Annotated in this window: 53 protein-coding genes and 1 tRNA gene (1 of these 54 running past the window's edge); 15 read left to right on the plus strand and 39 right to left on the minus strand. The window is 54.7% G+C overall.

The window, feature by feature from the left end:
* The 7 genes from ACW9IR_RS05185 to gspG form a co-directional block, all read right to left on the minus strand.
* A partial coding sequence (locus tag ACW9IR_RS05185) for a type II secretion system F family protein (RefSeq protein WP_457462019.1) occupies nt 1–547 on the minus strand: 547 nt, incomplete at its 3' end.
* Entirely contained in the window at nt 547–1,953 is a 1,407-nt protein-coding gene (gene gspE / locus ACW9IR_RS05190; RefSeq protein WP_457462021.1) for a type II secretion system ATPase GspE, read from the minus strand. The genes gspE and ACW9IR_RS05185, both read right to left, overlap by 1 nt.
* Nucleotides 1,950–4,316: a type II secretion system secretin GspD gene (gene gspD / locus ACW9IR_RS05195; protein ID WP_457462023.1), complete on the minus strand. Its 2,367-nt coding sequence runs from the start codon at nt 4,314–4,316 to the stop codon at nt 1,950–1,952. Before gspD ends, gspE begins: the two co-directional genes overlap by 4 nt.
* Nucleotides 4,313–4,855: a type II secretion system protein GspM gene (gspM, locus tag ACW9IR_RS05200; protein WP_102901203.1), complete on the minus strand. Its 543-nt coding sequence runs from the start codon at nt 4,853–4,855 to the stop codon at nt 4,313–4,315. The genes gspD and gspM overlap by 4 nt, the downstream gene beginning before the upstream one ends.
* Nucleotides 4,848–6,026, minus strand: a complete 1,179-nt coding sequence (gspL, locus tag ACW9IR_RS05205) for a type II secretion system protein GspL (RefSeq protein WP_102901204.1) — start codon at nt 6,024–6,026, stop codon at nt 4,848–4,850. The genes gspM and gspL overlap by 8 nt, the downstream gene beginning before the upstream one ends.
* A complete protein-coding gene (gene gspK, locus ACW9IR_RS05210; protein ID WP_102901205.1) occupies nt 6,023–7,009 on the minus strand; it encodes a type II secretion system minor pseudopilin GspK in 987 nt (328 codons plus the stop codon). The genes gspL and gspK overlap by 4 nt, the downstream gene beginning before the upstream one ends.
* 8 nt (nt 7,010–7,017) lie before the next feature.
* Complete coding sequence (gspG, locus tag ACW9IR_RS05215) at nt 7,018–7,467, minus strand: type II secretion system major pseudopilin GspG (protein WP_016984958.1); 450 nt, start codon at nt 7,465–7,467, stop codon at nt 7,018–7,020.
* 146 nt (nt 7,468–7,613) lie between these two features.
* Here gspG and gspI point away from each other — a divergent pair, with 146 nt between their 5' ends.
* A complete protein-coding gene (gene gspI, locus ACW9IR_RS05220) occupies nt 7,614–8,000 on the plus strand; it encodes a type II secretion system minor pseudopilin GspI (RefSeq protein WP_102901206.1) in 387 nt (128 codons plus the stop codon).
* Between the two features lie 6 nt (nt 8,001–8,006).
* On the opposite strand, the gene ACW9IR_RS05225 is transcribed toward gspI, so the two are convergent.
* Complete coding sequence (locus ACW9IR_RS05225) at nt 8,007–8,438, minus strand: type II secretion system protein N (protein WP_102901207.1); 432 nt, start codon at nt 8,436–8,438, stop codon at nt 8,007–8,009.
* A 114-nt stretch (nt 8,439–8,552) separates the two neighbouring features.
* On the opposite strand from ACW9IR_RS05225, the gene ACW9IR_RS05230 reads away from it, so the two are divergent.
* The 3 genes from ACW9IR_RS05230 (at nt 8,553) to ACW9IR_RS05240 (ending at nt 10,257) form a co-directional block, all read left to right on the plus strand.
* On the plus strand, nt 8,553–9,014 hold the full coding sequence (locus ACW9IR_RS05230) for a GspH/FimT family pseudopilin (protein WP_102901208.1): 462 nt from the start codon (nt 8,553–8,555) through the stop codon (nt 9,012–9,014).
* Nucleotides 9,011–9,622 (plus strand): PulJ/GspJ family protein, encoded by a 612-nt coding sequence (locus tag ACW9IR_RS05235; protein ID WP_102901209.1) that lies wholly within the window; start codon nt 9,011–9,013, stop codon nt 9,620–9,622. The genes ACW9IR_RS05230 and ACW9IR_RS05235 overlap by 4 nt, the downstream gene beginning before the upstream one ends.
* A 77-nt stretch (nt 9,623–9,699) precedes the next feature.
* Nucleotides 9,700–10,257, plus strand: a complete 558-nt coding sequence (locus tag ACW9IR_RS05240; RefSeq protein WP_457462027.1) for an NADAR family protein — start codon at nt 9,700–9,702, stop codon at nt 10,255–10,257.
* Nucleotides 10,258–10,324: 67 nt separating this feature from the next.
* On the opposite strand, the gene ACW9IR_RS05245 is transcribed toward ACW9IR_RS05240, so the two are convergent.
* The 3 genes from ACW9IR_RS05245 to ACW9IR_RS05255 form a co-directional block, all read right to left on the minus strand.
* Nucleotides 10,325–10,471 (minus strand): YceK/YidQ family lipoprotein, encoded by a 147-nt coding sequence (locus ACW9IR_RS05245; RefSeq protein ID WP_457462029.1) that lies wholly within the window; start codon nt 10,469–10,471, stop codon nt 10,325–10,327.
* Nucleotides 10,472–10,745: 274 nt separating this feature from the next.
* Nucleotides 10,746–11,120 (minus strand): hypothetical protein, encoded by a 375-nt coding sequence (locus tag ACW9IR_RS05250; protein ID WP_457462031.1) that lies wholly within the window; start codon nt 11,118–11,120, stop codon nt 10,746–10,748.
* Between the two features lie 1,819 nt (nt 11,121–12,939).
* A complete protein-coding gene (locus ACW9IR_RS05255; RefSeq protein WP_457462099.1) occupies nt 12,940–13,467 on the minus strand; it encodes a lysis protein in 528 nt (175 codons plus the stop codon).
* Between the two features lie 164 nt (nt 13,468–13,631).
* On the opposite strand from ACW9IR_RS05255, the gene ACW9IR_RS05260 reads away from it, so the two are divergent.
* A complete protein-coding gene (locus ACW9IR_RS05260; protein WP_152980978.1) occupies nt 13,632–14,390 on the plus strand; it encodes a hypothetical protein in 759 nt (252 codons plus the stop codon).
* Between the two features lie 706 nt (nt 14,391–15,096).
* Here the strand turns inward: ACW9IR_RS05260 and queD are convergent.
* From queD to dbpB (ACW9IR_RS05275), 3 genes are read right to left on the minus strand one after another with little or no spacing between them, the layout of a single operon-like run.
* Nucleotides 15,097–15,459: a 6-carboxytetrahydropterin synthase QueD gene (queD, locus tag ACW9IR_RS05265; RefSeq protein ID WP_240889938.1), complete on the minus strand. Its 363-nt coding sequence runs from the start codon at nt 15,457–15,459 to the stop codon at nt 15,097–15,099.
* 44 nt (nt 15,460–15,503) lie between these two features.
* A complete protein-coding gene (locus tag ACW9IR_RS05270; RefSeq protein WP_457462034.1) occupies nt 15,504–15,941 on the minus strand; it encodes a hypothetical protein in 438 nt (145 codons plus the stop codon).
* Between the two features lie 31 nt (nt 15,942–15,972).
* A complete protein-coding gene (dbpB, locus tag ACW9IR_RS05275) occupies nt 15,973–17,028 on the minus strand; it encodes a DGQHR domain-containing protein DpdB (protein ID WP_095974524.1) in 1,056 nt (351 codons plus the stop codon).
* A 181-nt stretch (nt 17,029–17,209) separates the two neighbouring features.
* Here dbpB (ACW9IR_RS05275) and ACW9IR_RS05280 point away from each other — a divergent pair, with 181 nt between their 5' ends.
* From ACW9IR_RS05280 to queE, 6 genes are all read left to right on the plus strand, one after another.
* Nucleotides 17,210–18,145 carry a hypothetical protein gene (locus tag ACW9IR_RS05280; RefSeq protein WP_131815873.1) on the plus strand — a complete coding sequence of 312 codons (936 nt, stop codon included), beginning with the start codon at nt 17,210–17,212 and terminating at the stop codon, nt 18,143–18,145.
* On the plus strand, nt 18,142–19,263 hold the full coding sequence (dbpB, locus tag ACW9IR_RS05285) for a DGQHR domain-containing protein DpdB (protein ID WP_457462036.1): 1,122 nt from the start codon (nt 18,142–18,144) through the stop codon (nt 19,261–19,263). Before ACW9IR_RS05280 ends, dbpB (ACW9IR_RS05285) begins: the two co-directional genes overlap by 4 nt.
* Nucleotides 19,260–20,558, plus strand: a complete 1,299-nt coding sequence (gene dpdA / locus ACW9IR_RS05290; RefSeq protein ID WP_102623977.1) for a tRNA-guanine transglycosylase DpdA — start codon at nt 19,260–19,262, stop codon at nt 20,556–20,558. Before dbpB (ACW9IR_RS05285) ends, dpdA begins: the two co-directional genes overlap by 4 nt.
* A complete protein-coding gene (dbpB, locus tag ACW9IR_RS05295) occupies nt 20,555–21,610 on the plus strand; it encodes a DGQHR domain-containing protein DpdB (protein WP_111756471.1) in 1,056 nt (351 codons plus the stop codon). The genes dpdA and dbpB (ACW9IR_RS05295) overlap by 4 nt, the downstream gene beginning before the upstream one ends.
* Nucleotides 21,611–21,637: 27 nt before the next feature.
* A complete protein-coding gene (gene queC / locus ACW9IR_RS05300) occupies nt 21,638–22,339 on the plus strand; it encodes a 7-cyano-7-deazaguanine synthase QueC (protein ID WP_457462039.1) in 702 nt (233 codons plus the stop codon).
* A gap of 63 nt (nt 22,340–22,402) precedes the next feature.
* Complete coding sequence (gene queE / locus ACW9IR_RS05305) at nt 22,403–23,038, plus strand: 7-carboxy-7-deazaguanine synthase (protein ID WP_457462041.1); 636 nt, start codon at nt 22,403–22,405, stop codon at nt 23,036–23,038.
* 286 nt (nt 23,039–23,324) lie between these two features.
* On the opposite strand, the gene dpdD is transcribed toward queE, so the two are convergent.
* From dpdD to thrS, 17 genes are all read right to left on the minus strand, one after another.
* Nucleotides 23,325–25,586, minus strand: coding sequence for a protein DpdD (gene dpdD / locus ACW9IR_RS05310; protein ID WP_457462043.1), 2,262 nt, complete (start codon nt 25,584–25,586; stop codon nt 23,325–23,327).
* Nucleotides 25,576–26,097, minus strand: a complete 522-nt coding sequence (gene dpdK / locus ACW9IR_RS05315) for a phospholipase D-like domain-containing protein DpdK (protein WP_457462045.1) — start codon at nt 26,095–26,097, stop codon at nt 25,576–25,578. The genes dpdD and dpdK overlap by 11 nt, the downstream gene beginning before the upstream one ends.
* On the minus strand, nt 26,097–30,890 hold the full coding sequence (gene dpdJ, locus ACW9IR_RS05320; protein ID WP_457462047.1) for a protein DpdJ: 4,794 nt from the start codon (nt 30,888–30,890) through the stop codon (nt 26,097–26,099). Before dpdJ ends, dpdK begins: the two co-directional genes overlap by 1 nt.
* Entirely contained in the window at nt 30,890–31,612 is a 723-nt protein-coding gene (locus tag ACW9IR_RS05325) for a hypothetical protein (RefSeq protein WP_457462049.1), read from the minus strand. The genes dpdJ and ACW9IR_RS05325 overlap by 1 nt, the downstream gene beginning before the upstream one ends.
* Nucleotides 31,609–34,677 carry a protein DpdH gene (gene dpdH / locus ACW9IR_RS05330; RefSeq protein ID WP_457462051.1) on the minus strand — a complete coding sequence of 1,023 codons (3,069 nt, stop codon included), beginning with the start codon at nt 34,675–34,677 and terminating at the stop codon, nt 31,609–31,611. Before dpdH ends, ACW9IR_RS05325 begins: the two co-directional genes overlap by 4 nt.
* A 2-nt stretch (nt 34,678–34,679) precedes the next feature.
* On the minus strand, nt 34,680–35,570 hold the full coding sequence (dpdG, locus tag ACW9IR_RS05335; protein WP_122583444.1) for a protein DpdG: 891 nt from the start codon (nt 35,568–35,570) through the stop codon (nt 34,680–34,682).
* Nucleotides 35,567–38,140, minus strand: a complete 2,574-nt coding sequence (dpdF, locus tag ACW9IR_RS05340; protein ID WP_457462053.1) for a protein DpdF — start codon at nt 38,138–38,140, stop codon at nt 35,567–35,569. Before dpdF ends, dpdG begins: the two co-directional genes overlap by 4 nt.
* Entirely contained in the window at nt 38,134–41,406 is a 3,273-nt protein-coding gene (dpdE, locus tag ACW9IR_RS05345) for a protein DpdE (protein ID WP_457462101.1), read from the minus strand. Before dpdE ends, dpdF begins: the two co-directional genes overlap by 7 nt.
* 541 nt (nt 41,407–41,947) lie before the next feature.
* A tRNA-Pro gene (locus tag ACW9IR_RS05350) sits at nt 41,948–42,024 on the minus strand.
* A gap of 88 nt (nt 42,025–42,112) precedes the next feature.
* Nucleotides 42,113–42,469 (minus strand): MerR family transcriptional regulator, encoded by a 357-nt coding sequence (locus tag ACW9IR_RS05355; RefSeq protein ID WP_003179985.1) that lies wholly within the window; start codon nt 42,467–42,469, stop codon nt 42,113–42,115.
* The gene (gene ihfA / locus ACW9IR_RS05360) at nt 42,450–42,752 is read right to left on the minus strand and encodes an integration host factor subunit alpha (protein ID WP_002553164.1); all 303 of its coding nucleotides are present in this window, start codon (nt 42,750–42,752) and stop codon (nt 42,450–42,452) included. Before ihfA ends, ACW9IR_RS05355 begins: the two co-directional genes overlap by 20 nt.
* Before the next feature lie 3 nt (nt 42,753–42,755).
* Complete coding sequence (gene pheT, locus ACW9IR_RS05365) at nt 42,756–45,134, minus strand: phenylalanine--tRNA ligase subunit beta (protein WP_273916384.1); 2,379 nt, start codon at nt 45,132–45,134, stop codon at nt 42,756–42,758.
* A gap of 26 nt (nt 45,135–45,160) precedes the next feature.
* Nucleotides 45,161–46,177, minus strand: coding sequence for a phenylalanine--tRNA ligase subunit alpha (gene pheS / locus ACW9IR_RS05370; protein ID WP_003226365.1), 1,017 nt, complete (start codon nt 46,175–46,177; stop codon nt 45,161–45,163).
* 109 nt (nt 46,178–46,286) lie between these two features.
* Complete coding sequence (gene rplT / locus ACW9IR_RS05375) at nt 46,287–46,643, minus strand: 50S ribosomal protein L20 (protein WP_007913489.1); 357 nt, start codon at nt 46,641–46,643, stop codon at nt 46,287–46,289.
* A gap of 28 nt (nt 46,644–46,671) precedes the next feature.
* Nucleotides 46,672–46,866 carry a 50S ribosomal protein L35 gene (rpmI, locus tag ACW9IR_RS05380; protein ID WP_002553160.1) on the minus strand — a complete coding sequence of 65 codons (195 nt, stop codon included), beginning with the start codon at nt 46,864–46,866 and terminating at the stop codon, nt 46,672–46,674.
* Between the two features lie 60 nt (nt 46,867–46,926).
* A complete protein-coding gene (gene infC, locus ACW9IR_RS05385) occupies nt 46,927–47,478 on the minus strand; it encodes a translation initiation factor IF-3 (RefSeq protein WP_171057393.1) in 552 nt (183 codons plus the stop codon).
* Nucleotides 47,478–49,400, minus strand: coding sequence for a threonine--tRNA ligase (thrS, locus tag ACW9IR_RS05390; protein ID WP_007913488.1), 1,923 nt, complete (start codon nt 49,398–49,400; stop codon nt 47,478–47,480). The genes infC and thrS overlap by 1 nt, the downstream gene beginning before the upstream one ends.
* A 371-nt stretch (nt 49,401–49,771) precedes the next feature.
* Here thrS and ACW9IR_RS05395 point away from each other — a divergent pair, with 371 nt between their 5' ends.
* From ACW9IR_RS05395 to ACW9IR_RS05405, 3 genes are read left to right on the plus strand one after another with little or no spacing between them, the layout of a single operon-like run.
* Nucleotides 49,772–50,074, plus strand: a complete 303-nt coding sequence (locus ACW9IR_RS05395) for a hypothetical protein (RefSeq protein ID WP_457462056.1) — start codon at nt 49,772–49,774, stop codon at nt 50,072–50,074.
* Nucleotides 50,044–50,370: a hypothetical protein gene (locus ACW9IR_RS05400; protein ID WP_457462058.1), complete on the plus strand. Its 327-nt coding sequence runs from the start codon at nt 50,044–50,046 to the stop codon at nt 50,368–50,370. Before ACW9IR_RS05395 ends, ACW9IR_RS05400 begins: the two co-directional genes overlap by 31 nt.
* On the plus strand, nt 50,363–50,575 hold the full coding sequence (locus ACW9IR_RS05405) for a cold-shock protein (RefSeq protein WP_003179963.1): 213 nt from the start codon (nt 50,363–50,365) through the stop codon (nt 50,573–50,575). The genes ACW9IR_RS05400 and ACW9IR_RS05405 overlap by 8 nt, the downstream gene beginning before the upstream one ends.
* Before the next feature lie 72 nt (nt 50,576–50,647).
* On the opposite strand, the gene ACW9IR_RS05410 is transcribed toward ACW9IR_RS05405, so the two are convergent.
* Nucleotides 50,648–50,962, minus strand: a complete 315-nt coding sequence (locus ACW9IR_RS05410) for an I78 family peptidase inhibitor (protein WP_016984945.1) — start codon at nt 50,960–50,962, stop codon at nt 50,648–50,650.
* A gap of 169 nt (nt 50,963–51,131) precedes the next feature.
* On the minus strand, nt 51,132–51,437 hold the full coding sequence (locus ACW9IR_RS05415; protein ID WP_007913485.1) for a hypothetical protein: 306 nt from the start codon (nt 51,435–51,437) through the stop codon (nt 51,132–51,134).
* Nucleotides 51,438–51,567: 130 nt separating this feature from the next.
* On the opposite strand from ACW9IR_RS05415, the gene ACW9IR_RS05420 reads away from it, so the two are divergent.
* Nucleotides 51,568–51,774: a hypothetical protein gene (locus tag ACW9IR_RS05420; protein ID WP_102901219.1), complete on the plus strand. Its 207-nt coding sequence runs from the start codon at nt 51,568–51,570 to the stop codon at nt 51,772–51,774.
* 33 nt (nt 51,775–51,807) lie between these two features.
* Here ACW9IR_RS05420 and ACW9IR_RS05425 read toward each other — a convergent pair whose 3' ends face one another.
* The 6 genes in view from ACW9IR_RS05425 to ACW9IR_RS05450 are tightly spaced (at most 30 nt apart) and all read right to left on the minus strand, a layout consistent with a single transcriptional unit that may run on beyond the window.
* Complete coding sequence (locus ACW9IR_RS05425; RefSeq protein WP_457462061.1) at nt 51,808–52,836, minus strand: nucleoside hydrolase; 1,029 nt, start codon at nt 52,834–52,836, stop codon at nt 51,808–51,810.
* 30 nt (nt 52,837–52,866) lie between these two features.
* Complete coding sequence (rbsD, locus tag ACW9IR_RS05430; protein ID WP_457462063.1) at nt 52,867–53,271, minus strand: D-ribose pyranase; 405 nt, start codon at nt 53,269–53,271, stop codon at nt 52,867–52,869.
* A complete protein-coding gene (rbsK, locus tag ACW9IR_RS05435) occupies nt 53,268–54,185 on the minus strand; it encodes a ribokinase (protein WP_150794270.1) in 918 nt (305 codons plus the stop codon). The genes rbsD and rbsK overlap by 4 nt, the downstream gene beginning before the upstream one ends.
* A gap of 24 nt (nt 54,186–54,209) precedes the next feature.
* A complete protein-coding gene (locus ACW9IR_RS05440) occupies nt 54,210–55,229 on the minus strand; it encodes a LacI family DNA-binding transcriptional regulator (protein ID WP_095123151.1) in 1,020 nt (339 codons plus the stop codon).
* 3 nt (nt 55,230–55,232) lie between these two features.
* Complete coding sequence (locus ACW9IR_RS05445; RefSeq protein ID WP_077571945.1) at nt 55,233–56,210, minus strand: ABC transporter permease; 978 nt, start codon at nt 56,208–56,210, stop codon at nt 55,233–55,235.
* Nucleotides 56,207–57,671, minus strand: the 3' portion of a protein-coding gene (locus ACW9IR_RS05450; RefSeq protein WP_102901222.1) for a sugar ABC transporter ATP-binding protein. 89 nt of this gene lie beyond the right edge of the window; the window shows 1,465 of its 1,554 coding nt (coding positions 90–1,554); the start codon falls outside the window, past its right edge; the stop codon is at nt 56,207–56,209. Before ACW9IR_RS05450 ends, ACW9IR_RS05445 begins: the two co-directional genes overlap by 4 nt.

A 57,671-nucleotide genomic window follows, 5' to 3' on the forward strand; every position in this document is an offset into this window, starting at 1 on the left:
CGATGCCGATCGACACCAGCCCAACCACGCCCGGATAGATAAACGCGGTGAGAATTTTGCCGCGCAGGTTGTTGCGTTCCTCGATGTAATCGGCGAGCCGTTCCATCACTTGCGCCAGATCGCCAGATTCTTCACCCGCCGCAATCAATGCCCGGTAAATCTCCGGAAAGTCTCGCGGCCGTGCGGCCAAGGACTCCGCCAGACGCATGCCGCTGCGCACATCCGCACGTACGGCGCTGAGCGTGTGGGCGATGTGCTTTTTCTCGGCCTGCTCTACCGTGGCACTCAGCGCCGCTTCCAGCGGCAGACTCGCGCCGAGCAGACTCGCCAGTTGCCGCGTGGCCCAGGCCAGGTCGTTGTCCGAGAGTTTGGCGCTGAACAATCCACCGCCGCCGTGCTGGGCGACGTTGCTTTCCTTGTGCACCGACAACGCGGTCAACCCGCGCCCGCGTAATGTTGTGAACGCGGCGCTCTGGCTGTCCGCTTCCAGATGTCCGGATTCGATCTTGCCGGTCGCGTCGGCGGCTTCAAAACGATAGCGATTCATCAGGCGTCCCGTGTCACACGCAAGATTTCTTCGGGCGCGGTGGCGCCGCTGCGGATCCAGCGTTCACCGTCCTCACGCAGGCTGAACATCCCGGCCTTGGCGGCTGATGCGCGCAGAGCCTGCTCCCCTGCCCCTTGGTGGATCAGTGTGCGGATATCGTCGTCGATGCAGAACAATTCATGGATGCCGGTGCGGCCGCTGTAGCCGGTTTGATTGCACGCCGGGCAACCGACCGGGCGCCAGGTGCCGGGCGCGGTGGGGTCTTCTTCCTTGCATTGATTGCACAGGCGCCGCACCAAGCGTTGCGCCAGCACCCCGAGCATCGACGAGGCCAGCAGAAACGGCTCGACGCCCATGTCGATCAAACGGTTGACCGCCGACACCGCGTCGTTGGTGTGTAGCGTCGCCAGCACCAAGTGACCGGTCAGCGATGCTTGCACGGCAATTTGCGCAGTTTCGAGATCGCGGATTTCACCGATCATGATGATGTCCGGGTCTTGGCGCAGAATTGCCCGCAGTGCGAGGGCGAAGGTCATGTCGATCTTGGCGTTAACCTGAATCTGACTGATGCCCGGCAAGTCGTATTCCACCGGGTCTTCGACGGTGAGGATGTTGCTGGTACTCGCATCCAGCCGCGCCAGTGCCGCGTAGAGGCTGGTAGTTTTACCGCTGCCGGTCGGCCCGGTGACCAAAACGATGCCGTGGGGCTGGCGGATCAGGTGGTCGAGTTTGGCCAATACCTGCGCGTCCATGCCCAGCGTTTCCAGATGCAGACGCCCAGCCTGTTTGTCGAGCAAGCGCATCACCACGCGCTCGCCATGCCCCGTCGGCACGGTTGAAACACGAATATCGATCGGCCGCCCGGCCACGCGCAAGGCGATGCGACCGTCCTGCGGCAGGCGTTTTTCGGCAATGTCGAGTTGCGCCATGATCTTGATCCGCGACACCAGCGCACCGTGTAACGCTTTGCGCGGCGAGACCACGTCACGCAGGGTGCCGTCGACGCGGTAGCGCACCACGGAATGGGTTTCGAACGGTTCGATGTGAATGTCGCTGGCCTCATCGCGCGCCGCTTGGGTGAGCAAGGCGTTGATCATGCGGATCACCGGCGCGCCGTCCTGGGTGTCGAGCAGGTCGGTGATTTCCGGTATGTCCTGCATCAGACGATCAAGGTCGACTTCGTTTTCCGCAGCCCCAACCACCGCCGCTGCACTACCGGTGTCGGCGTAGGCAGCGGCGAGCAAGCCATCGAGTTCGTCATCGCGCACCCGCTGAATCGTGGTCGCGCCAAACTGCCGCCGCGCCTCGCTGATCGACCAGCCCGGCGTTGACGGGCACACCGTCAGCACGCCATCGCACAACAGAATCCGCTGCGCCTTGGCCCAGGCGTAGGGCAGCGAACTCATTGGATGGGCACCGCTTTGATCGTCGCGCGTGGCCCTGAGGCAGGCATAACCGCCGGCACACCCTGCGCCGCCGTCGGCAACTGCGGCGCCTGCATGTCCGGCATCGCCCAACTGCGTTCCGGCTGCAAACCACCCTGGGCGCGGCGCATGAAGTCGTAGCGATTGAGAGTAATGCTGCGCCCCGCTTCGCTGTCGCGGATGATGTACGGGCGCAGGAACACCATCAGGTTGGTCTTGGTGATCGCCCGGCGTTCATTGCGAAACAGCGCGCCAATCCCCGGCAGACTGCCCAGCCATGGCACCGCGTCATTGCTCTGGCTGTAACCGTCCTGCAGCAATCCGCCGAGCACCATAATCTGCCCGTCATCCAGCAGGATGCTGGTGTCGATCGCGCGTTTGTTGGTGACGATCCCCGCCGATGTCGAACTGGCCGAAGCCCGCTCATCAATGCTGCTGACTTCCTGATAGATATCGAGCTTGACCGTGCCGCCCTCAGAAATCTGCGGGCGCACATTGAGCTTCAGGCCAACCTCTTCCCGGGTCACGGTCTGGAACGGGTTGTTGCTGGTGCCGCCACCGCCAGTCACATAACTGCCGCTGACAAACGGAATGGTCTGGCCGACAAAAATACTCGCCGCTTCGTTGTCGAGGGTCAGCAGGTTCGGCGTCGACAGCACGTTGGTGCCGCCCTTGCTCTTCAAGGCCCGGGCCAGCACTTTCAGGTCGAGAATCTTGCCGATCCCGGGAATGTCGACGGTGCCGTTGACGTAACCCAGGTTCAAACCCTGCGGCAGCACGTCGATGCTGGTTTTGCCGTTGGTGTTGAGTCCCGAACCACCCAGATTCGCGCCACCGATCACGCCGTTGCCGCCAAGATTGCCCGTCTGCCATTGCACACCAAACTCACTGGCATCGTCCTCACCGACTTCGACGATCAGACTTTCGATCACCACTTGCGCACGACGCTGGTCGAGAAGATCGATGACTTCGCGCAGGTTGCGATACAGCGGCTCCGGCGCAGAAATCAGCAAGGTGTTGGTGGTCGCGTCAGCCTGAATGGTCACGCCGCCGGCACTGAAGGCGACGTTCTGTTCGCTCGCCTGATTACCGCTGCTACTGGTGCCGCCACTGCCTTGTGCGTAACTGCCACCGGTACTGCCGCTGCTATTGCTGGTCGATGTCGTGCCGCTGGTTTGCGTACCGCTCTGGCCGCTCTGCCCAGCATTGCCGCCAGTACTTGCACCCATCGCACTAAGCACCGAACGCGCACTGTCACTGCTGCCGCTGTCACTCTCTCCCGTGAGCAACCCGCGCAAGGCCTGCGCCAGTTTCGCCGCCTGCGCATTACGCAGATAAACCACATGCAGATTGCTCGGATTGCTCTGCGCGTTATCCAGTTTGTAAATCAGATTACGCGCCAGCTCCGTACGCTCCGGGCTACCCGCGCGAATGATGATGGTGTTGGAACGCGGGTCACCAATCACCGCGATTTTCTGCGTCGGATCATTGCCCGGCGCATCGAGTAAATCCGCGACCATCGGCGCAATGTCGGCAGCGATACCGTTCTGAATCTGCACCACATCCGTATCGATCGCGCTCGGCGAATCAATGCTCGCGATCAATTGCGCAACACGCGTCAGGTTCTCGGCGTAATCGGTGATGACGATGGTGTTGTTGCCCGGATAGGCGTTGATCGGATTGTTCGGCGAAACAATTGGCCGCAGCACCGGAATCAGGTTCACCGCGTTCTCGTATTGCAGACGAAACGTGCGGGTGAGCATGCCGTTACCGGCCGGTTTGTCAGCGCTGTAAATCGGCCCGCCCAGCAACTTCGCATCCGCCTCCGGCACCACCTGCGCCACACCGCCGACATCAACCACACTGAAACCCTGCATACGCAACGCCGCCAACAACATGTCGTAAGCCTGCCGCGCCGGCACCTGACCTTCCGAGACCAGCGTCAACGTGCCCTTGACCCGAGGGTCGACCAAAAACTGCTGGCCGGTCGACCGCGACAACGCCCGGACCACCGCTTGAATATCGGCGTCGACAAAATTCAGCGTCACCGGTTGATCGCCCAAAGGATTGCTTGGCAAGGCAATGCCCGATGGCGCCGCACCACTGCGCGCACTCTTGCTGATGTTGTGCAATGGCTTCGGCGCCGGTCGCGCCTGAGCCTGCGCACGCTCGCGGTCGAGTACCGCGTCGCCGCTGCGCTGAGTGTTGGCCAACGGCCGCCCCAGTTCACTGTCGACCAGCAACGGCGGCTGATTCTGTGGCGTGGTGGTGTTACTGCACGCGCTCAGTGCCAACAACAGAAACGGCGCGGCCGTACGTACATAATTGGAACCTGACCACTTCATGAAGCTTCCTTAGCGCCCAGCGCCTGATCCATGCGAACGGTTCCCGACAGAGTGCCTGCCGTATCATCGACCTTGACCTCACTTGCACGCTGCAAACGAGCCTCGACCACTTCAAGTGAAAACTGCACGGGGTGGATTAACAGCCAACTGATGACGGCATCAGCGGGCGCATCCTCGAACGTCAACTGCCAAGCGGTGCCAATTGCCTGCAGTTGGTAGTGACCAAGCAGCCCGCTGCCATCGAGAGATTGCTGCAATGACCGCTCGAAGTTTTGTCCGATGGGCGCTGTTGCCACCTCGCGCAACAACAGATCCAGCGCCTCGGCCTGGCCACGCAACTTCGGCGTTTCGGTCTGCCAATGTTGAATTTTTTTCAGCGGTGGCTGGACGAGCAGCAGCCAGATCAGCACGCCCCCCAACATCAATGCGGTGCCCGCGACCAGGCGTTTTTCGCGCAAGGTCAGCGGCGCCCAATGCCGATGAATCTGTGCTCGCAGCAGCAGCCAGCAAGCCCGATAGATCGCCAGTAGATTATTCATCGTCGCTGTCCATGACGGCATCGTCCTCAACCGCTGCCGGCTCAACCTGCGGGCTGAAAATCCACACGTTGTCTTCGCGTCTGGCGACCAACCCTGCCTGCGTCAGCGCTCCCGGCAAAGCGCCGTCGGCGGGTGCCTGCGCAGTATCGGCAGCCAACTCCAACTGCAAACGTCCCTGCTCAAAGGTCATGTGCTGGACGCTGCCTGCCATAAACGGCAGCGCGCTCGCGGCGTGTTGCACCAGGTAGGCAAACCCGTGATTCGCGTCGGCCGTCACACCACTGTGCCGGGCTGCCAATTGCTGGCGAGCCTGCTGCAACGGATTGAGGATCACCGGTAACTCTGGAAAAGCCTGCTTCACCCGCTGGCTCATTTGCGCCTTGAGCTGTTCGCCCTCGGTCACTTCACGGGCCGCGTAAAGGTTCAGCCCCGACACCCAGATCGCGATCGCCAAGGCACAACAAAAGACGGCCTTGCCCCAACCGCGAGCGGGGCCGGCAGCCTTGCCGACGCCTGCATGCAACCCCCATCCCGGCGCGACGCCACACCAGCGCTGCTCCGCAGGTCGTGGTTCGACGACTGTTGCAGGAGCATCCGCGCCGATCCACTGCAAGCCGCGACCACTGGTGACGAGTTCATCCAGACGCTCCTGCGCCAAGGGTTCTACCGAAGCCTGCGCACGGCTGAAGCGCAGCAGCAATTGCCCGTCCAATACACACGCGCTGACCTGCCCCTGCGCTGGCACCGGCAACGCATAAGGCGCTGGGTAAAGGCCTCGCAGCTTCAATCGGTGCTGAGTCAATAACTGCCCGAAACGATCCAGAGATGCCTGCGCGAGCCAGGCCAGCGACACTTGTCCTGAGACCTCACGAGCACTGTGTGCAACGTACATCTGTTCAGTGCCACCCAGAATCAGCGCCTGCGCGGCACACTTCACCGCCGCCTCGATCTTCACTGGCGCCAGCGGTGGCAGATGCAAACTGGTCAGTACACTGTCCGCCGGATGCAGAAAAAACTCGACGGGCTGTAACGGCCACTCCTGTTCAATCAGCAACAGCGTACTGACACCGGTCTGACTGACCTGGTCGTGCCGATCCAGGCGCGCAAATTCAACCTCAGAGTCTGAGGTCAAACCCGCCAGCGGCGGCAAGGCGACTCGCAGGCGCGTCATACGCCGAGCCTCGACCAGACCACTTTCGGCATCTCGTCGGCGGGTCGATGCAGCAGCGCATCCAGGCTGACGCGGCGCTGGTCCCGACGCGCGTGTCCGCGCAGCAGAAACCAATCGCTGCTGATGCCGACGTTCAGTCCGTCGACGGTCAGATGCGGCAAGTGCAGACGGTTAACGAAGTCCCCGCGATTGATGAACCACTGGCCACGATCGCGCTCTCCCACCACGGCCCTGGCCTGCGCGAGCGATAACCCCGGTACCACCGCCACCAATACCTCGGCGCTGGCGGTATTACCGTTGACCCAGGTCTTGGCCGGAATCAGGCTGACATACTGATTCAAGCGCCCAAGCAGCTCCTCGTTCATGCCTTCGAGGCCACGTAAATCATCAAGGCTGCGCAACATCGGCTGAGTGGCCGGCAAGGGCCTTTGGCGCGCACTCGGCGACGTCGCGCGGACGCCGTCGAACCCCGTCTGCGCCATACTCTGCCCGGCGGCTTGAGGGTCGGGCATTCTCGGGTAGGAAGCAATGACTCGCTGGCTGATGCGCTGGCTGAGGGCAGCATCGATTCCGATCATTTCGCAGAGGCGTTCGAAGCTGCGCAACTGTCCGCCATCGACGCGTTCATTGCTGAGTAAATTGCGTAAATTGAACTTGCCCTGCTGATCCTCGATGCGCCCCTCGAAACCGCTCCCCGGCGAACTCAACAAATGGCTTTTGACAGGCTGCGCCCAAGGTTGATCGAGCCGGGTCAGCGCGTCCTGTTGACGCGTGTCCCTGAGCAATTGCCGACTGAGCTCCAGCCCCGCCAACAGCGCGGCAGCGCCCTGCACGCGAGACTGTTCCGCTTCAAGAGAACGGGTAAAAACGCTCTGCCGGGTGAGCATGCCAGCGGCGATCACCGCGACCACAGCGGCAATCAGCAAGGCGCTGATAATGGCCATGCCGCGCTGCTTCTGCGCCTGTGGCGAGGATGATTTCATGGACGCTCTCAGAGCTGCCAGGAACCGATATCGGCATTGACGCCGTCGCCGTCGGGTTGGCCGTCTGCGCCGAGGGAGAAGATGTCGATCTCACCGTTCGCGCCAGGATTCAGATAGTTGTAAGGACGACCCCACGGGTCGTTGGGCAAGCGCTCCAGATAAGAGCGCCAGTTGCTGTTCTTCGCATCCGCCGGACGCTCCACCAACACCTTGAGCCCCTGATTCAGCGTCGGGTAAGTGCCGTGGTCGAGGCGGTAGAGTTTGAGTGCCTGCATCAGGCCGGCGATGTCTTGTTTTGCCGCAGTGGCTCGGGCCTGATCAGGTCGGTCGAGCACCTTGGGCACGACCATCGCCGCCAGAATGCCGAGGATGACCACCACCACCATGATCTCGATCAGGGTGAAACCCTGCTGACCTCGACGGCCTGCGGACTGAGATTTGACGCGCGCGAAATCCATTTCAACCTTCCTTGGCATGATTACATTCGGCGCGCAGTGTAACAAAAGCCAGTCATCGTACAACAATCATTAACGCACTGTTTTTCTGCACATTCGCCAAAGGACGGGTGTTATTCTGCGGGCCGGTTTCAACCGCAGAGACAAGCATGGAAGCGTTGCGCAAGGAGCGAGGTTTCACCCTCATCGAGGTTCTGGTGGCCTTGGCGATCATCGCCGTGGCCATGTCTGCGGCCGTTCGCGTTGCGGGTCTGATGACCCAGAGCAATGGCCTGTTGCGCGATCGCTCGATCGCTTTGCTGGCGGCGCAAACCCGGCTCGCCGAATTGCGCCTGGAGGAAGATTTTTCCCCAGGACTGAAAACCTTCGAGTGTGATCAAGGTCGCCTGCAACTGCGCTGTGACCAACGCATGACCCCGAGCACCGATGGACGACTGCTGCGCGTGACGCTGCTGGTTTCCGATCGTGAACGTCAGGCACCGCCCCTGGCGCGACTCGAAACCTTACTCGGCCGGCCACAGGAAAAGCGCCAATGACACAGCTCAGGGTCGAGTCAACCGAGGCAGCGACGGGGAGTCTGGCAGCGTGCTGACTTTTAATCGGCTCTGTTCTGCGCCACGCTCGATGATCACCGCATCCTGTTCAATGGCTATCACGCGCACCCCCTGGGTCAGGCGATCACCCACCAGAAAACTGCGCGGCGGACCGTCGTTGAGACTTAGGATTGCTACTGCAGCGTGCGCCCCTGCCAGCACTCCGGAAACCTTGATATCCAACGGTGCCGGCTGGTTGGAAAACCACTGCAAAGCCGCTGTGTCGGCGCGCGTCGGCAACACTTGCGGTGCCACCGCCGGAACGTGGGATTCTGCCGGCGTCAGCAATAGCGCAGACCAGAACAGTCCGCCTGCGAGTGCAGCGATCAGCGCCGCCGATTGCACAAGCTGCGTTGCGGATAAGCGAAAAGTAAATGCCAAGACCCAACCTCCCTGTTGTCCTGCGTCGCAGTCTACAGGACAACATTCGCTTTTCTATCCGGATTGATGGTTTGAATCCGCCAGGATGGATTCACAACGAAGGAACGTTGCGCTATGACCAAGGACAGACAAACAGGCTTCACCCTCATCGAATTGATGGTGGTGCTGATCATCATCGGCATCGCCAGCGCCGCCGTCAGCCTGAGTATCAAGCCTGACCCGGCGCAACTGCTGCGCAAGGACGCCAATCGCTTGATCCAGTTGCTGCAAATCGCCCATGCCGAAGCACTGGCCGATGGACGCCCGATCACTTGGCTGGCGGACAAAAACGGTTTTCGTTTCATCCGTCGCAATGAACAAGGCCCCGGCTTCGATCATTTTCTCGCCGATCCGCAACTGCGCCCTCGTCACTGGGAAACGCCATCGCTGAAGGTGCGAGTGACACCCAGGCAGCCGCTGATACTGAACGCCGAGTGGTTCGATTCACCCGTGCAACTGCAACTCTCGGACGGCCAGAACACGCTCACCGTGCAACGCACAGCCACGGGCAGATTGACCTTGGCCAACCAGCCATGAATAGCCGGCAAGAGGGTTTTACCCTGATCGAAGTGATGGTCGCGATCCTGCTCATGGCGATCGTCAGCCTGATTGCCTGGCGCGGTCTGGACAGCGTGAGCCGCGCCGACACGCATCTGCAGGCGAGCACCGAACACACCGAAGCACTGCTGCGCACGCTGCATCAACTGGAACGAGATATCGCCTTGCGCGCCAGCATCGAACTGCGCGAGCCACTGTTGAACGACAACGATGACGAACGATCCGAGCAGCCAGCGGCAATCAGCGTGCGCAGCGCCGACGACCAACGCTTTCGTCTTGACGTGATCCGCAGTGCAGCCACCTCGCAGAACGGCTTGCAACGCGTGCGCTGGTGGTTGAAAGATCAAACCCTGTACCGCGCCGCCGCCACACCACGTGATCGCTACCCGCTGCCCGCGCCGAAACAGGCAGTGGCGGTGCTCGACAGCATCAGCGATTTGCAAGTGCGCGTCTGGGAACCGCAGATGGGGTGGCGCCAGCTCAGTGGCAACCGCAAAGAAAACCCCCAAGGCCTGGAAATCCGCCTGATCCGGCAGACGCTTCAAGGCGAAGAACACTACCGCCAGGTATTGGGCCCACTGGATTAGTCTCTGGGCGATATTGCGTATTGCCCTGACACGCACAGCAACTGTAACGTCGAAAGTCAGTTACCGAGGAAATCTCATTGCACGACTCTAAACTTCTCGAAGATCTACGCGCTCGCTTCAACGCCGGAGAGCCTCTGGATTTCACTTTTTTCTGGGGACACCAGCGAAGCAAGAACGCCGTCACGGCTTCGTGCTTCAGCCAGTGGTACGAAGCCGAATTCGTTGTCGAGGGGCAACGCTACCCGACAGCCGAACACTTCATGATGGCCGAGAAGGCAGCGTTGTTCGACGATCAGGAAATTCGTGCACAAGTGCTGCAGGCCCCGACCCCGAACGCCGCCAAAGCCCTCGGCCGCAAGGTGCTCGGGTTCAACGACCAACGCTGGCTGCAACACCGATACGACATCGTCGTCCGGGCAAACCAAGCCAAGTTCTCCCAAAACCCGGAACTGAACGAATTCCTGATGCGCACTGGATCTCGGGTCATTGTCGAAGCGAGCCCGGTTGATGACATTTGGGGAATTGGGCTCGCGCAAGATCACGCGGATGTGAACGATCCGAATCTGTGGAAAGGCCTGAATCTTCTGGGGTTTGCACTGATGCAGGTGCGGGACGGCAGGGTTGGATCGTCCTGAGTTTTATCGGCGGTGGCGTCAGAAACGAAAAATCCTTGGCGTGCGCCAAGGCTTTTCCAAGGGGGTTTTACAGCGCTTTAGGTTGCACTACCCGCAAGTCATAAATTGCAGGTGTATTGATATTCGAAGGGAAGAATACTGTATCGACCACCAATGAAAATGGCGCGTCGATCAGTAGAAAGGGAATCAACTTGCCTTTGGATGTACCGACCAACCACGAGCCAAAGGGGCACGTACTAAAAAGGCCAATACAGAATGCATTGGCCTTTTTAAATAAAATAAACGACCGGAACAGAGTGACTCTGATAGTCGCTCAGTGGCACCTCCTGTTTGTGCGCACCCCAAGTTCCACCAACTTTATTGATTTATAGCACCAGAAAAATCCGCCAACAGCACAGCCAGCAAAGTTAAATCGAACGAAAGCTATTGGAAGATGGGACCATCGTCATCCCGCACGAATAGAAACGCTAAGAAACACGCAACCATTCTTAGTTCGTGAACGTGTCCTTTGGATATTGAGTACCGATGGGATCACCGAGAGAGTTTGTCGGGTCCAGCGACCGTCCTCCCGCCGGAACAAACCTGAGTTGGAGGGAACCGTCATTGTCATCAAGGCCATCGAACGTGTCATTGATCATCATCCATACATCCTCACCACCCCTGAACGCCCCTCGCAGACCCAGCGCCTCTGGCAATCCATTCTCACCGACTCTAAATATTGCCTGCCCCACTATTGCCTTCTCACCGCTATAAGGATACTTCTTGTCCCCCTTATCAATGTTCATAACGTAGTAGTTGGCCTTGCCTACACCATATCCTTTAGCATCACAGGCTCTGGCGTTTAGCAACACCTCATCATCCAAAAAATAGAACTTTGCCTGCAGCAAAAAAACTATAGTTTGATATTTCCTGGCGTCAAAGATACTTACGGCCTATATATTTCTATATAACAGACTTAAAAAGTAACATCAGCACTATAGCGCTATTTCGAAAGTGCTAAGTTGTAGAGCAAGAGATTTGATTGGCGCCCTCACAGACGCGACACTCTAGAGGCAATGTCGTCTAGCATCGGGAGTAATGGCTTTCATCGACATCTAGCATGCATTGGTGCATTCGTGCGTATACGACAGCATGATCCCCATGCAGCCCGACGTCGCAGCCTTTGGCTGAGTGCGCATCGAGGGCAATCAATTCGCGAGGACTGCCACTGACCATCTTGAGGAGAGAAACGGGATGCCCCCTCAAAAATCCCCAAGCATGAAAAAGCCCAACCTTTTCAGATTGGGCTAAGTCATTGAAAAATATGGTCGGGACGGAGTGATTCGAACACTCGACCCCTAGCACCCCATGCTGTGGACTGTACGCGCCTAACTAATTGTTCTGTATGGACAAATACTTGTTTAGAGGGTAGCAAAACATCCATTTTTTTGTGCTTATGCAAACGAAAACACGCGGCCTACAGAGGGGGTTTTGCGCACTAACCGTGATCATATAAGCTGGGGCTGATACCTTAAGCAGTAGCCAATTAATAGCAGGATGCTTACCCATGAATAGGCAGGTTGTTTCCCGTCGAATACTACTGCTTCTCGCCATGGGCATGGTGAGTGAAGCAGCCTTTGCAAGAGGTGGCGGCCGGGGCGGTCGAGGTGGAAGAGGTGGGCGTGGAGGCGGTGCGGGAGGATTTGGAGTTCTCTTATTTATTGGTGGAGTCTTTGGCTGTTTTTGGCTCTACGGCAAAATATTCGGGCGGAAAAACAACCCTTCTCCGCCCTATTCCGCACCAACTCCCCGCACGGCCACGCCGCCATTGCAGGTAAACAGGATAACGCCGGAAAAGCCCCCCACTGCTGAATGGGAAAAGTTGGGGCTGTGCCCTTCATGTGGGAGCGCCATGACGACCCGCACAGCAAAAAGAGGCCGGTACGCCGGCCGCGCATTTTATGGCCGCACAGCATATCCCCATTGCACCGGCACACGAAAAAAGCCGCTCCCTGGCTGATCAGGCAGCCACCATGTCAAGGTGGCCACAAAATAGACGCAAGCTATTGTTCCATAAGGAATACACACCGTTTCAGGTTACCTTCAAAGAACAAAGACCAGCCCATAAGAATCAATAACTTAACGTTGTATATTCCTACAGTGTTAGCTCAGTTTCTGCCCGTAACAGAAAGGAGGACTTTTGACCAGATACCCGAACGACCTTCCACATTGTGCTGGCATTCGGCTTTTTCTGGGACTTCTAGCCTCTGACATTGATCGAAGTCCACAAGTATTTTTACGCCAGATTGGTACAAGTCGAAGCTAATCTTTACAAGTAATAAGAAGACGATGAAATACACCAAGTACAGTCCCTTGCCCATTGCCTAGCGCTCCTCAAATAAAACGGAGAGGCTACCTGAAAAATGCAATGCTTACTAAGGCGAAATGATGGCGATCCGTGGTAAGTCCTTTCTTTTATGCTGACCTACTGATAGGCAATTTCTGGTGTCGAGGCCTGGGATGCTCCATAAGAATCTATAAAGTCCTTTTAAATCAAGGTCTTGCCCACAAAATCAGCCATGAAAAACACCCCAATTTGCGACTGTTCAGAACCCAATAAACATTGGTCTAAACGGTTGCGTTTTGGGGAGAATTCCAAGCAGCAAACCCCGCCTACGGCGTCCTGCCGATCTAACACATTCCTTATTTTTGAAGTGCTTTCACATACGACTGACACGCCTGCAACGCAATCAATCCCCGGTCGCCGGTGTCGGTGTCGGTGTCGGTGTCGGTGTCGGTGTCGGTGATGGCGATAATTCGTTGAGCATGCGCTGGGTCAAGTCGGGCGCGTACGGCTGCATGATCCACGTCGCCGGCGCCGGCAGTGGTTGGCACGTCGCAGCTTTTGGCAACGTCGGCCGCGTCGAGGAGGACTGACAGCCGCAAATCAGCAGTGGCAAGGCGATCACGCAGGCGATCTTGGTCACGTTGGGCATCAGTCATTTTCCTGAAGTGAGTTTGCTCGCTGGCCGAAAGCCGCTGCTCGAGCGCCAATCGCTTATCTTGCTCGGCCAACTGCGCGGTTGCGGCGGCCTGGGTCAGTTGCTTAAGGTTTTCTGCATGCAGCTTTGCCTGATCGGCAAGCTGCTGCCCATAGCGCCAATCCTGAAACTGCCAGGCGCTGCCGATACCATCCGATAATCCCTTTCTTAAAATCGAAAAACCTCCAATGGCATAGCGCCAAATAAGCCAGGCGCATAATTCGGTGGGGCACCGCGACTTACCTGGGCACGGACGGGGCCGTCACATACATCGTCTTACTAAGCTCATGGTTGGCGAAGGACAGTGGCAGCTACATTGACAGCATTATGTCTTTTAGCCACTAATACAAATAGATGGAAATCATCAATGGCCACCGGCTCTGCGATCAAGAAGATCACAAGGGAACCCACATGACATCGCTTACCAAGGTAAAGGCCCCCAAGGGTTCACTTAAGACTCTACTGGAGCAATGGACGGCGATGGTGGAGCGTTACGCGGCGATCCATAAGTATGTCGATAACTGCTGGTGGTACAACGAGCGTGCCACTCTTAGCTCGCTGGCCGGCGCCGCCTGGTCCATGGAAAACTGGGTGGCCTTGGAGGAGTTCTCCACGGGCAAGCGCCACAAAGTCAAAGCAGATGGCGTGGAATCGGGCGACCTGCGCCCGGGACGATGTGATCTCTATGTCACCAATCGCAAGGTTTGCTTCGGTTTCGAGGCCAAGCAAGCTTGGCAACGGGTTGGGCCACGCTCCAACCCGACACGTAATGTGCACAAGGGCTTGCAGGCTGCCTGGGAGGACAGCGGACATCTGGCTAACGATACAGACCAACGTTTCGCCGCCACCTTCATCGTGCCTTCGCTGCCACTAAACGCCGTCACCGACGAATTAGGGAATGTGGACCCGGAACAAGTCATGGCGCTGCTAAATACCTGGCTAGAGGGGCAGCGGGGATTTGTACGCCCCGGAGGCAAAGAAACCAGTTATGCCTACACCTTTCCACACCTCGGTCATGAAGGCTTCATTTCCGGCCCCAGGTATTACCCCGGTGTGGTGCTGGTGCTCGAAGAGAGGTTCAGGGCGGCTAAGTTGTTGGATGGGGAGAACTGAGTTTCGGTGCAATGCAACGTTGCCGGATTAGCATCTTTGGTACGGGATCGCCTGACACCATGACCTGCCTCGCTCATTCGATACATACGCCTTGATCAGCGCCCAAACATTACTCCACCTCAGTATCTAATTGTATCGACACGACTAACGCTCGACGATAATGTAAAGGCGATGCATGAAAATCAACGACCCGCATGTGAGGTGCAACGGACACCAATGTCTTTATCCGTTCCACAGGAACTGAGACGTAGACCTAGAGCAATCGACCATTTGCGCTCATCGAGCCAATACTTGGAGTAACAGTTTCTTTGGGGATAAAGGCAACCCCTTCCACCAATTGAATCTCTATCTCCGGATACTTAAATTCCTCCGGACAAACCACAGTACCTTTGAAAATGAGGACAGCGAATTCTTGGATAGCGTCCTCCCCAGACGATACTTCGCGTCGGGTAGCCATTCGAAATGACCACGAAAAGTCCCAAGAAGTAATCTTCGCTTGGTACCATTTAAGAGTATATGGTGAAAGAGTCTGAGCACGCCTAGCACTTTTACCTCGACCGTTGTTAGGCTTTACCATATCCACCTCCCTACAGGGCCGAGTGTCGAGCCAGACAAGAAAACCTTCACTAAACTCGACAATAAAAGCCTAGACCTACCCAGTAAACTACACACTACGCATAGTTCTACTTTCTTTACACGAGAGTGGTTATACCTCCGGCCCTCTATAAATACATCCACTTGTACATGTCTCGTGAATACGTATTGCGGATAGCTCTGGAAGCAATGGCTTTAGCTCCTGCCAAACCCAAACGGCTAAAACCTCGCTTGTCGGATTTTCCAGTCCGGGAATTTCATTAAGATAATTGTGATCTAAGCGTTCATACAGAGGCGCGAAAATTTCCTTTATCTCGGAAAAATCCCTGACCCAACCCGACGCTCTATCAACAGGGCCATCAATATGAATTGCAATACGAAAGGAATGACCATGCAGACGCCCACATTTGTGCCCTTCTGGAACATTGGGCAGTCGATGAGCGGCCTCAAAAACGAACTCTTTAAAAATCTCCACTGATTCCTCCCGTATCTCACGCGACAAAAAACAAAACAGCTAGACTAAACCTTCCAAGACTCAAGATCGACGCATAAGGTTTCAAACAAAAACTCTACAACTTTGGCTCGTCCCTCACCCAGCGCTGATGCAATGGTGATCACGGAAACCAAAATGGAGTTAACAGTGTGCAAATCGGTTACATCACTCAAACAATTCAATATTTCTGCGAATTTCCCCAACATAGCAGTTTGGGAAAAGTTTAATGCCTGCACCACATGGGTAGATGGCGTCAGGTAGAGAATATTCGCACGCGTCCGCAAACCGTAGGCTTCAGTCAGCATGCCATACCCTTCAGAAGGGAAAGCTTCGTCCTGCCCTGCAAGCCTCCTCAATGCCTCCTGAAAAGCCATTGATAGATGAAGAATTACTTCTGAGAACTCTTTTACACTGGCGTCACTGGCCAGGGCTGGAGACAGATCCGATGAAACCAAAGTAGGCATATTGCCTCCTAAATAATAGTAATTAACCCTGTTAGCTAGGTACGAGTTCCGAACTTCGAACCACCCTGGTCAAATGATCAGTCAAAAGATGAATATCACCATGTAAATTCTGAACTCCATTCCATGGCCGGTTGCCTGTTTTAAAGGACCACTCTCCCGAATCGAGCGTCCAAGCTGTATATCCTTGTAGCTTTCTAAGGCCTAACTTGAATACTGGGGCCAGTGGCGCTCCTGTAGCACACAACTGCTCCATGACGAACCCCATGGAAATAATCCCCGCGCTATGGACGAGACGAGAGCTTTTAGGTGTGTGACCATGCCAAGCATTTCCAAACACCTCCTGGACCGCCTGGAAAAACTCACTGATGGCCAAGAAACACCGATCCTCACCTCCCGACAACTCAATCACCTCCCGACAGTAACCGTCAGATAGGGAATTCATTACCAGTTTCTGGAGCGACGTATCACCGATGACCCCTGAGGGATTGGTATGCTGCTTAATCTGTCCTTGCAAAGAAGATCGATCGTCATAATTCAGCATTTCCACGATGCGGGCTGCGCGGGCGCGGGAAGTCATTCTGAATGGAAGGCCGCTGACAGACGGGAGCAGTTCATATACCAGCGACTTCGGTAATGGACTGGTGTTGTTGACGAGAATGAATTGCCGGCGAAGCTCTTCCTGATTTTCACACACAAGAGCAGACACCAGTAGCTGGAACGAACTCCCCTCGAGCCCAGCTAACGCAGATAGGCGCTGCTGACCATCCACAACGAACCCAGGAGGGCCGGATGAAATATCCACCTCAATTTCTGCATAGGCTCCATTTCCTTCCACCACCCGGACTCCACTGGTAAACGCTAACACCACAGCATTAGGCATTACCGCATCGGGACGGGAGAGGTAGTCGCGGATCTCTCGTATGTGCTTGGACACCTGTGGCCGCTGAAAGCCATGAAGGGCGCCACGATCATCACGCTTGACTCGGTCGATGCTAGCGATCGCCAAAATCTGCTCAACGGTAGCCGCAAACGATACCACTTGGTGGGTTGGGCTCTGTAACGCCTTGATTGCGCTGAACTTAAGCAATGAGTCTCTTCCTTCATCGAACGGCCCCCCAGAAAGAGGGGTAGCAGCAGTATTGAGGCTCTTATACCAACCCTTCCGCATAAAAACTAGCCTAAGCGCATTGGCCCATACAGTTATTAAATGGTAAATTGTCAGCCTCAGATAAATGCAACACCCGTCAAAACAGGTCTACAGTTTTCCCATGAGAACCGTCATCATCACCAACTGCACCAATCGAAAACGTCTCGACGGCCTGCCGCCGGTGGTACTGAACGACGAGTGTTATTCATCGATTGCAGCCATGGCAAAGGCGTGGAAGGGGCAAATAGACGAACGTCCCACCACTCTGATGGCATCTTCACTTTACGTGGGCAGAAGCGTTTCTGACGCGAGGCGCGTAGCAACGAAGTTGAACGCGAAGCTAATGTTTGCGTCGACCGGCTTAGGGTTGATTGAAGGCGATCAGAGATGTCCACCGTACAACCTGACGGTGGCTCAGGATCCGAATTCTATCATCCCACGTCTCGAAAAATTGGGTGTGCGCGCATCAGATTGGTGGGAAGCCGTGAATGTCACCCAATCAAAGGGAAGCGCCCTAGCGGACCTCGTCAGCCAACCCGACATCGACTTGGTGCTCATTGCCCTCTCTTCAAACTATGTCCAGTTGATAGGCGAAGACCTTGGAAAAATCAGGGACACGCAGATCGACAAGCTCAGAATATTCACTTCGCGCCCAGGCATCGAGATGCTTCCCAGCCATTTACGCCCCATCGCGATGCCGTATGACGAACGCCTTGAAACCTCAACACTACCAGGCACTCGCAACGATTTCCCTCAGAGAGCCCTGCGTCATTTCATTGAGATTCTTGAACTGTCGAGTGCTCCTGCTGAGATCGCTCGAAAGAGCGTCAGCGCGGCGATGGATCTTTTATCCCTAGCAAAAACGACCATCCGGCGGCGCGCATCGGACAGTGAAATTGCCTACATGCTTGAGTGTGTGTGGGCTGACTACCAAGGCAGTTCGACCCGATTGTTACGCTACTTAAGGGACGAGGCCCTGGTGTCGTGCGAGCAATCGCGCTTTCGGAGGATCTGGCAGGACATCAAAGGTCAAGACAGCATAGAGAGCAAAGCATGACGAGCGAAGATGCGATTGTGGTGCGTGCACTACGCACCACGCAAGGCGACAACCTTGATGTGTATGCATTATTCATCAGGGGATCTGACCTGGTCCGAATTGCCGACATCAGCCGCCTGTCGCGCGAAGACAGCAGTCCCCTCAAGGGTTTTCAGCGCCCCGAGATTAAGAGTCATGTCAAAGGGATCACTGAGTACCTCAATCAGGGAAATGTACTTTTTCCCAATGCAATTATCTTAGCGCTGTCTCCTGACCTGCGTTTTGTTGCAGCACGCGGAAGTAAGCCGACAGGCGATGCGGGGCTTTCGCAAGCGGGTACGCTGACGATCCCTATCAGGGAGGAAGGAATGAGGTCTGCCTGGATCGTGGACGGGCAACAGCGCTCATTGGCGCTGGCGAAAGCGGCCAATTCGGATCTTCCTGTGCCAGTGATCGGTTTTGTATCCGACAGCCTGACCACCCAGCGCGAGCAATTTATTTTGGTCAACAAGGCCAAACCCTTGCCCACTCGACTGATCAACGAACTACTGCCGGAGACAGGCAGCATCCTTTTGCCCCGCGAACTGAGTGCTCGCAAGGCACCAGCTGAGTTGTGCGGGCTTCTTAGCCGCGATCCCAACTCCCCTTTCCACAAACTCATAAAGCGGTCGTCCGAGCAAAATAGCAAAGCGGTGATCACTGACACCGCTGTAATAACGATGATCCGCAATAGCATCAGTAATCCGTTGGGGGCGTTGGCTCCCTACACCTCCAGCATCGACGGTGCGGCGAACGTTGAGTCCATGTACCACCTACTGACGACCTTTTGGCGAGCGGTGCGTGATACGTTTCCAAAGGCGTGGGCACTTGAATCGAAGAACAGTCGACTTATGCACTCAGCGGGAATCATCGCCATGGGCGTGCTCATGGATCGGATCTACGCCAAGATCGGTGGTCAGCGCGAAACCTACGAAGCCGTGTTACAAGAACTGGCCAGAGTAGCCCCTTACTGCGCATGGACATCAGGTCAGTGGCCGATGATTAATGTCCAGTGGAATGAAATCCAAAGCACCCCTCAAGATATCAAGGCGCTGCAAGAAACCTTGATCCGCCTCTATATGACCAGCGCTCACCAATGAAATTTTTATACGCCGACACCCAAGACTACGTAGACCCGGATTACGATTTCATCAACGATCGAAATGCGCCGGGCCGGAAGAGATACTGGGATGACCAGTATGCGCACGAAATGATGACCCCCGTCCCTTATGATGGGCTCTTGGTCTCGATGAGCGCAGTGCGACCTGCAAATGGCGTCGCTAATTCAAAGGTTCGGTACTCGACTTCCGAGCAGCAGCGCTTCTTGAGAGAAGGCGCACGCAAATTTCTACGACTCGATGGCATTCAGTTCAAAGATACGATGGTCCTAGGGGACTGCGGGGCTTTTGCCTATGTAGAACACCCTACCCCTGCGTATAGCCCAAGCGAAGTAGTAGAGTTCTACTCGGATGCGGGATTCACCCATGGCTGCTCGCCAGACCACATCATATTCAACTGTGACTCCAGCAATCCGCCAGCGCTGAGCCAGTCGGAGGATGTGCTGTTTCGGTATGAAATCACGCTCAAAAATGCGCAAGAGTTTCTGCGTCTAGTGAAGGAGGCGGAGTGGCCCTTCGAACCCCTGGGCGCGGTGCAGGGTTGGTCTCCTCAAAGCATGGCGAACGCGGCAAAACAACTCGAAGACATGGGTTATCGCTACTTGGCGATCGGAGGTCTAGTACCTTTGAAAGTCGATCAAATCCATGAGGTTCTGAAAGAACTTCGAGCGGTCCTTAAGCCCGAGACAAATATTCATCTGCTGGGTTTTGCTAAAGCCGAGAACATCCATGAATTCACTGGATATGGCATTACCAGTTTTGACTCAACCTCCCCCCTTATACGCGCATTTAAAGATGCAAAGTGTAATTACTACATGGGCAACAATACAAGCAAACTGGATTACTACACAGCTATCCGCATTCCTCAGGCGATTGAAAATCCACGCCTGATGCAAGGAATAAAAAAAGGCACTCTGAGCGCAGAAGAGTTACAAATCAAAGAAAAAGCGGCCTTGCTAGCGATCCGCGACTACGATAAAAACCTGCTCGACTTTGATTCAACTTTAGCCGTGCTAGTAGACTATCTCCGACTAACTCTTTCCGGATCGATATCATCATCAATAGAAATGGAAAAAGAAATCGCCAAGCATGTCCGACTAATCTCACCCACGCTGAGAGATAAACCGTGGCAAAAATGCCAATGTTCGATTTGTCAGTCAGCGGGTATAGAAACTATTATCTTTCGAGCCAGCAATCGAAACAAAAGACGCGGATTTCATAACTTAGGCGTGTACCACCGCCACCTTCAGAAAACTCTGGAACTTTCGAAACAATGATCTATCGATTTAAGGGTGTGCGCGCCCAACAGGCCTCTGGGCATGATGTATTTTCGTTTGCGGCCACTCCAAATGAAATTTTAGATTTTTCTGAAATTGAAAGAGTCGGCCGCGACGAAGAAGGTCACCTCAAAGGCTTTCAGCGCCATCAAGTCGCGTCACACATCAGAGATATTCGTGACTATCTTCAGCGCGACGATGCATTGCTTCCTAACGCAATTATCTTGGCCTTTCTGGATGGGGTCACGATCAAAGACCTCGGAGAGGGTATTGTAGAAATCGTTATTGATACAGCCGAATCCAAACCAGGCTTCGTGGTCGATGGACAGCAACGACTGAGTGCCCTTGCGACGATGGAAAAACCTGGATTCCAGGTATTTGTATCTGCATTGATTTGTAAAGACTATAACGAACTGCGGCAGCAGTTTGTGCTCGTTAACAATACGAGGCCACTGCCAAAATCGCTGATCTATGAGCTTTTACCTACTGTTGACGGCCTGCCAGAACGGTTCACGAGTCGTAAATTTGCTGCTCGCATTATTGATTTGTTGAATTTTCTGCCGAACTCCTCTCTATTTGGCGAGATCAAGCAACATACGAATCCTAGAGGAGTACTAAGCGACATGGCGATGCAGAAGTTCGTGATGAACTCTGCTAATGATGGCGCGATTCGTAGCTTCATGAAGTTTGATGACTTTGAGGGGCGCAGCATCGAACTCATCAACAACTTCTTCCATGCAGTGCGTGTAGTTTTCAAATCGGAATGGGAAGGACTAGCGCCCAGGAATTCACGCTTGAAGCACGGGGCGGGCCTGGTTTCTTTGAGCTTCGTTATGGAGTTGCTTTACTCCGATCAAGGCACAACCAGCAAGGAAGGTTTCATCAAAGGTCTAAAACTTTTGAAACCTCATACGGCATGGACAAGTGGCGATTGGCACATTTCTGAAACCGACCGCCGCCCCTGGAATGGTATCCAGAACACGCCCACTGATATCGGATTGCTCACTAAGTACCTGACCGAAAAACTCAAGCAAGAACTGAAACGGCGCTAAGTCAGACCCAGTTCCGAGGAGAGCAGCATGCACACCAAAGCCTTAGTTCTTTTTTCAGGCGGACAAGATTCAACCACCTGCCTTGCCTGGGCGCTGGAACGTTACGAGCACGTCGAGACCATTGGCTTTGATTATGGCCAGAGGCATCGAATCGAACTCGAATGTCGGCTGAATATCTTGCAGGAGATACGTAACAGATTTCCGAACTGGGCCAAGCGGCTAGGTGAGGACCACGTGCTCGATCTCAAATTACTTGGCCAAATTAGCGATACGGCGATGACCGCTGAGAAAACCATAGAATTTGAAAAGAACGGACTTCCCAATACGTTCGTACCCGGGAGGAATCTACTGTTTTTGACGTTCGCAGCCACGATTGCCTACAGACGGGATCTCACCCTGCTAGTCGGGGGAATGTGCGAAACCGACTACTCAGGCTACCCAGACTGCCGGGACAACACCCTCAAAGCCACCCAGGTGGCCCTGAGCCTCGGGATGGACGCTCCAGTGATCATTGAAACGCCCTTGATGTGGCTCAACAAAGCTCAGACCTGGCGCTTGGCTGAAAACCTAGGCGGTCAAGATTTTGTTAGCCTGATTCAAGAAGAGTCCCACACCTGCTACCTCGGGACCCGACAGCAGAAACATGAATGGGGCTACGGGTGTGGAACGTGCCCAGCCTGCGAACTGCGCAAAACTGGATATGAGCAGTACATTCAAGAACGAGATTGATGATGGTTCAGCGGTGGCGGATCAGTGCACTCGCCACCTATTTGAATCAGATGAGTAAACAAAATGACTTACAGCATCAAAGAAATGTTTTACACCCTTCAAGGGGAAGGCAACCAAGCGGGTCGACCCGCGGTATTCTGCCGATTTTCAGGATGTAACCTCTGGTCGGGACGGGAACAGGACAGGGCTAACGCGATTTGTACATTCTGCGACACCGACTTCGTCGGAACAGATGGTCAAGGTGGGGATAAATTCAAAAATGCTGAAGCTCTCGCCCATGCCATAGATTCATTTTGGCCTATCTCACATCAAGATCATAAGTACGTGGTATTGACCGGAGGAGAACCGCTGCTTCAAGTCGACGAAGCATTGATATTTGCTCTGCATAAATTAGACTTTGTGATTGCCGTAGAGACCAACGGCACAATTACACCACCTCCCGGAATCGACTGGATTTGTGTTAGCCCGAAATCAAGCACTCAAATAAAAATCACCCAAGGTGATGAACTGAAGCTTGTTTTCCCGCAAATCGACTCTATGCCGAATGATTATGAGAGTCTAAACTTTCAACATTTTTACCTTCAGCCAATGGATGGCCCAAACGCCAAAGAACACACAGAAGCAACTATCAATTATTGCAAAAGCAACCCTAGGTGGCGCCTTAGCTTACAACAACACAAAATATTAATGATACCCTAAATAACTTTAGAAAACATAGAAAATCTATTTATATTTAATATTCTACTCATAGCAAAATGTCTGCCACCTTACATATCTTAACCACAGATTTTCTTTCAACAGCTATCAATATGTCCGCTCGCCAACTCTCACCTTCGTTATTCTCAACAACCAAACAGTTTTATGCTCGGCGTTTAAACAACGAAAGACAACCCTAATCTCGATCAACACATAAACTGATTTTCAGCGCACAGCAAAATGGAGCCTACCTGTATAAATCTGAATCAGCACTAGAGTTAATGGACTACTATAGACCCTGGCTCTTAGTGACGACACACTCAACGATCCTCGTAGTCCCGCTTCCCTCAACCTGCTGAAGGAAAGCGTTCTCTCGTAAGGCATTTTTGATACAGAAGAATGCCTGATGTGTAGCCACTGCTGCCACAAAAACGACCCAATCTGCATTTCGAACTGCATTCTTGAGTCTTGGCGTACAGACTTCTTCGTCGTTGATATCGAAGTGAGCATGAGGGAAAATTTTGCTCAGCAGTATTTGTGCACGACTTATCGCGAGGCTATCCAGACTGTAAAGCAACACCCGACGGGAGAATGTCTGTTCGAGAGCTGTTTCTAGCTCAGAGTTTTCGCCATCTTTAGGTAGTTCTATCGAATTCTCTTTAGCGAGCAATCGCAAAAGACCTCGCTCTGCAATACCCAGACGTTCGTAATATGATATTCCCGCTTGGACCACACTTGTCAGCCATCGGAGTCGAGCCTCAAGATCTCGACATTGGGCATTCACTAACCCGTCCGTGAGATCAAGCGCCCAGGCCATTGTGTGAGGAGCGCTAACCTGTTCGAATACCCCGATGAGCCTGTTGATCAAGCGATCGTACTGCTCCTGACCTGCACCCGCACGGACTATGTGAAGGATGGCATTCTTCAGGAGCTCAAGCTCTGTTTCGCCAAAACGATCTCTGACTCTAAGGGACTCCGCTAAAGCCTCGTAGGTTACTAGGAACGCGGAATCCGGAGCCGTTCGTTCGATCAACCATTCAAACCAGATAGGATAGATGACTTCGAAAACATGGCTATGAGCAATTGATAGCTCTTCTGACAAACTGGCCAAGTCTTCTGGAAAACCTGGCTCTGACAGTGCATCCCTTGCGTCGGATGATCTTGCTATTTCGCGCCAGCGGAGCACAAATTCCGCCACGCTAACATCGTCCTCCGGCTCTACGACCAAACGCCCTCTCCAGGTGTCGACGCCTCCTGGGCCAGCAATTTTTTCTACAGCAGTGAATAACCGCGAACTGTTACTGCGAATGGCTTGAGAGATCGACTGACTCGCACTTGTCGTTCGATTTACAACAGATCGTGCTAGTTCTGGGTCCTCAATCTCCCGCGCACATCGAAGTAACGCCGTCAGTACCTCAATACTGTCAGGAAGAGGCTTCAGTAACACGAGAGCCTGCTCATACCGCTCTAGTTCCATCTCGCTCCGCGCCTGAATTAGACCAGACTTAGGCTGAAGCGCCTCTATCAGAGTACGAATACCATTTTCAGCCTGACCAAACTTTCCCGCACCAAGGATGTTCAGCAACTTATGACACAGGTCCGCGCTTGGTTCTGGCTGGACAAGTTCGTTTAAAAGGACAGTCTTGAGCACAGAAATACGGCGGGATGAACCACGGCTTCGCAACAATGGCCCCACTAAAAATTGGACGTGACTGGAAAAGGCTTCAAGCAGGTGCGTTGGGTCCTCTGTTCGCTCAAAGGGACGTAGCCTTGTTTCAAACAATGCATCGAACACATCGCCGAAGGTTTCTGGTGGGAGTTTGAGATGAATCAGATGCTTGAATTGCGGGTGTTCGACAATGCTATCCCACCTTCCGAACGCGGCATTCAACCGTACTTCAAGGAATGCGCGGTTTTCTGCGCTCAAGCCATGCTGATCGCGCAAAGCTCCCATCGCTGACAACGCTTCAGACTCATTTCTTGCTAAGAGAGCACGATCAAAGGAGGATCGTAACTGTGCGAAGGTCCGAGTTTGGATGGCTGAGCGCAACGGCCGGTGTTCCAGCAAGTCCCAATACAGCTGCCATTGCTTCCCAATCAACACGTCACGTTCCGGCCGATGTGCCTGAAACGAAAAATATCTCAGTCCGCTTTTTTCAAGCAAAGACGCAACAACCCCATTGGCCAAGACGACCTCCGGTGCCGTAGGATCGAAGTCGGCGAAACTAGGCCCTATGAATGCCTCCAATTCGGCCCGTAGCGCTTCATATTGAGTGTCGGTATGGGCGCAGGCATACCAGACAATAACGCTCTGACCAGCCATCATGAACGGAAGGAGTAGAGGACGATCCGAGAGCCCTTTCAAGTAGCGTCGGACACTCGACTGAAATGCATACGCGCCTGTATGTAAAACTTGGCCAGCCTTTTGAGCGTCTCGCTCACAAAGATCACTAAGATTGAACTCATTGGGACCGTAGAAGAAGGCATCAAGCATGGCCTTCGCGATCGCCACCTGCGGCAAGGGAGGGACAATCGGCATGTTACTGACCATGGGTTTCAAGTTCCGTATGAGCTTCGGCGACGCGAGCCCTATCAAAAGAAATTAAGACGCTCTCCGCACCAAAAGATATTCCATTTTCCGTAAAGTTCATTGAGCCACCAACAACTGCATGGTCAGTAAGCAGGCTTTTAGTGTGGAGTGCTGCACTTTCTTCCCAAGTGCAGAGATCCTGCGTACCTGTATCATTGAGTGCCGCCAAGAAACGAGATTTGAAATACTTATTGTGTTGATCGGGCCGTACTCTGATCAACAATTTTGTATTATTGGTAGTTACAGCCACCAAGATGTCGATCAAACGAATCTCACGTCGCCCCCATCCGGGGTTCAGACCATCAAACTCGCCCATTCGATTGTCGAGAATAACGATATTACTTATCCACGGCGCCATCAGAATCACACGAGTACTCGGCACCATCAGTTCCTGTGCAAACAAAATCCCCAGCACATCCTTGACCGAACTAGGTGCAGTCGTAGCGGATTTGAATATCTGGCGATCAGCCATTATGCAGTCTCCGGTATTTCAAATGTCCATTCAACACTCTCGCCCACCCTTCTGATCGAATGTAGGCGGGCGAAAACGTTGAGATATTCAAACTGGACCGGTTCCGTAACAACCTCGCGAATAATTCCCGGAAGCGAACTTGCAGCCTCTGAAACCGGCATTGCGACAGTAGCCCGGTTGGTAGCAATCAAACGCTCGCGGAGCTTTTCTGCCCACTCAGGCGTTCGGGGATCGATAGGCTCCTCCCGCGGGGTCAGCCATTGGCCGACAAGAATCCGTTCGCTGGCGCACGATTGGCTTGCGAATCTATTAGGGAGCGGGAGATTCTTCGAACGTAGGGCATGCCCTCTTGCCCATAAGATGCCCATAAGCACGCTGAAGCGCCAACTCTTTCGGTCTCCATCCGGAAGCTCGAAAGTACCGCCAGCGAAAGCCCGATCCAGACGTCCATCATTGCTGTACAGCGCGCAGATCAGACGTACATCGATCTCAATTCCGTGTTTTTTCTCCAACTCGTCCCAGTGTAACTGGACTTCTGCGAGCAGTTCATCGAGCGATTCAGGACTATCCTGGCGAAGCAACCGTAAACTAAGCGCCACCGCGTAGCCATGGAATACAGCATGACCTACCCGGACTAGCTCGGCCCTCAGCCGACCAAAATTCACTTGGGCCTCACCGCTGCTCTCGGCACGCCGCACGGTTGCAAAAGCATCGATCAATGCACGATCCCTTGAGGGACCTCCGAGACGCTGAAGCGTGTCCCTAAGTTGCATATCAATAGTTTCGAACTCCTGCGGGCTCAACGCTGCTTCGATATGGCGGTAGAGTCGTTCGGGCTGGGAAATTAGTAGGTCCACGACTTGCTCGATCAAGCCATTTCCGCCTGGATTCGCCTCGGACACCCATATGTGCTGCCCCTCGCGCTTGGCTCCGGATTCGCTCAATCCTGGATCAACGTCGACCCAAAGCGCGTCACCATTTACTTGAGGACATGCTTGTTGGATGGCGTCTAGAACAGCGGCACCTAGTGTCGTGCGTATCGTACAGGACAGCCATTGATCCCATGTGGCGTCGACCGGCTCGACAAGTACATCAGCCACAGACCTGAGCGCCCGCCGAACTTCTGATTTGGAGAGTTCAGACTGGAGTTCCTGTCGCAATCGATCGGCTCCGTCCTGAAGATCATCGTCTATCTCAGAGGGCGCCTGGAAAACCGTATGCAGGACATCCAGTAAGACCTCTAAATGCTCCCCTGCCCCCAAACCATCCAAGGCAATACGCAAATCACACTTTGTCGCCTCAGCCACGAGCAATGCCGCAGTCTGAAAAATCTGGGCAAGCCATGAACGTACGAAAACATTCAATACGAGCTCCGAAAGGTCGCATCCATGTAAGGCCTCCCAACTAAAGCGCGCCGCCCGCGCGGCCCTCGCACGAGCAGGATCGGACCAGTCGATTTTTTTGTGCAGGGAGTCCGGTAATTTCAGTTCAAAAACGAGTGCATCAACCTCCTGATCGAACCCGACACCAGCGGGATGGTCTTCATCCATAAAGCGCCATTTAACGACAACCTTACGTGACTCCTGGCCAACGGTAAGTTTCAAGTCGGCCCTAGATCCTACCGCATAGCGCTTGACGACGGCCTCCGAATGGCTGGCATGCGTGTGGAAGGTAACCGAGGGAAGGATATCTGCTATACCGACACTCGTCGGAGTTTGAAGTATGGTTCCGTTGAGGGGAGCAAGAAGTTGTGTGACCCAATCGAGTTGGGCATTTGAAGTGTCCGACAACCTCAGAACCGGAGTAACTCCGACTGATCTTAGATCGGCATCCTGCAATTTAGCTGCAACAGGTCTAAACGCGCGACCGGTCGAAAGGGCGCCTTGCTCGTTGTGGTGGAATACACCCCTGTGGTCGAGTTGATACCAGTCGGACAATTGTGCCTCGAGTTCAACAACCTCTTCACCGCTATCGAGTATTTCATTCAAAACCATGCCATTGACGCCGAGCCACAGCGGCGAGTCATAGCGCATGGACACGCGCCCCGGAGCAAACTCCGACAAACCCTGCAACACGGGCATAAACTTAGGCTCTTCACTTCTCCCGACTTGCGGAAGAACAATCTCCATCTCCGGCAAACTTAGATCACTAAAAAGAGCCGCAGGTATGAAATCCGGAAGCGGGTGACCAGCCTGATGGTCGCTGCTCGGACTGTCGTGTGAACGCCAATTTGTCGCGAGTCGCCGTAATAGCGTGGGAATCGCACCTAGAAAAAGTGGTCTAGGCTGACTCCAAAGTAGCGGTTCTACACTCTCCCGTGACAGTCCGAGTAACTCGCCTACACGATTCGAGCATCGATCCAATTCGTCGGTACTTTTTAAAATGTTGGCAAGCAGTTCTACCAATCGCTGCTGCCGCAACCTTGCTTGCAGCCAGTTTTTACCGAGCCACTTTGAACCGGAGACATTGGGAGCCAGATCGACAGCTCTCTTACTTAATGCATTCCACTTCTCCGTGGTCAACGGAAACGTCACGTCGCGGGCCAAGCTGCGAACTTTGGCAAACTGCTCACTTTTCCAATGCTCCGGAGTTTCATCTTTCAAAGGCCGCGCAAGATCTCGCCAAACCGCCCCAGGGATGGGATCGACCTGCATATATCGTCCCAACTCGTCGATTAATGCATACACTGCTTGCATCCGTTGGACGTAGCGGTTCGTCATCGGCAGATCCCGGGCAGCCACCAAAGGATCAAAGAGTTGATCATATGCCTGGTAGGCGAGACGATCTCGACCGTAGTCGGAAAGAACAACGACGGTCCAGGGCCGCATGTGCCGTGTCCGGCCAGCACGGCCTTTGCGCTGCAAGAACTGAGCGATATCACGAGGAGCCTTATGTTGCAGCACGACCCCTACCTCTGGATCGTCGAATCCTACTTCCAATGATGCAGTTGCAACTACTACTTGCGATTTCTGGCTCACACCGGAATCAAGGGAGGTTGTCCGTCCGACCTCCAAACATTCGCTAAGATCGTGACCAATTCCGTCCCCTGTGCTCAGAGCCCGCCAGTCCTGCCCAGCCAAATATCTTCGGCCAGCAGGATTAATGGGGGCTCGTAGGCGCGCCAGTCCGCCATCGGGATAATGGTTTGTATTTCGATTCCCTTCGGGGTAACGCCCCTCGGCGTCAAGAAGGTTCTTGAACAAACGATTGGTCGCATCAAGTTGATCAGTAAACGCGAATGCTCGCCAACCGCTAAAAGGTCTTCGCCTGAAGTCAAAACCGTCCCGTGGATCTAGAAGGCGAGCAAGCAACATCAAGGATTGGATCGAGGTTGAGAGAAGTGCAGTCTGCGAAACAGGATCACCGCGCAGAGCAACGAGATACTCGCCCCCCTCTTCAATCATGTCGTTCTCGTGCGGGGTAATGACTTCCACTACGGACTCCTCGAGTCCGGTTAATGTCGCAAAAAACCGTCGTCCTTCCGCAATTGTTGCCGAGAGGCCCACAAAACTCGAACGTCGCCCGCTCAGAGTCCACCATCGACGCAGCAAGTATCCGACCTGTGCACCGTAGGTGCCTGCATAAAGATGCACCTCGTCCAGTAAAACTAGATCAGGGGCTTGGGCTGCTTTAACCCCCACGCCGAACAAATGCCGCACTTGTGTATTGGCAAGATTCTGATTCAGCATCTCAACCGAGGTGAACAAAATATCTGGCGGATTCGACTCCATACTGGTCCGAGTGAAGACTAGACACGTCTCATCGACATGGTTGCCGCAAGATGCGCATGTCAGGCGTTCCAATCCATGGTCTAGGTCATTTTTGCGAAGAATCATATCCCCGCTGCAGGCATCATCAGGACATCTCATGAAAGGGCAGATTCGTTCGCGGGCGCCACCTTTCCATTTTGAGTACGGACCGAACGCGGACTTTGCTGAGTGAGGGGTGTCACCGTAGAGCACGCCCACACGCAACGGGCGCTTACCCCGCGAACTCAGCAAATCGTCAAACTTTCGGCACTGACCAAAAACCTCGAGAAGTTGGTCCTTCAACAGTTCGTTCCGAGGGTAAAGCGCTAATACGCGAACTGCTTTTACCTTAGGGGACACTTCTCGCTGATAAGCCAACCAGGACAAGGCTGGTAGATAAAAAGACAAGGTCTTCCCACTTCCAGTGCCCGCTGATACCAGAGTACCGCGACAAACTCCGCTTACAAGACCGTTTAGAATTCGAACGCTGGAATCTATTTGAAATTTTGCCAACCGAGCATTAAGCGGCAGACGTTGTAACCAATGTCCAACAGCCACGAGTAAGTTTGGATCATCCACCACCGCCTGAGTTGCAGCGTAAGCCTCCTCCCATGAACACTCACGCTTTGGATATTTTCGAGGCCTCCATAAAAAGCGAAAATCGGCCACGAGAGTCGGCGCTGCAATCCACTGAGTATCGCCAGAATGACGACTAAATAACTGGCGTAACCGGGCTAGAAGCCGAATGCCTTCGGCCATTCTCGTACGCCAACGCACCTCATCAGACGATGCCAGTGGTAATAAAAAGAGTTGCCTTTGCGCCACCAGAAAATTGCGTAAATCCCCCGATGTTGAAATAGTGCATTCGGGGTGGCCCTTTGGCTCGCGAGCACAATCGGAATCCAATACAGATCGCAGACAATCCATGAGTTCAAAACTGGATAAGGAACTATCAACCAATCCCCAAACCAAAACTTTCGACTCTACCCGCTCGATTGCGTTCAGTGCCAACTCTGCGAGCTTATGATCAGGACCAAGAGCCATTATGTATTTCTCACGCGAACTAGGAACCGACTAATATCATCCTTTTCTTTCAACCAACTGAGCACCGTCGGAGTGAGCAACTCAAGGCCGGCACCAAAGTTCAATGCCCGATAGAATTTCCGCACCTCGTCAGGTAATTCAAGATCAATCTTCTGGAGCAACTCCTGCAACTGCAATGCACTATCACGCAAAGCAGTTAAATCTTCTGAGGTCTTTGGAAAAAACTGCGTTCGCAAAACCTTGTATCTAGCGTACAAATCCTTGTAGTCCTGGAGCGTGCTCATATTTGCAGGTGATTTTGGCATCTGCTCCTCAATTCGCTCTGGAGAATCGACTACCCCTGACTCCTCAATTCTTAGCGCCCAAACTTGCCTTACAACTTTTTCGGTCTTCGCCGACATTCCCTCTGCGGAGTTCAGCAAACGCGTCCAGAGATCGCCTTTTGAAACAGCCTGAACGTCATCCGCGTTGCTGAGTAATTTCCAGGCGTCCTCCGCTAACCCTCTCAAGACGTCCTGTGCCATTTGTAGATCAGGCTCTTCAGCTACCGCTATGCTAAGCCAGGATAGTTTTTCAAGTGCCTCCCCAACCTTGCGCTTGCGGTCCGACCAGGTTGCGTGCAAATTTTGAATGCTAGAGACCTGATGCCTGATCTGGTTGGCTATTTGAGCCTTGTTCAAATTTTCCTGGGCCATTTGACTGCGACAGAGCAAACTTGTCATTGGAGATCCCAAGTTAAACTGTTGAGTAACCCTTCCCGTTCACGTAGCGCCGCCTCTTGGCCCATCGCTTCGGCCTGATCGGTGCATAATTTCTCAAGTGCGCTGAAAAAAGCGCCTAGCATCTGTACGTTATGTGCAACTTTTATCAGTCCAAGCATCGGCAGACTGCTCCAGGCCGCAAGCTGTACCTCCAACGACCTTTGTGGGTCTGGAGTTTTGAAATTGCAAGCACCGCTGATGATCGTTTCAGATTTCTCGTCAGCAAGATAAGTGACAATTTTTTTTAGCTGGGTCTCGTCAAATTTGGTTGGCCATAAGGACAACCGCTTGGCAAGTTGGAGGGTACTCAGCAAATCTTCACGCCAGACGACACGTGCATGCCCCTTATCGAAGGCATCGGCAACCATTGGCTGGAACGCCTCCACTGTGGTCTGTAAGTAACGTACAAGTTGTTCAAGTCCAGTATCGGACATCCGCTCTAACGCATCGGTACTTGCGGTGCCAATGGGCATAGCCCCATCTAAGAAGAGCATCCAACGTCCCTCAATCACACGCTTCCACGCGGTCTTCAAGCGCTCAGTATCGACCGCGAGGAGCGTTATTCCTCGCACGCCCTGATAACAACCAAGCCTATTGGCAAAGAACGTTTGCAAATCTTCCCGCCCTGTTAAGGCCTCTGCCCTAACCGAAAATACCTTTCGTACCGCTGAAGGTAACGAATCGTCTTCCCTAGGCATCGGCTCTACAGGTGCCCTGATCATTAACTCCTGGATTCGGGGGGCCTCTGGCTCGGCCTTACGACTCAGGCCAAGCATCAGGTTCTGGCGGTGTAACACGGTACACAGCATTCTCAAGTCCCGTTGCGCTTCGGACTCTAAAAGTTGCACGACCTGCGTCTCTAGTTGATCGAGCAAGGCTTGGGCCATGGGGTAATCAATTTCTGCGTCTGCATAAGACCAAGACTTGCCGTTCGTATCCCAGCGACTCAGCGCACGAAGCCCTTGAACCAAAAGGAGCGGAATCGGCTCCCCAGGCTCGGCCACACGGATGATGAATCCAGCGCTTCTATTACCAACAGTACGCTCTGGTGGAAGCCAGAACCATTTGAAATCGATTCCCTGCCCCTGCAGGCGGAGAGTGTCCGGTGTGATTCGCTCTTTGAGTGCAGCCGTAAGCAACTGTCGAACTCTCTTCGGATCGTCTCCGGTAAGCTGCATGTCAGAAGACCAAGCCTCCAACGCGCCCTCGAAACGCACATCCCCGACTGCAGGCTCTGCTTCGGGTTGGACTAGCACTGTGACTGTCGTATTCTTTTCACTGCTGGCACTAACGGGCGGCACAGTCGGAAGTTCTTTAAAGTTGCGTTCAAAGGGCCATGGCAACTTGAAGGCGTCGAACACCGCCTTTGGCGCCTGCGGCGACTGGCGTAACGAACTCGGAGCTCCAGCCCAGTGATAAATGAGGGACTCAAGCCTCTCGCTCTCAGTTTGTGAATAGTACTGGAACTGCAACTCCTGACGGACGCCAGGCTGTAGTTTAGGCTGGACAAAGTTGGAGGGAGGAAAAACTCCTTGCTCAAAGCCATCACGCATGAACAACGTTTTTCGAAGTACCTCAATGATAAACGCACGCGGGTTGAAGACCCATCGGTCTGCGCGCTTGAGGGCGTTCTCGCCCAGAGAACGCACCGCGAGTTCGTTAAATGGAAAAAGAGCGTAACCTGAACTGCTGGTGCCGAACGCCTTCAACCACTCGGCCGACTGTGCATCGACAACGGGCTCAAAACTAGGAACCCACGCATACAGATCTGCCTGTTCAGAAGAGCGCGCTTCAAAGCTGTTTTTTAGCTCCTCCAGTCCCCAACGCGCAGCATTGAGATAACGTCCAGTCATTTCCACGAGTCGTTGAACAACCACTTCTTCGGACAATCCTTCGCTAGGAATTACCCACTCACCGCGCGCGCGCGTGAGTAACGTCTGCCGCCCCGGCATGAAACCGTCCGTAACTGCAAGAGCGGTCCGGATCGGAGCTCGTACCCATTTCCCCTGGTGGACACTCTCAGTGATCACAATATCCAGAAGCGGTTGCTGAACACCCGCCAAGGTAGCAAGGTCTTCAACAAGCAGTACCAGTTCCTTACCGTCATGAAGCAACTGTCGACGAATATCGTCCACGACCTCCTGGATGGTCTTTTGACGGAAAGTCTCGGCAAAGCCAAATAAAGTCCTCAGGGCCGGATCTAAAACTTCTTGCAGAATTTCTGCGGCTACCACTCGGTCCCGCCCATCGTTTCGGCCGAGAAAATTTAGTGCATCAAGGGTGTCTCCAGAATAATCCCCAAGACGGAGTGATTCAGGAGGCGTTAGATCTTTCGCAGAGAATCGTCTTTGATCGGGGTCCGATGCTCCACCCAGGCTGGAACCTACAATACGGATTAGTACATCTGCGAACCAATTGTCGCGAGCCATTGGATCGCGAATCAGGTTTCGCACCTTTTTAGCGATCGTGATTCTGGGACCGAGTTGGCTGTGCCTCGAACGATCTGCGTTAATTTCCGATACAGCTCGCTCGGCATAGACATGTAGCTCTGAACCGATTGTGGCCGCGAGCAATTCAGCGGCACGGGGAGGGTCGAGTGCATCGGTAATGCTAGAAAGCTCACGTTTCAGCGTCTCGAAAGCCTCTCCTCCCAAGGGTTCAAGAATCAGTTCAACTACTTGGCGTAGGCTTGCCGTTTTCGGAATCGAAACGATCACAAGACGGTCACGTGCAGGATGGCGCTGCAGTTGTGCACCTAACCAACGGACCATATGTGACTTGCCGATTCCAGAAGCCCCAGTAATAGTCACCAGAACGGCACTGCCGTCATCAACCGGTCGCATCAACTCATTCAGCAGATCTGCCTCATTAGCAATTGTTTCGATGCCGGTTTGAGCGGCGCGACGTAATAGGCTTACAGGCTCATGGACCGCTAGTAGGAGGGCCTCATCGATTGTTTCGGCTTCGGTGCTCAAACACTCAAGTACCTGAGGCGCCAGCGGCCAATAACTAGCTAGATTGCTCATTATTAGGCCTCCACGCTAGGACGGCTGAACCATTGGAAGGTAAGATCTGGACGAATGCCTTGAAATCCGCTGAGAACAATTGACGAACCTGTATCCGCACGATTTTGCAGTAGTAACTCACCAGTGGCTCGAAGGCAAAGAAGCGCACGCGACAATGCCGTAGATACCTGGCCAGACTGAAGAGGCGCGAGCGCACTCTCGCTTACCTCAGCAAGCACCGCAGTCTGCCAACGCCCTCCGTCCAATACTGGGAGTTGTTCAGCAATCCGGTCGACGAAGTCTCGCGCGGACATCCCCTCCCCTGGCCCCAGAATCTCGGGTAGGACATCTCTAACGGCCACCGTTGGATCGATGTCGCCACCAGGTTGCCTACTGAATCCAAGGAATTCAGCCCAGTAACCCACTCCGGTCTTGCGTGTTGAGTTCTGCATCAACCGCCGATCAGAGTTTTCGATTTGCTCTGATTCAAGCCGCTCTAGGTCCCCGAAACGAGTGCGAAATGCATCCTGGGCCATCATCCACGCCAAGGTTCGCGTGAGATCTGCAGCACGAGCCCCCTCGGCTGCCCAAAACTCTTGATTATTCTCGTCAGAAAGAGCGTATTTGCAGGCAATACGTCTAGTGAACGCAAGGGTTTGCAGTACTCCCGTCGAAACTTTCGAGGGCCGGTCTAGAACCGAAATCATATTTTCTGTTTCTATAAATAAGCCGAGCTCAGTCCAACGCCGTAAGGTTTGCCGGACTTGTTTACCCTCGTCTTTAACAACTCCCTCCGGAGCAACCGCTTCTAGCAATTCGTCACGATGAATAGCATTCTTCGATGCCAACACCCTTGCATGTAGTACAGCAAGCACGTTCGGAAGACCGTCATTAGTAATATTCAATAGACTCATGCACTGAGTTCCTTGAGCAATGTGTCGGAACTTAAATGATCGATGACATCAGTCCATCTTCGATCTGGTCGGTCCGGATCCTTAATATCGGTGGGGATAACAAGAACGGTTAGAGCGCACGGGGAGGATAAAAGCGCGCCTCGAACATCTTGCGAAATAGAAGTGGCAGACCACAGAACAATGCGCACCTCAGCATCGCCCCCGTCAAGCGAAGCAGCTTTCCCTGAGTCAAAAGTATCGATGAACGCATCGCTCCCTGCCCGCGATACTGCATCCCAGACATCAGTCCACTCCCGCGAACCGGCCGGCACGTCCAGCAATACAGTATGAGGTTGAGTTTTACTCAAAAGTGCCTCGATCAGAGATCGACGTACGACTGCGCCGCTGGCCGCCTCTGGACAGGTGACGATCAGCAGATTTGGCGAAAACAATGGCAGCGTTGCGGTTGCCTTTCTCCACGCCATTCTTGTCGCGAATCGACTGATGCGGCTCACGAAGGGCTTGTCATATTTACTGCTTTCTTGTTCGTCGGCCCAGTGCTGAGGGCATCCTCCGCAACAGCGGGTGACGGGAACGTATGCATTGTCCCGCGCAAGCTCATAGGTAGAAGTGAGCGCAAGCGAAATTTCGACTTTACCTGAGGCAACGTCAAGCACTGACTCTACGCTCTCATCGGACGATTCGTTAATCACGCTTCTTATTGTGTTCATTCGGGCATTGAAGAAAGCCTCGTTCAGATGTCCCGTTTCTAAGATTCGAACCGCCGCATAAAAAGCATCGGCCTCGCGTACAACTTCATCCTCTCGCTGACGAAACTCTGGAAGGTAGGATCGAAGTGCACATATTTCGAGCATTCCCGCCAGAGCCATTAGGTTCAAGGTTCTAAAATTCCAACCTCGATTCGCCGCTGAGTGCTGGTACAAATCAGAGCGTAGCGCATCCAAATCGACCCATACGAGATCCGAATTCGGTTGCTGCCAAACCGTATTACCAATCATAGCCCCCCACCGTTTGTAGCCAAGATCGTTCCCGATTAGCCTCTGGAGCGAAATCCCCCTTGCCTGGTGGATATCTTCTTCAGTGTAAAGCAGCAGGCTCGCTGAGGCCTTGCCATCCCTTCCGCTGCGTCCAACCTCTTGGTAAAACCGATCAAGCGACTCGGGGAGTGTGGCGTGCACGATGGTACGGACATCGGCCTTATCGACACCAAGCCCAAATGCAGACGTGGCGACCATACCGTCAAGTGTGCCCAAGTTCCATGCACTGAGTAGATGATCGCGCTCCGAAGCGCCCGTCAATCCGGTGAATTGTTCTATTCGACCGAACCCTTGATCACGTAGCAGCGCGCGGAACTCTACCGCCTCCTCCGGCTTGGTCACATACAGAATAAAAGGCCGCGGTGCTAACTTGAGAACTTCTAGGACTCGCTCCCTTTGCTCGACCTTTGACCTACACCGTTTGAATGTGTAACGCGGTTCCGAACGCAAGTGGACGCCCGAGATCAACTCGGTCTGTGCCGCTGGTCCAAAGTGCTTCTGGAGTACGTCTATCGTCCCCTTCGTCAAGGTCGCAGATGCAAGAATCAGTCGAACCGACCGCTTAGCCCCTTCGTGACTTATCTTACGTAGGTGTCGCACTAGAGCCGGAAGCAACTGAAACTCTGGGCGGAAGCCGCTTCCCCAAGTCGCTACGAGGTGCGCTTCATCAACAACTATGTGTGTCAGACGACCCACCGCAGCCGCATGCTCTAACGCATTGCGCAAGGAGCCTGTTGCACTCTCCGGAGAAGCGAAGATCATTCGCTGAGTACCGTTCTGTATAGCCCGACGGACGTCATCGCGCTCCTTCGGTGTCAGCCCTCCATGATAAGCCAGTGGAGTGGCTTCCCATGATGGACTCTGCTGCAAAAGTAATTTTTTCATCCGTCGTGCTTGATCTATAGCCAAAGCCACGGTCGGTACGATCGTCAAAGTAAGATGACCCTCGCCATAGAAAAGCGGGGGGAGATGGCAGAGAGATGACTTACCACTACCTGTAGGCAGATTCGCAATCAATGTTACATCGGCGGGCAAATGTATGACTGCTCGCAAAGCTTCACGCTGCCCTTCTGATAGACAAGTGTCGTTTCCAAGCAACCTTCTCAGACAAGGGTCTGCGGGAACCTCCAGGGAGGTACGGTAGAAAATCTCAGCAAAAACGTCGTCAAAAATATTCTCTTGGATGCCGAGCCAAGGAATCCGGATAGGCCGAGCCCGTGCATCGAACCCATCGTTAAATTCGGCCACATCGAATCCAGCCTCGCGCCATGTGGATGCGGACGGCCAACCATCGGATCGTGGCACCCTCAGCCAATAGTTCGCGCCAGCGGCCATATTGCGCAATTGCCACTGCCGGAAGAGGCAGATGAGGTCAACATGACTGACAAGTCTAGGAAAAGACTTCATCAGGACCAAAAGTTGACGAATTCGCTCTAGAAGGCCATCACGGGCCAATTCAGAAGAAATGTTGGCATTTGACCAGTCTCTACATGCGCTCTGTAGTGCAGAGTCGTCGAACAGATCGCTCAGCATGAGGTGAAAGGAGAGTGATTGGCGAGAAAGATTGCACCCACGCATTCGAGCCTAAGAATCGGGTTTCGCAAAACGGTTGCGAGATTCCTGTAAAAACAATCATCAGTTTCTAACTCCCGCAACTCCGTCGCTGCGGCGACACCACTCATTCGCGAGGCACGTGCCCTACCTTGTGCCAAACGCAACTTATGCTGTCGCGCCACGGCTACTAGCGCACTTTCGAGATGCCCATTGAATTTTGGAGATACCAACACATATTGCTGAGCCACGTCCCTTGCCCGCGAACAAAGCTCGTCCCAGTTCTGCAACCAAGCGAAATCCCGCCTCTGATGCAGAACGCGCCAGCGGTCCGGATTCAAATTAAAATCAGCGCTCCCCGCTCTTTGTCCCTTGTCTTTATACTTTTCTAACAGCGCTTTCGGAGGTTCACTCACAATATGGCCCGAACCTGACACCCATACTGTAAAAAACAAGGGAGGCATGCTTGCGCGTGCCGATCGGGATAATGCGCTCCTTTGAATATCGTAAGCGTGTGTCTCCGAAACGCTCTCAGTCGACGACAGCACTTCACCGGGATGAACCACGAAATCGAAGCGAAAAAAAAGGTCTGCTCCGCTCGGATCGATGATTTCAGAATCTTGCCTAACACGCCACAAACCAAAGGCCCGGCCACGGTCGTCAACGGCTGCAAAACGCTCTAGTGCTGTGATTAACGGGTCACCTATCCTGAGGAGGCGGATGTTGTCCCTAAGCCCCTCGCGCGAGTTGACCGTCTGGCGTTTAAAAGCATAACGATGGGTGAGAGGCATCTGCGAACTTCCATCAGGCGCCTCAAGATCCATAGCCTGAAGAAACCCCCCAACAAACCGACTCAACGGTAGCAGCGTTTGCTGATCACCTCGGTATGCGTAACCAACTCGAAAGATCGAATCCCCGTTAGGGCGAATTGCTTCGGTTCGGCGAACGAAGCGAAGAGCCTGAACTGCAAAGGTGTCGAACCCGTCGCGCCAAGCCTCCCACTGCTGGTCACATTCCGTTAGATCGTCTAACAAATCATCGCCTGGCTGTTCGAGCGAATCCAAAGCATCTTGCTGGTCGATGCGACGCAATTCTTTTCTAATCCTGCCATCCTGCCCAGCGAGCGCTTCGACGTGAGGAGCGAATGCCAGCGCACCGAGATCAAACCAGTCATTGATCAAACCCTGAGTCGACTCCTCAATCAGATACTGAAGGCTCGCAACTGAGCGATCAAAAATCTCCCATGCAGTATCAAGCACATCCAGCCACCCCTTCTCATTAAGGTTGGCACGGTCCACTAGCACAATGGACCGCACGGGATCGCCTGTGCCAAATCGATCCAGTCGCCCTAGGCGTTGTTCGATCCGATTGGGAGACACGGGTAGATCAAAGTGCAACGCTACCTTGCTGCCTCCATGAAGGTTCACACCCTCTTCTGCGCCGGCATCACATACAAGCACCCGGCATGTAGACGGAAGCGTCAGAAATGCCTTCCAAGGCAACTGCTCATCGTCCTCAAGGTCTTCTTGATCAGGTATCGCATCAAGAACCTGATGGCGTTGCACCAATCGTCCGAACTCCCTACCAAGCATCTCTACGGCCCGATCCGCATCTTCGGCTGAGTCGCAGAAAACAACGATTTGCTGTCCAGCCTTCTTGAGTAGTCCGGAAACGGCATCGCGTAGTGCGAGAAAGCGGCTATCCAACTCACGAATGGTTCGTGCAGAGCCCTCCAGAACCTTCGCCAAACGTCTCGCCTCGATGTCTTCGACACCCAAGCTGATCAACCATTCTTCCACACGCATGCAGGAGTTGGGTCGCACTCCCCAATCTAGGAGTGTCGTTCGGACACTAGGCGAGAGATCCGTGAGGGCCCCAAGATGAAGACGCAAGTCTTCAAGTTGGTGCATGAAAGTCGCACCAATGTTTATTTCGTGCTCGAACTCAAACCGTTCCAGGCCGGAACGTTGGATGGTGGCCCATGGGACCGCTACACGGCGATTGCGAAGAACGCGGCGATGTAAACGATAGGTTTCAGCAAGGTGCATCCGCAATGCACTCAACGCTTCAATTAACGCCTCATCGTCTTCTTCAGGAAAACGATCCAGAATTACGCGTAGGTCACTTATAAGTTCATCCAACAAAGGGTCGGTATTGAACTCAGCGCTTAACCTATCGAGTTCTGCTGGTAGGGACCAAACATTCTTCGGTAGGAGGATCGCAACCAACTCGGCCACGAACTGACGAGATTTGATCCGATGCTCGAAGCCTTCCAAATCGTCCAGCGGAAAGACCGCAGAATCCAGCAGATGCATCACCCTGAGAAAACCAGCGCTGTCACTCAGGACAGGTGTCGCCGACAGCAATAGCAATCGGGGAACGCTGGGGGCAAATCGTCGAAGTAATTCATAGAGAAGGTTTTCCCCACCTTCCGTTTTTCGCGAAAGGTGGTGAGCTTCATCGACCACAATCAATCCCGCATCAGGCAAAAGCCGAGCTATACGGTCGATCTGATCATGACCTACAACGTGTAAGTAGTCGTCCAGAAATGCGTCAAGAGCAAATCGACGCGTTAACTCCTCACGCCACTGCTGCACCAATGCCCTCGGTGCTACGACGAGAACCTTAGCATTCAATGGATCGTCAAGCATGTATTGCCGAATGACAAGACATGCCTCAATAGTCTTGCCTAAACCAACTTCATCGGCAAGCAAATAGCGCTGGATTGGGTCAGTCAGAATCCGTCGAACAACATTGAGTTGGTAATCTACGAGTTCAATCGACGAACTCAGTACAGAGGCCATCCCCCAACAAGCCGCGTATTGGAGAGATGTGACGTGAGCAAAGGCACTCCGCGCATCGGCAAGGAAAGGTGTTTCCGTTGCTTCTGCTATCAAATAAGGCAATGGGTCTTGAATCGGCCGGTTCCAACGGACTTCAACATCGCAAGCTTCGACGTTAACGCTATCACCATTAGGGTATTGGACCAAAAGCGTCCTCTCCCCATCGTGTTGAAGCACTCTTCCTACCTGCCAGCGCCCACCAGCTGAGTGGCGTCTATAAATACGTGTTTGAGGCCTTAGACTTACAGACCGGATCTTCGCTATCGGAAACTCAATCGTGACATGTGATCCCGGATCGGGAGAGTCGAAAAATTGCACCGTCCCAAGTTGACCAGCGATCATCACTAGCTTCCCAACCCCCCACTCAGCGTAAGGAGGATCTACAAGCTCAACGAATGCACCCACAAATAAGCTCAAGCTTTCCCTCGCTACTATGAATTCACTTTCCTATTGATTCCGCTTGAATGCACATTACAGCAGACAATTCACGCCTATGCCTTCGCCCTTGGCCACCGACTACGAGCAAGCGATCGGCGCAAAATCCTAAAGGCCGCGGACCGTTCTACAACTGCCATCTACGGAAGCTCTTGGGCGCTGTGAAACCTGACGGCCAACCTCGAAAATGACGGTAAATTTATACAATGCCGGAGGGCATAGCCTAACTCAATAACTGCCTTGGAGTTTGACAATGCACTCAAGAATATCAAATAGCCATCACGACATCTACCTTCCATCTCGCGACCAAAGCGCTCCAGGATAATCACCAAGCCGCTTGCTCTACCACCGTGTCGTTTTGAAATATTGTTGAAGACTAACCTTTATCCGGTTCTGCCAGCTTTAGCCAAATAAAAAATAGTCAGAAAAGTCCGTGGGGGTAAATGTGGGGGTATTTTTCAGACATGAAAAAGCCCAACCTTTTCAGATTGGGCTAAGTCATTGAAAAATATGGTCGGGACGGAGTGATTCGAACACTCGACCCCTAGCACCCCATGCTAGTGCGCTACCGGACTGCGCTACGCCCCGACTGGTTCTGCAACCGTTCTTCACCTCGAAGAACGCTCAAGAATATAGCGCAAGCTTTTGAAAACTGGAAGTATTCAAACGCTGCTTTTTATTTCTTGAGAACCACCAGCACATCTTCCAATTCGGCAATCATCTGCCGAATCATCTGCTTGTATTGGGTCGTGTCGTCTTTGGCTTCATCGCCGGACAGACGCAAGCGTGCGCCGCCGATGGTGAAACCTTGATCGTAAAGGAGCGCGCGGATCTGCCGGATCATCAGCACGTCTTGGCGCTGATAATACCGGCGGTTTCCGCGGCGTTTGACGGGGTTGAGTTGAGGAAACTCCTGCTCCCAGTAGCGCAGCACGTGTGGCTTTACGGCACACAGCTCGCTGACTTCACCGATGGTGAAGTAGCGTTTGCCCGGGATGACGGGTAGTTCGTCGTTATGACTTGGTTCCAGCATAAGCCTCAACTCGGGCCTTCAACTTCTGCCCTGGACGAAAGGTGACCACACGGCGAGCCGTGATCGGGATTTCTTCCCCCGTTTTCGGGTTGCGGCCAGGCCGCTGGCGTTTGTCCCGAAGGTCGAAATTGCCGAAACCGGACAATTTGACCTGCTCGTTGTCTTCAAGAGCGTGCCTGATTTCCTCGAAAAACAGTTCGACCAATTCCTTGGCTTCCCGCTTGTTCAGGCCCAGCTCTTCATACAGACGTTCCGCCATCTCAGCTTTCGTCAAAGCCCCCATACGTCACTTCCTTAACGTGGCGTTCAACCTTTGTTCGAGCGAGGTGAGGATATTTTGCGTCGTCGAATTCACCTCATCGTCATTAAGAGTGCGCGATGGATGCTGCCAGGTCAAGCCAACTGCAAGGCTTTTTCTATCAGGATCAATACCTTTACCCTGATACACGTCAAACAGCCTGAGATCTGTGAGCCATTCGCCTGCATTTTCACGGATTACGTCCAGTACGGCTGCGGACGCGACGTCTTTATGCGCAATCAGTGCAAGGTCACGACGCACTTCAGGAAAGCGCGACAACTCGTGGAATTTCGGCATTTTACCGAGTGCCACTTCAGCCAGAACCAGCTCGAAAACGAAAACTGGACGATCCAGACCCAAGGCTTTCGACAATTCCGGGTGAATAGCACCGATGAAACCGACTTCACGTCCTTCGCGCTCGATGCGCGCGGTTTGACCCGGGTGCAGCGCCGGGTGTTTGCCCGGAGCGAAAGTGAACGAATCCAGTGCACCGGCGAAGCCCAGCACCGCTTCCACGTCAGCTTTGACGTCGAAGAAATCGACAGTGTCGCGACCTTGCGCCCAGCCTTCCGGCAGACGGCTACCGCAAACCACGCCGGACAGCATCGGCTCTTGCTTCAGACCTTCGAGCTGACCAACGAAGCGCAGACCGCTTTCGAACAGACGCACGCGATCCTGCTGACGGTTGAGGTTGTGCTGCAACGCTTTGACCAAGCCAGGCCACAGCGACGAACGCATGGCAGCCATGTCATTGGAAATAGGATTGGCCAGCAACAGCGGCTCAACGCCCGGGTTGAACAGTTCGAACTGACGCGGATCGATGAAGCTGTAAGTGATCGCTTCCTGATAACCACGAGCCACCAGCAGACGGCGCAGTTCCGGCAGATCGCTACGCGCTTCGGCTTTGGCTTGCGGCGCCAGACGCGCTTGCGGGTAACGAACCGGCAGACGGTTGTAGCCGTACAGACGGGCCAGTTCTTCGATCAGATCGACTTCCAGGCTGATGTCGAAGCGATGGCTTGGCACTTCTACGCGCCACTGGCCTTCACCGTCGGCGGAAATACCGAGACCCAGGCCGCCGAGCAAACGCTCGACCTGAGCGGAATCCATTTCCATACCGAGCATCTGGGTGATGCGCTGGGAACGCAGGGTGATCGGAGCGATCGACGGCAGATGCTGCTCGCTGACGGTCTCGATGATCGGGCCGGCTTCGCCGCCAGTGATATCCAGCAGCAGGCCAGTGGCGCGCTCCATGGCTTCACGGGCCAGTTGCCAGTCAACGCCACGCTCGTAGCGGTGCGATGCATCGGTGTGCAGGCCGTAGGAGCGAGCCTTGCCAGCGACAGCGATCTGGTCGAAGAATGCGGATTCCAGGAATACGTCGCGAGTGGTCGCGGAGACACCGCTGTGCTCACCACCCATGACACCGGCAATCGCCAGCGCGCGGGTGTGGTCGGCAATCACCAGCGTATCGCTACGCAGGCTGACTTCCTGACCGTCGAGCAGTACCAGCTTCTCGCCCTCTTCTGCCATGCGCACACGAATGCCGCCATTGATTTCGGCGAGATCGAAAGCGTGCAGTGGCTGACCCAGTTCGAGCATCACATAGTTGGTGATGTCGACGGCTGCGTCGATGCTGCGCACGTCGGCGCGGCGCAGACGTTCCACCATCCACAGCGGCGTCGGCTTGGACAGATCAACGTTACGGATAACGCGACCCAGGTAACGCGGGCATGCTGCTGGCGCCAGCACTTCTACCGAACGCACTTCATCGTGCACGGCAGGAATGGTCATGACCACCGGACGGGTCACCGGCGCGTCGTACAGCGCGCCAACTTCACGGGCCAGACCGGCCAGGGACAGACAGTCGCCGCGGTTCGGGGTCAGGTCGACCTCGATGCTGGCGTCTTCCAGATCCAGGTACACACGGAAATCTTCGCCCACCGGCGCATCGGCCGGCAGCTCCATCAGACCGTCATTGCCTTCACCGACCTGCAGCTCGGATTGCGAGCAGAGCATGCCGTTGGACTCAACGCCGCGCAGCTTGGCCTTCTTGATCTTGAAATCGCCCGGCAGCTCAGCACCGATCATGGCGAACGGAATCTTCAGGCCCGGACGCACGTTTGGCGCTCCGCACACGACCTGAAAGGTTTCCGCACCATTGCTGACCTGGCACACGCGCAACTTGTCGGCATCAGGGTGTTGCTCGGTGCTCAGCACCTCGCCCACGACCACGCCACTGAATACACCGGCGGCCGGGGTCACGCTATCGACCTCAAGGCCAGCCATCGACAGACGAGCAACCAGCTCGTCGCGATTTACCTGCGGGCTAACCCAGCCACGCAGCCATTGTTCACTGAATTTCATCCTGCTCTCCTAAGAATTCGTTACGACTAGCGAAATTGCGCGAGGAACCGCAAGTCGTTGTCGAAGAACAGACGCAAGTCGTTCACGCCGTAACGGAGCATGGCCAGACGCTCGACGCCCATACCGAAAGCAAAACCGGAGAACTCTTCCGGATCGATGCCGGACATGCGCAGCACGTTCGGGTGAACCATGCCGCAGCCCATCACTTCCAGCCAGCCGGTCTGCTTGCACACGCGGCAGCCTTTACCGCTGCACATCACGCATTCCATATCGACTTCAGCGGATGGCTCGGTGAACGGGAAGTACGAAGGGCGGAAACGTACGGCCAGCTCTTTTTCGAAGAACACCCGCAGGAATTCTTCGATGGTGCCTTTGAGATCGGCAAAATTGATGTCGCGATCAACCAGCAGGCCTTCGACCTGATGGAACATCGGCGAGTGGGTGATATCGGAGTCGCTGCGATATACGCGGCCTGGGCAGACGATGCGGATCGGCGGCTGTTTCGATTCCATGGTGCGGACCTGTACCGGCGAGGTATGGGTGCGCAGCAGCATGTTGGCGTTGAAATAGAAGGTGTCATGCATCGACCGGGCCGGGTGATGGCCTGGGATGTTGAGCGCTTCAAAGTTGTGATAGTCGTCTTCGACCTCAGGGCCTTCTGCAATGCCGTAGCCGATGCGGGTGAAGAACTGCTCTACACGCTCCAGAGTCCGGGTCACCGGATGCAGACCACCAGAGGTCTGGCCACGGCCCGGCAATGTCACGTCAATGGATTCGGCGGACAGTTTGGCAGCCAGTTCGGCTTCTTCAAACAGAGCCATGCGCGCATTGAGAACGCCTGTAACACGTTCCTTGGCAACGTTGATCAGGGCGCCGACTTGCGGACGCTCTTCTGCCGGCAAATTCCCCAGGGTCTTCATCACCTGAGTCAATTCACCCTTTTTGCCAAGGTATTGAACCCGGATTTGCTCCAGGGCATTGATATCTTCAGCGCTTTGCACAGCCTCTAGTGCTTGAGAGACCAGCGCATCCAGGTTTTCCATGTACAGACTCCAGATACAAAATAGGGGAAGAGCTTGAAGGCTCTTCCCCTATTTAAGACGTTTACCACCTGGCCCCACGGAAGTGAGGCCGGGTGATTGTCGGGGGTACTTAAGCCAAGGTGGCTTTAGCTTTCTCGACAATCGCAGCAAACACCGCTTTTTCGTTCACTGCCAGATCAGCCAGAACCTTACGGTCGATCTCGATGGACGCTTTTTTCAGGCCAGCGATGAAACGGCTGTAGGACAGACCGTTAACACGAGCACCAGCGTTGATACGAGCGATCCACAGAGCGCGGAACTGACGTTTTTTCTGACGACGGTCACGGTAGGCGTATTGGCCTGCCTTGATTACCGCTTGCTTGGCAACACGGAATACGCGGGAGCGTGCGCCGTAGTAGCCTTTAGCAAGTTTCAGAATTTTTTTGTGACGCTTACGGGCAATGACGCCACGCTTTACACGAGCCATGAGTTACTTCCTCTATTCTTGACTAAAATTAACGAAGGCGCAGCATGCGCTCGACTTTTGCCACGTCAGACGGATGCAGCAAGCTGCTACCGCGCAGTTGACGCTTACGCTTGGTCGACATTTTAGTCAGGATGTGGCTCTTGAAAGCGTGCTTGTGCTTGATACCGTTAGCAGTTTTCAGAAACCGCTTAGCAGCACCACTTTTGGTTTTCATTTTTGGCATGTTCGGATACTCCGCATTCAGTTGATAAACATAATCAGAAGGCCTGCCGTGCCCTGTTGATTACTTCTTCTTTTTCGGGGCGATGACCATGATCAGCTGGCGTCCTTCCATCTTAGGATGCTGTTCGACCGAACCGTACTCGAGCAGGTCAGCTTCAACCCGCTTGAGGAGTTCCATCCCCAGCTCCTGGTGGGCCATCTCACGGCCGCGGAATCGCAAGGATACCTTGGCCCTGTCCCCATCACTCAGGAAACGTACCAGGTTGCGCAGTTTTACCTGGTAATCCCCTTCCTCCGTCCCTGGACGAAACTTGATTTCTTTTACCTGAATCTGCTTCTGGTTCTTCTTCGCCGCAGCAACCTGTTTCTTCTTTTCGAAGATCGATTTGCCGTAATCCATCACCCGGCAAACCGGTGGGATTGCGTCTGCGGAGATTTCTACCAGATCAAGCTTTGCTTCTTCAGCAATACGAAGCGCTTCATCAATCGAGACGATGCCAATCTGCTCGCCATCAGCGCCAATTAACCGAACCTCGCGTGCCGAGATATTCTCGTTGATCGGGGCTTTCGGTGCAGCTCGTTTATCTTGTCTCATTTCACGCTTAATAATAATTACTCCGAATCTGGGCGACCACGCCGGGAAACCGCTTGCGCGAGAAACTCAGCGAACTGGGCGACGGGCATCGAGCCCAGGTCAGCACCTTCACGAGTACGCACAGCGACAGTCTGCATCTCGACTTCCTTATCTCCGATAACCAAAAGATAGGGAACCTTGAGCAAAGTATGCTCGCGGATTTTAAAGCCGATCTTTTCATTTCTCAAGTCGGACTTGGCACGAAATCCGCTTTCGTTGAGAGTTTTTTCAACTTCTGCAACAAAATCTGCCTGTTTATCAGTGATATTCATGATCACCGCCTGCGTTGGCGCGAGCCAAGCAGGGAACGCACCTTCGTAGTGCTCGATCAGAATCCCGACGAAACGCTCGAAGGAACCGAGGATCGCACGGTGCAACATCACTGGGTGTTTGCGGCTGTTGTCTTCGGAGACGTATTCAGCGCCCAAACGGACAGGCAGGTTAAAATCGAGCTGAAGAGTACCACATTGCCAGACCCGACCAAGGCAGTCTTTCAGTGAGAACTCGATCTTCGGACCGTAGAACGCACCTTCGCCCGGCTGCAGATCGTACGGCAGGCCCGCAGAATCAAGGGCCGCAGCCAATGCAGCTTCGGCGCGATCCCACAGTTCGTCGGAACCGACGCGTTTTTCCGGACGAGTGGACAGTTTCATCTCGACATCGGTAAAGCCGAAGTCGCGGTAAACGTCCATGGTCAGCTTGATGAATGCAGCGGATTCAGCCTGCATCTGCTCTTCTGTGCAGAAGATGTGGGCGTCGTCCTGAGTGAACGCACGTACGCGCATGATGCCGTGCAACGCACCCGACGGCTCGTTACGGTGGCAGGCACCGAACTCGGCCAGACGCATCGGCAGCTCGCGGTAGCTCTTCAGGCCTTGGTTGAACACCTGCACGTGGCAAGGGCAGTTCATCGGCTTGATCGCGTAGTCGCGGTTTTCCGACTGCGTGGTGAACATGTTGTCGGCGTAGTTGGCCCAGTGCCCGGATTTCTCCCACAGGCTGCGGTCAACGACTTGAGGGGTTTTGATCTCAAGGTAGCCGTTGTCGCGCTGGATCTTGCGCATGTACTGCTCGAGCACTTGGTACAGAGTCCAGCCGTTCGGGTGCCAGAACACCATGCCCGGGGATTCTTCCTGGGTGTGGAACAGGCCCAGACGCTTGCCGATCTTGCGGTGATCGCGCTTTTCAGCTTCTTCGATGCGCTGGATATAAGCCGCCAGCTGCTTCTTGTCTGCCCAAGCGGTGCCGTAAACGCGCTGCAATTGCTCGTTCTTGGCGTCGCCGCGCCAGTAGGCACCGGACAGCTTGGTCAGCTTGAAGGATTTCAGGAAACGCGTGTTCGGCACGTGCGGACCGCGGCACATGTCGACGTATTCTTCGTGATAGTACAGACCCATGGCCTGCTCGTTCGGCATGTCCTCGACCAGACGCAGCTTGTAGTCTTCGCCACGGGCCTTGAACACTTCGATCACTTCGGCACGCGGAGTGACTTTCTTGATGACGTCGTAATCTTTTTCGATCAGCTGTTGCATGCGCTGTTCGATGGCAGCCATGTCGTCCGGAGTGAAAGGACGCTCGAAGGCGATGTCGTAATAGAAGCCTTCGTCGATGACCGGCCCGATGACCATTTTCGCAGTCGGGTACAGCTGCTTGACCGCGTGGCCAACCAGGTGAGCGCAAGAGTGGCGAATGATCTCCAGCCCCTCTTCATCCTTTGGCGTGATGATTTGCAGGGTCGCGTCGCTGCTGATGATGTCGCTGGCGTCGACCAGTTGACCATTGACCTTGCCGGCCAGAGTAGCTTTGGCCAGACCGGCACCAATGGATGCGGCGACCTCGGCTACGGAAACCGGGTGATCGAATGAACGTTGACTGCCGTCGGGAAGAGTAATAGTTGGCATGGCGCCTCCTCTCCTAGTGGTGACCCCTACCAAAGGTCACGTGGGTTGGGATGAGCCAGTACAAGATCCGATCCAGGCCATTCAATGACGAACGCCTGCCTTACAGCGGCAGGAGCCTTGCGGCCAACCGGAAAACCGAACCAGAGTGACTGGGATTCAAATCGAAATATTCGCACGTCGACCGCTACCGGGACTGAAGGTCTTCCGGAGCCTGAGAACGCTTGAGCCCGGCATGCTAGCACAGATGAGCGGTCACTTATGCCTCTGTTTGATCACAAGGCAAATCGTCTGTTTTTATGCCAGAGTGCTGAACTTGATGGCCCCTTCAGCCCTCAGATAACAAGACATTGACCCACAAGGAGCATCCTCGCATGCGTCTGAATACCCTGTTCGCCGTCGTCGCCCCTATCGTTATGTTGCTGCCGCTGACTGCCCACGCCGACTGGCCTAAGGGCGAGCGCGAGAAGTACATGGCGCAGTGCACCCAAGCGGCGACTCCGCAAATTGGCGCTGCTGCGGCCAAATCGCACTGCGCTTGTGGCGCTGATGCCATCAAGTCTTATCCTGCAGCCGACATTCAGTCCCTGATGGACAATAAGGCTAGCCCTGAGCTGCAGCAGAAAGCACTGGGCCAAATCGCCAAATGCAAAGCAAATACTCCGGCGAAAAAGTGATCAAAAAAGTCTTCCGAGTTGGCTCAGCGCCGCTAAAAATGGCTGAATTTGAGCCTTTTTGGACGATTTATGCAGGTTTTACAGGTTTTTTTATTGTCTTTACGTTCCGCGCAAAGCCTTGTAAACCGGGGCTTTCAGCAGAAACAGGCAGTAAAGAAAACACGACTGATTGGCAAACAGCACGTCCGGGGGGCTACCAAAGCGAACATTTCGACTATGATACCCGGGTGTGCCCAGTTGGCCTGAGCAGCACAGTACTGAAAAATATATGTTTCTTGGAGATACACCATGTCTAATCGCCAAACCGGCACCGTTAAGTGGTTCAACGATGAAAAAGGCTTCGGCTTCATCACTCCTCAAGGTGGCGGTGACGACCTGTTCGTACACTTCAAAGCTATCGAATCCGACGGTTTCAAAAGCCTGAAAGAAGGCCAGACCGTCTCTTTCGTGGCTGAGAAAGGCCAAAAGGGTATGCAAGCTGCACAGGTTCGCCCAGAGTAATTTCTCGGCGCACTAAAAAAACCCCGTCCATGTGACGGGGTTTTTTATGCCTGCAACAAAAGCGCTGTGTGATCAGCCGCAGTTGACGCGAGTGATCACCAGATTATTGTCGGTGTTCAGATTCAGGCGATCAGAGCGGTATTCCAGAGTGATCATGTCATCGGGCTTGAGGAAACGGGCATTTTGCGCGCCGGCTTTGGCACGCGCCTGCTCCAGCAATGCGGGCGAAGCTTTCTTGCCAATGGCGAATTCCGCCGCCGTGGCTTCACAGCGGCTACCGGCTTCGGGTGCCACAGGATCCTTTGCCGACTCGCTGGAGGTCGTGCTGCAACCGGCCAACATGGCAGCGGCCATAAGTGCACCCAGTGTCGCGAACTTCAAAGGCATGAAGCCTCCTTGTTTTCAAAATGGTTAAGCTGAGATCGTGCGACCGCCATTCCGGCTTTTGGTTTCACAGCCAAGGCCATCACCCTGCCCCACGATTGGAAAAACGCCGAGTGTGCCTGAGCGGCATGCGTCACTTCATCAATCAATCGTGACTGAATATTAACGGCGCTCAATAGACGTCGATGTAGTCATACGGTGGATTCGGCCAGTTGTCCTTCAGCGCATTGAAAATCTGCATCACCCACACCTCGTCACTGGCCGCGACATTGCCCACGTAGCCCGAGCCTTTAGCCCAGGTTTCCAGGCGAAACAGCAAACCATCGATATCCTGCCCACCGGTAACGCCGGAAGAAATGTAAGCGATACCGCCCTTGGTCACGCGCAGCTGCGTGTGTTCGTCATCACTGGCCGAGGCAAGCAACTGGCGCACAGCGTCGAGCGTGAGGCCGTCAGGGGTGTTCAAATCGATCTGCACAGCACGGTCCTTGAAAAGCCTTAAAAGACCAAGTGTCGCATAGCGCTCCGCTCATGCCTAAGTCGCAGTGCCAAAGGCCCGACAAAATGGTTAACTCGATGCATAGACCTTCCGACCTTTGAGCGCTCCCATGACCACCATAAGCATCGACGCCGACATCAAAGCCAAATGGGCAGACGGCCACAGTTCCTACAGCCCGGGAACCACAGAAGAACTGGCGCTTATTGGTATCGATCTATTGGTCAAAGAGCTGGGCACGGAAGCAGCCAAGCAATTCATCAAGCAGATTTTCGAACGCTATCCGAGCGAACAGAACGAACACACTGAGAGGGTGTAAAAACCCGCAGGCTGGCACCTGCGGGCGAATGGTTTACTTCAGGCGTTTCAGGCGCTCGGTCAGCAAGTCAAAGAAGCCTTGCGCGTCACCATTTTCCACCCAGAAAGCGTTCTTCGGCGCTTTCAGGCCATCGTACCAATCGACGATGGTCTGACCGAAAGTCGGCCCTTCACGGCTATCCACCACGACATTCACCGAACGACCGGTGAACAGTTCCGGCTTGAGCAGATAGGCCACAACGGTAGCGTCATGCACCGGGCCACCCGGAATACCGTAGTGCTCCATGTCGCCCTTGATGTACTCGTTGAGGATATCGCCGACTATCTTGCTGGCGTTGTTGTTCAGCGCAGCGATCTGTTTCAGGCGTGCGTCACTGGTGAGGATCTTGTGCGTCACGTCCAGTGGCAGGTAGGTGAGTTTCACGCCGCTTTTCAGGACCACTTCGGCCGCTTGCGGGTCAGCAAACAGGTTGAATTCAGCCACCGGAGTGATGTTGCCACCGTTGAAGTGCGCACCACCCATGATCACCACTTCCTTGATGCCCTGAACGATTTCAGGCTCTTGGATCAACGCCAGCGCCAGGTTGGTCTGTGGGCCGAGCATGGCGATAGTGATGCTGTGCGGCTTGGCTTTTTTCAGGGTATCGATCAGGTAGTTGACTGCATTGCCTTCAGCCAGACCCTTTTTCGGTTCGTGCACGGTGACACCCGACAGGCCTTCCTTGCCATGGATGTTCTCGGCGTAGATAGGGGTGCGCATCAGCGGCTTCGGCGCACCGGCATAAACCGGTACGTCTTCGCGCCCTGCCCACTCGCGAGCCAGTCGTGCGTTACGCGACGTCTTTTCGAGGCGCACGTTGCCGGCTACGGTGGTCAGCGCGCGAATGTTCAGTTCGTCCGGCGATGCCAGCGCGAACAGCAAAGCGACTACGTCGTCGGCCCCCGGGTCGGTGTCGATAATCAGGTCGATTTTTTCCGCCGCGTGAGCGCCGGTCGCAGAGATAACGGACAAAAGCAGCAGGCTCCGTAGCAGTTGGTGCAGTTTCTGAGCATAGCGTTGCATGGCGCATTCCTTGTGCTTGTGAATCAAAAGTTAAAAGGTGACTCCAGCGACCAGCACGATGTTGCAGTACGGCTGACATTCGCCTGTACGAACAATCGCCCGAGCCTGTCGGCTGAGCACCTTGAATTGCTCATGACTGAGCAGATCGCGACGCCCCAAAGCGCCCTCTTCATTCAACGCGTCCAGCGCAGTCAGTGCGGTCGGTTGCTTGTCGAAGATTTCTTTGGCCAGTGCATGGCTTTCCACCTGCATCTCGCTGAGCACGACTTTCAGGGTGCTTATGAAATCCGGGACGCCATGGGTCAGCGCCAGATCAATCAGCTCGACCCCCGGCGGCACTGGCAGCCCGGCATCACCAATGACCACCATGTCGCCATGGCCCAGAGACGCGATCAGCCGCGACAGTGCGACGTTAAGCAGAGGAGTCTTTTTCATGCGGGTTTAAAGGCCTGTACGTCGGATTGGATTGGAATGGACGGTTGTGCACCGGCGCGAGTTACCGACAGCGCGGCGGCAATCTGCCCGTAGCGAATCGCCTCGGCCTCGGATTTGCCATTGGCCAGCGCCGCCGCAAAGCCACCGACAAAAGTATCTCCGGCGGCGGTGGTGTCGACAGCCTTCACTTTCGGCGCCGGGAAATGCTCAAAGCTCTGGCCGTTAGCGAACAGCGAACCTTGAGCACCGAGGGTAATGATGACTTTACCCGCCCCCATAGTGATCAGTTGGCTGGCGGCACTTTCTGCGCTTTCCAGCGAGTCCACCGGCAATCCGCTCAACACGGTCGCTTCGCTCTCGTTGGGAATCAGGTAGTCGATTGCGGCAAACCAGTCTGCCGGCAGTGCACGACTGGCCGGTGCCGGATTGAGGATGACAATTTTGCCCAGTGCACGCGCACGCTTGAGCGCATGTCCCACCGTGGCATCCGGAATTTCGAGCTGGCAGATAATCACGTCGGCGGCTTGCAGCACCGCATCAAACCGGTCGATCACCGCGGGCGTCATTGCGCCGTTGGCGCCGGCGACGATAACAATGGCGTTTTGACTGTTGTCATCGACCACGATCAGCGCCACGCCGCTGGAGTCATTGACTGTACTCACTGCCTGACAATCGATCTGCTCGGCCAACAAGGCGTCACGCAATTGCACGCCATAGTCGTCATTGCCAACGCAGCCCACCATCGCCACCTGTGCGCCCAAACGCGCGGCGGCCACCGCCTGATTGGCGCCCTTGCCACCGGAAACCGTGGCAAAGGAATGACCGATCAGCGTTTCACCGCCTACCGGAAGCCGCGGCGCCCGAGTCACCAGATCCATGTTCAGGCTGCCTATTACCACTACATTTGCTGGCATACATCATTACTCGTCAATTCGGTTTCAGCGGTATTCGGTGAACACGCCGGACAACGGTGCGGTCGATTCGCGCAAGACAATACTCGGGGTCACGATCCGCTGATCGGTACCCAGAGTCGGCGTAGCAATCCTTCGCAACAGCACTTCGGCGGCCATCTCACCCAGTTGCAGGATCGACTGCCCTACCGTGGTGAGTGCCGGATACACGTAACGACTCATCTGGATATCGTCGAAGCCGATCACTGACAGCTCGCTCGGCACGCGAACATTGCGCTCCGCCGCCGCACGCAGCACGCCGATACCGATCATGTCGTTACCGGCAAAAATCGCGCTCGGCGGATTGCTTTCCAGCAGCGTCGCCGCCGCGTTGTAGCCGCCGGTACTGGTGAAATCACTTTCCAGCATGCGCTCCTGGCGGACCTCAACGCCCGCCTCTTTCAGCGCACGGCAATATCCCGCCAGACGCATCTGCGCCACGCTGGTACTGGCCGGACCGCCAATAGTGGCAATGTCGCGGTGACCCAATTCCAGCAAGTGCCGGGTGGCGAGGTAGGCGCCATATTCGTGATCGATGCGCACCAGATCGGCATCGACACCGTCCAGACCACGGTCGACGATGACCATCGGCGTTTTTACGCCAGCCAGCCCTTGCGCCAGACCGCTGTCACCACCTGCGGAAGCAACGATCAGACCGTCGATGCGCTTCTCCAGCAATACGCGCAAATAGCTGCGCTGCTTGTCGGGGTTGTCGTCGGAGTTGCAAAGGATCACGCAGTAGCCGTTACGCTCGCAGTAATCCTCGATGCCCCGCGCCAGTTCCGCGAAGTACGGGTTGAGACTGTTCGGCACCAGCAGGCCGATGGTTGCAGTGGTCTTGGCCTTCAGCGAGCGCGCCACCGCGCTCGGCACATAGTCGAGGCTCTTGATCGCCGCCTCGACTTTCAGCCGCACCTCCTGACTGACCGGCCGGGTGTTGTTCACCACATGCGACACCGTCGTGTAGGAAATTCCCGCGAGAGCTGCCACGTCCTTGATCGTTGCCATGTCTTAGCCCCGGCGACTGGCGCGCTGACTGCGATAAGTGTCGAGCACCACCGCGATCACGATGACGGCGCCGGTGATGATACGTTTGGTCGGCTCGGTCGCGCCGATCTGAGCCAGACCCGCCGCCAGTACCGAGATGATCAATACGCCAAAGAACGTGCTGATCACCGAACCGCGTCCGCCCATCAAGCTAGTACCGCCAATCACCACCGCGGCGATCACTTGCAGCTCCAGACCGGAACCGGCATTCGGGTCAGCGGCTTCCAGACGGGAAATCTGAAACAGCGCGGCGACACCGGCCAGCAGGCCCATCAGGCTGAACACCAGAATCTTGTAGGGTTTCGGATTGATCCCCGCCAGACGCACCGCCTCTTCGTTGGTGCCGATGCCGATCAGGTAGCGACCGAATACGGTGCGGGTCAAAACCGCTTGAGCAATGATGATCACCAGCAAGGCAATGATGAACGACGGCGAGATGCCGAACGCGATCGGGTTCGACAGCCAGGCAAACGAATCACCGATGTACGCAGTGCGCGATCCAGTCATCTGATACGCCAGACCCCGAGCCATTTCCAGCACGCCCAGGGAGACGATGAACGATGGAATACGCCACGCAACAGTAATCGAACCAGTTACGGTACCGGCCAGCGCCGCCACGGCCATGCCGAGCAACGCTGACGGCAACACGCCCCAGCCCCAACCGAGAATGGCGACGCTGACCGTCGATGCCGCCAGCGCCAGCACCGAACCCACGGACAAGTCGATGCCGCCGATGATCAACACGAAGGTCATGCCGACCGCCAGCACCATCAGGTCAGGAATCTGGTTAGCCAGGGTGCTGAAGGTGTTATAGGACAGAAAGTGGCTGCTCAAGACCGAGAACAGCGCAATCATCGCCAGCAAGGCACCGGCCAGACCCAGATAAGTGCCCAGACCATAGAAGTTGCCACTACGTTTGCCGGCAGGAGATGCAGTTTTCATGGGAGATCCCTAGGCGCCGCTTCGTTGAGCAACGCATCACGTTTTTGGTAGCCGGCGAACGCGGCGGCAAGCAAATCATCCTGGGTCCAGCTATCGCGCTCGAAGGTGTCGATCAAGCGCCCTGCCGACAGCACGCCGATCCGGTCGCAGATCAGCATCAGCTCACGCAGGTCACTGGACACCACCACCAGCGCTTTGCCCTGGCGCGTCAGTTCACCGAGCAGGGCATAAATGTCGAACTTGGCACCGACGTCGATGCCGCGGGTCGGTTCGTCGAACAGCAGCACCGAACAGTCACGCTCCAGCCAGCGGCCTATCACGACTTTCTGCTGGTTGCCGCCGGACAATTCCGAAACCAGTTGTGTCGGACTTGAACTGCGGATGCGCATGGCGTCGATCTGACGCTGCGCCAAAGCGATTTCGTCGCCGTTGTTGACGACACCGCCACTGGAAATTTCCGGCATGTTGCCGAGCGCGATGTTGGCGCTGATCGACTGACTCAGCAGCAGGCCTTCACCCTTGCGATCCTCGGTGATCAACGCGATACCGTTGCGCACGGCATCGACTGGCGAGCGCACACTGACGACTTTCGCTGGCGAGCCGAGGGCAATGCTGCCGCTGTCGGCAACGTCTGCGCCGAAGATCAGTCGCAGCAGTTCTGTGCGCCCTGCCCCGATCAACCCGGAAATTCCGAAGATTTCGCCGGCACGCACTTCGAAGGAAACATCGCGCACTTTGTCGGAGCGAGTCAAACCCGTGACAGTCAGCGCCGGGGCACCGATCTTGCGCGGACCCATGTCGATATGTTCGCCCAGTTCACGACCGACCATCAGCGTAACCAGTTGCTCGCTGTTGTAATTGGCCATCGGCTCGACGCAGACCAGATTGCCGTCACGCAGCACGGCAATCCGCTGTGCGACGCGGGCGAGCTCTTCGAGACGGTGGGAAATGTAGATGATCGAAACGCCGCGCGCCTGCAAGCGGGTGATCTGCTCAAAGAGCATTTCAACTTCACGCGCAGTGAGCATCGCGGTCGGTTCGTCGAGAATCAGCACATGGCAATCGCCGATCAGGTTGCGGGCGATTTCAACCATCTGCTGGTGGCCAATGCCCAACTCGCCGACTAGCGTGTCCGGGTCAATGGCGTCGAGACCGACTTGCGCCATGGCTTCGATCGCCGCTTTGCGCAGTTGCTTGCGACTGATCCAGCCGCCGTTGCTTGGCAGGTTGTCGAGAAACAGGTTTTCCGCGACCGACAGCGTCGGCAACAGATTGAGTTCTTGCATGACCATACGCACGCCAAGCTCTTCGGCCTGGGTACGACTGCCCGGACGGTAGTCCTTGCCGTGGAATTGCATCTGGCCGGTGGTCGGCGTGACCAGTCCGCCAATGATCTTCGACAGGGTACTTTTGCCGGCACCATTCTCGCCGGTCAGCGCCAGTACTTCACCGCGCATCAGC

The organism is Pseudomonas sp. SDT291_1_S447 (genome assembly GCF_054070155.1).

Coding starts and splice junctions, on each gene's coding strand:
- ACW9IR_RS05235 (WP_102901209.1), top strand. CDS start 9,011: ATGAATAGCCGGCAAGAGGGTTTTACCCTGATCGAAGTGATGGTCGCG.
- pheT (WP_273916384.1), bottom strand. CDS start 45,134: ATGAAATTCAGTGAACAATGGCTGCGTGGCTGGGTTAGCCCGCAGGTA.
- ACW9IR_RS05405 (WP_003179963.1), top strand. CDS start 50,363: ATGTCTAATCGCCAAACCGGCACCGTTAAGTGGTTCAACGATGAAAAA.
- ihfA (WP_002553164.1), bottom strand. CDS start 42,752: ATGGGGGCTTTGACGAAAGCTGAGATGGCGGAACGTCTGTATGAAGAG.
- rplT (WP_007913489.1), bottom strand. CDS start 46,643: ATGGCTCGTGTAAAGCGTGGCGTCATTGCCCGTAAGCGTCACAAAAAA.
- thrS (WP_007913488.1), bottom strand. CDS start 49,400: ATGCCAACTATTACTCTTCCCGACGGCAGTCAACGTTCATTCGATCAC.
- ACW9IR_RS05425 (WP_457462061.1), bottom strand. CDS start 52,836: ATGCAACGCTATGCTCAGAAACTGCACCAACTGCTACGGAGCCTGCTG.
- dpdG (WP_122583444.1), bottom strand. CDS start 35,570: ATGAGTCTATTGAATATTACTAATGACGGTCTTCCGAACGTGCTTGCT.
- ACW9IR_RS05355 (WP_003179985.1), bottom strand. CDS start 42,469: ATGCTGGAACCAAGTCATAACGACGAACTACCCGTCATCCCGGGCAAA.
- dpdK (WP_457462045.1), bottom strand. CDS start 26,097: ATGGCTGATCGCCAGATATTCAAATCCGCTACGACTGCACCTAGTTCG.
- gspL (WP_102901204.1), bottom strand. CDS start 6,026: ATGACGCGCCTGCGAGTCGCCTTGCCGCCGCTGGCGGGTTTGACCTCA.
- gspK (WP_102901205.1), bottom strand. CDS start 7,009: ATGAAATCATCCTCGCCACAGGCGCAGAAGCAGCGCGGCATGGCCATT.
- gspG (WP_016984958.1), bottom strand. CDS start 7,467: ATGGATTTCGCGCGCGTCAAATCTCAGTCCGCAGGCCGTCGAGGTCAG.
- gspD (WP_457462023.1), bottom strand. CDS start 4,316: ATGAAGTGGTCAGGTTCCAATTATGTACGTACGGCCGCGCCGTTTCTG.
- ACW9IR_RS05445 (WP_077571945.1), bottom strand. CDS start 56,210: ATGAAAACTGCATCTCCTGCCGGCAAACGTAGTGGCAACTTCTATGGT.
- dpdF (WP_457462053.1), bottom strand. CDS start 38,140: ATGCTGAGCGATCTGTTCGACGACTCTGCACTACAGAGCGCATGTAGA.
- rpmI (WP_002553160.1), bottom strand. CDS start 46,866: ATGCCAAAAATGAAAACCAAAAGTGGTGCTGCTAAGCGGTTTCTGAAA.
- ACW9IR_RS05420 (WP_102901219.1), top strand. CDS start 51,568: ATGACCACCATAAGCATCGACGCCGACATCAAAGCCAAATGGGCAGAC.
- ACW9IR_RS05400 (WP_457462058.1), top strand. CDS start 50,044: ATGCAAAGCAAATACTCCGGCGAAAAAGTGATCAAAAAAGTCTTCCGA.
- ACW9IR_RS05410 (WP_016984945.1), bottom strand. CDS start 50,962: ATGCCTTTGAAGTTCGCGACACTGGGTGCACTTATGGCCGCTGCCATG.
- dpdH (WP_457462051.1), bottom strand. CDS start 34,677: ATGAGCAATCTAGCTAGTTATTGGCCGCTGGCGCCTCAGGTACTTGAG.
- ACW9IR_RS05270 (WP_457462034.1), bottom strand. CDS start 15,941: ATGCCTACTTTGGTTTCATCGGATCTGTCTCCAGCCCTGGCCAGTGAC.
- dpdA (WP_102623977.1), top strand. CDS start 19,260: ATGAAATTTTTATACGCCGACACCCAAGACTACGTAGACCCGGATTAC.
- ACW9IR_RS05395 (WP_457462056.1), top strand. CDS start 49,772: ATGCGTCTGAATACCCTGTTCGCCGTCGTCGCCCCTATCGTTATGTTG.
- queE (WP_457462041.1), top strand. CDS start 22,403: ATGACTTACAGCATCAAAGAAATGTTTTACACCCTTCAAGGGGAAGGC.
- rbsD (WP_457462063.1), bottom strand. CDS start 53,271: ATGAAAAAGACTCCTCTGCTTAACGTCGCACTGTCGCGGCTGATCGCG.
- dbpB (WP_457462036.1), top strand. CDS start 18,142: ATGACGAGCGAAGATGCGATTGTGGTGCGTGCACTACGCACCACGCAA.
- pheS (WP_003226365.1), bottom strand. CDS start 46,177: ATGGAAAACCTGGATGCGCTGGTCTCTCAAGCACTAGAGGCTGTGCAA.
- dpdD (WP_457462043.1), bottom strand. CDS start 25,586: ATGGTCAGTAACATGCCGATTGTCCCTCCCTTGCCGCAGGTGGCGATC.
- ACW9IR_RS05440 (WP_095123151.1), bottom strand. CDS start 55,229: ATGGCAACGATCAAGGACGTGGCAGCTCTCGCGGGAATTTCCTACACG.
- queC (WP_457462039.1), top strand. CDS start 21,638: ATGCACACCAAAGCCTTAGTTCTTTTTTCAGGCGGACAAGATTCAACC.
- dpdJ (WP_457462047.1), bottom strand. CDS start 30,890: ATGGCTCTTGGTCCTGATCATAAGCTCGCAGAGTTGGCACTGAACGCA.
- ACW9IR_RS05280 (WP_131815873.1), top strand. CDS start 17,210: ATGAGAACCGTCATCATCACCAACTGCACCAATCGAAAACGTCTCGAC.
- gspE (WP_457462021.1), bottom strand. CDS start 1,953: ATGAGTTCGCTGCCCTACGCCTGGGCCAAGGCGCAGCGGATTCTGTTG.
- ACW9IR_RS05260 (WP_152980978.1), top strand. CDS start 13,632: ATGGAAATCATCAATGGCCACCGGCTCTGCGATCAAGAAGATCACAAG.
- ACW9IR_RS05325 (WP_457462049.1), bottom strand. CDS start 31,612: ATGACAAGTTTGCTCTGTCGCAGTCAAATGGCCCAGGAAAATTTGAAC.
- dbpB (WP_111756471.1), top strand. CDS start 20,555: ATGATCTATCGATTTAAGGGTGTGCGCGCCCAACAGGCCTCTGGGCAT.
- ACW9IR_RS05230 (WP_102901208.1), top strand. CDS start 8,553: ATGACCAAGGACAGACAAACAGGCTTCACCCTCATCGAATTGATGGTG.
- gspM (WP_102901203.1), bottom strand. CDS start 4,855: ATGAATAATCTACTGGCGATCTATCGGGCTTGCTGGCTGCTGCTGCGA.
- rbsK (WP_150794270.1), bottom strand. CDS start 54,185: ATGCCAGCAAATGTAGTGGTAATAGGCAGCCTGAACATGGATCTGGTG.
- gspI (WP_102901206.1), top strand. CDS start 7,614: ATGGAAGCGTTGCGCAAGGAGCGAGGTTTCACCCTCATCGAGGTTCTG.